Consider the following 45,154-nt stretch of genomic DNA (forward strand, 5'->3'; position numbering starts at 1 on the left):
GCTCCGGCTGCGCCGCCGCCCTCGACGCCGAGCACTACCTCGCCGCCCTCGAGGACACCGCCACCCCCGCCGAGGCCGCTGCCGAGGCCGCCCTCATCGACGAGACCGACTCCGGCGCGATCCCCGACCCCCGCGCCACCGTCGGCGCCGACGCCTAGCCTCGACCCCAACCACCAGCCCGCCCGACCCAGCCCCGCCGCACACCGAGAAGGAATCTCCATGGCACTGAAGAACACGACCGACGCCACCTTCGCCGACGACGTCCTCATGAGCGACAAGCCCGTGCTCGTCGACTTCTGGGCGACGTGGTGCGGCCCGTGCCGCAAGGTCGCCCCGATCCTCGAGGAGATCAACGAGCAGTACGGCGACAAGATCGAGGTCGTCAAGCTCGACACCGACGCCAACGTCGACACCGCCGCCCGCTACGGCGTCGTCTCGATCCCCACGCTCAACGTCTACGTCAAGGGCGAGGTCGTCAAGACCATCGTCGGCGCGCACCCGAAGCCCAAGCTGCTCCGTGAGCTCGAGGAGTTCATCGGCTGACCAGCAGGTCACGCGTTGGGGTGGTCCACCGTCACGGTGCCACCCCTTCGGCGTACTACGCTGCAGACGGCGCCCGACCACACCCGACCGACGCACAGCCCCCCGCGACCCGTTCGGAGCCCTCCGAGGAAGGAGCCAGATGACCCCCCAGCAGTCAGTCGTGCTCCGGCGCGGCGATTCCGGCCCCGCCGTGGCCGCCGTGTGCGAGCGGCTCATCCTCTCCGGCGACCTCACGGGCGGCCCAGGACACGGTGACCATGTCGGCGACCCCGTCTACGACGAGCGGGTCGAGCAGGCGGTCAAGTCCTTCCAGCAGCGTCGCGGGCTCATCGTCGACGGCGTCGTCGGACGGTCCACGTATGCCGTCCTCGACGGTGCGCGCTGGGCCCTCGGTGACCGCGTGCTGCGTTACCTGCCCGAGCACTTCATCGAGGGCGACGACGTCGTGACCCTGCAGGCCCGCCTCGCCGAGCTCGGTTTCACCCCCGGCAAGGTCGACGGTCTCCACGGACCGAGCACCGACTCGGCCCTGCGGGCCTTCCAGGCGGCGGTGGGCCTGGTGCCCGACGGCACGGTCGGTCCGGAGACGATGCGCGCCTTCGCGGGCCTGCGCCGCTCGGTCAGCGGCGGGTCAGCGAACGCCCTGCGCGAGCGGGAGCACATCCGGCGCGGCGGCTACAGCCTGAGCGGGCGCACCATCGTCCTCGACCCCGGGCACGGCGGCGGCGACTCCGGTGCCCACGGTCACCGCGGGCTCGTCGAGGCGCACCTCGCCCTGGACCTCGCGCGCCGCATCGAGGGGCGCCTGTCGGCCCACGGCGTCAGCGTCGTCTTCACCCGCACGGAGACGACCGACGGAGGCACCGACGAGGAGCGTGCGGCCTTCGCGAACGCATGCGACGCAGACCTCGTCCTCTCGCTGCACACCGACCACACCGCGTCCGGCTCGGCCCACGGGTCGTCGACGTACTTCTACGGCCATCCCGACAATCCCGCCCACGCCGACTGGTCGGTCATCGGCGAGAGCTTCGCCGACCTGCTCCTGCGTGAGGTCGTGGCCCGCACCGGTCTGACCGACTGCCGCTCACACGCCCGGACCTGGCCGCTGCTGCGTCGCACCCGCATGCCGGCGGTGCGCCTCGACTTCGGCTACCTCAGCCATGAGGGGGACGCCGAGTCCCTGGCCGACGCCCAGATCCTCGACCACGTCGCCGAGGCCGTCGTCGTGGCACTGCAGCGCGTCTACCTGGGTGACGCCGACACGTCGCGCACCGGCGTGCTGCGCCTCGACGACCTCCGCCGCCACCTCGAGACCATGCGCGCGCAGCAGGTGTCCGCCGACAGCTCGGTGGGCTGACGCAGCGCAGAGCGTCTCCCGGCGTCTTCCTGAGACCTGCTGGCTCGGGCGCCCGGTCAGTCCGGATGGGTGACGTGAGCGTGGCTGGAGCCGTTGGGGTGGGTCTCCGGCACCGGCCGCATCCCCGGTACGCGCGCCAGCGCCCGTGCCAGCGCCGCCGCCGCCTCGTCGCGCAGCGTCACCACCGTGCGCAGCTCCATCCGGAGCCGTGGGTATGCCGGGTGGTCGCGTTCGACACGGAAACCGACCTTCTCGAGGAAGGGCGCATCGAGCACGCAGGCGTGTCTCGAGACGGCGAGCGGACGCGCGGCCACGGCCTCGAGCGACCGGGACCGGTGGTGCAGGGCGTCCTTGGCCGCCGTCTGGACGAGTGCCTTGCGCAGGCCACGGTCAGCCTGGCCCGGCAGGGTCATCGCCGTGAGGAGCATGAGCGTCGACGGGTCGGACGGCGCGGTCGCGAAGGCCGCCAACCGGGGCACGTGCCGCGCCGGCGCGATGAGCACATGGCCGGCGGGCTCGCCGTCGACGTAGGCGACGCGCCCCGGGGGACCCCAGTCCGCCATGACCGTCTCGACCCAGTCCAGGAGCAGCTCCCCCGGCTCGCGCGGGTCGGCCTGCCCGTTGCGCGGCACCGTCTGCCAGAACGTGCAGGGAGCGCACGCGCCGACGAGGTCGGCGACGCGGTCGGGGGTCAGGGGCAGGAGCTCACGCATCGTGTCTCCTCACTGCCCTCATGACCCCATTCTGGCCTGCTCGCCGCCAGCCGCACCATGACCACGGGGCGGCCGTGTCACGGCCGGTGCGGGACCGCGCTCCCGCGGCCACGCGGCATACCGAATTAGGGTGGGCGCATGAGCGAGCCGGGCACCTACGTCGAGAAGAACTTCAAGCGCGACACGAACTACATCACCACCCGGATCACGACCGACGGGCGCGACGGCTTCCCCGTCGAGGCGGGGCGCTACCGCCTCGTCGTCGCGCGCGCCTGCCCGTGGGCCAACCGTGCCATCATCGTGCGGCGCCTGCTCGGGCTCGAGGACGTCCTCTCGATGGGCATCTGCGGCCCGACGCACGACAAGCGGAGCTGGACCTTCGACCTCGACCCGGGCGGCCTCGACCCGGTGCTGCAGATCCCGCGCATCCAGGACGCGTACTTCAAGCGTGAGCCCGACTACCCCCGCGGCATCACCGTCCCGGCGATCGTCGATGTGCCGACGGGGGCCGTCGTGACGAACGACTTCAAGCAGATCACCGTCGACCTCGAGACGCAGTGGCGCGAGCTCCACCGCGACGGCGCTCCGGACCTCTATCCCGACGCCCTCGCCGACGAGATCGAGGCGGTGAGCGAACCGATCTACCGCTACGTCAACAACGGCGTCTACCGCTGCGGCTTTGCCGGCACCCAGGAGGCCTACGACAAGGCGTACCGCCGGCTGTGGGAGAACCTCGACCTGCTCGAGGAGCGCCTGACGACGCGCCGCTACCTCGTCGGCGACCACATCACCGAGGCCGACGTGCGCCTCTTCACGACGCTCGTGCGCTTCGACCCCGTCTACCACGGCCACTTCAAGTGCAACCGCAGCAAGCTCATCGAGATGCCGGCGCTGTGGGCCTATGCGCGCGACCTCTTCCAGACGCCCGGGTTCGGCGACACGGTCGACTTCGTCCACATCAAACGGCACTACTACGTCGTGCACACCGACGTGAACCCGACGAGCGTCGTGCCTCTCGGGCCCGCCCTCGAGAACTGGGCCACGCCGCACGGACGCGAGGAGCTCGGCGGCTCTCCCTTCGGTGACGGCACTCCCCCGGGGCCGCCGCGCGAGGTCGTGCCAGCCGCGCACAACCCGGTGCTTAGCCTGCTGACAGACTGAGCCAGCGGGCCGTATGCCGGTGGGTTCCTTTGTCCTGCAACGGAACCCACCGGACTGGCGGCGTCAGGAGAGATAGAACTCCGCGAGAGCAGGGGCCAGCACCGGGGCCGGCACATGGTGGAACTCGCCCGGGAGCTCGACTGCGCGACCGTTCGGCAGGGCGTCCGCGAGCACACCGGCCGAGTCGTGCAACCACGGCATGGCCGTGCCGCTGCTGCAGACCGCGAGGAAGGGCACGGTGACGCGGCGCAGCGTCTCGGCGGGCAGACGCTGGTCGTCGCCGCCGAGGCACAGCCCGTCGTACTTGACGGTGTAGGTCATCGCGAGCATCGGCTCCCACGTCGGCGTGCCCTTCATGCCCTCGACCATCTCGACGGGCATCCCGACGACGACGTTGTTGAAGTAGCGCAGGATGCCTTCCCGGTCACCGGCTGCCTCGAAGCGCTCGAGCGTGCCGATGTAGTCGTCGGGGGCGGGTGGCCACGCCTCGGTGCGATAGGGCACCTCGATCGCCGACGCCTTCGTGACGGGAGCGCCGGCGGCAACGGCCTCGACGACGAGAGCGCCGCCGGAGGAAATGCCGAAAGCGTAAGCAGGAGAGGCGGTTTCGCCAGCAGCCTCGATGACGGCCGTGAGGTCCTCGATCTCACGGCTGACCGTGTAGGGCTGAGTGTCACCGCTGTCACCGCGGCCCCGACGGTCGTACGTCACCCCGGTCAGACCCAGCTCCCCCAGCGCCTGTGCCAGGTCGCGGAAGGACCCACGGTCACAGAACGCACCCCCGACGACAACCGCGACGGGCCCCGACCCGTAGGCCTCGTAGGCGATGGTGGTGCCGTCTGCCGACGTGGGCTTCTCGATCTCGCTCATCTCTGACTCCTCGGTGTAGGTGGCCCACTTTCGAGGCCCTCATCCCTGCGTCGATCGAGACCGGAGCATCTCGACACGTCGGACGTCGAAAGTCTGACCCACTCACGTCCGTTTGCGTGAGAAGACCTCACGACGGTCCTCCTCCGGCACGGTCTCCATGAAGGCCATGACCGCCTCCGTGAGTGCCGGCCAGGTCTGGTGCTGCTCGATCGGCACGACGGTGCCGACGACCTGGTCCGTGTGCACCTCGACGAGGTTCCAGGACTGCGGACCGTCGACGCCCATGAGCAGCTCGCGGGGGGCGCCCACGTCGTCGACGTAGCTGACCCCACCCGCGACGAAGACGGGCACCCGTCCGAGCGTGCCGAAGCTCGTGACATGGAGGTGGCCGCTGAGAACAGCGCGAACGTCCGTCCCCTCCAACACGGCGCGGAGCCGATGGACGTCGTCGAAGTCGAGCAGCTGCATCACTGGCGACCGGTAGGTGATGGGTGCGTGGTGCATGACGAGGACCGTGCCATGCTCCGCTGGATCCGCGAGTTTCCTTGTGAGCCAAGCATATTGGTCGTCCGATAGTCCGCCGTGGTGGTAGCCCGGCACAGCCGTGTCGATCGTGATGATGCGGAGCCCGTGGACGTCCGTCACGGTGTCGTGCGGCGCGTCGGTGTCGACGCCGAAGAGCGTCCTGGCCATCGGTCTGCGCTCGTCATGGTTGCCCCCTGTGAGCACGAGCGCGCAGCCGAGCCGTTCGACGACCGGATCGACGATGGTCCGCAGCAGGCCGTAGGCCTCCGGATCGCCGCTGTCCGCGAGGTCCCCCGAGATGACGAGGGCGTCGACCCGCTCCTGCGACGCCTCGACCCGGGCCAGAGCCTGGCGCAGCTGGTGCTCGGTGTCGATCCGGCCCGCGAGCAGGCCTCCGCGCGCGATGAGATGGGGGTCGGAGAGGTGCGCGATGACATGCGTCGGCGCCGGCCGTGATGCGGTGAGGGCCATGCCGCCACCCTAGGCGCAGTCACCAGTCCCGTCGTGCGATGAGTGGCACGAGGTGCGAGGGTGGGACCGGAGGTCTCCATGCCCATTCCCCATGCCGTCACCCGCTTCAACAAGAAGTACCTCAACCAGGTCCTCGTGCACCTTGCCGGCCACGGGTGGTTCGTCGAGCTCGAGCACGTCGGCCGCCGGTCGGGTCGCACGTTCCGGATCCCGATCATGGCCTTCGACCGCGGCGACGTCGTGACGATCGCCCTGACGTACGGGAGCGGCGTCGACTGGCTGGCCAACCTGCGCGCGGCCGGCGGGGGCCGGATGCGCCTGCGCGACGAGCTGCTCGCGCTCGGGGCGCCTGCGTCCGTGCCCGAGGCCGAGGGCCGTGCCCGGATGCCCCAGCCGCCACGGCTGTTGCTGCCGCTCCTCGGGTGTCGCGACTACGTCGAGATCCCGGTGCTGTCCCGATCGCCCTTCGTTCGTTGGTGAGCAGGGGTTGGTGAGCAGGGTTTGGTGAGCCCGGCACCCCCACCCGCGAACCTCAGTGCCTCACCTGGCAGTTGGGACACCAGAAGAGTCTCCGACCAGCAATCTCCTTCTCCTGCAAGGGTTTTGAGCACCGTGGACACGGTTGACCGGTGCGCTTGTAGACGAGAAACCGTCGGTCGAACGTGTCGCCGAGCCGTTCGCCGGTCAGTCGTCGGGAGATCGCGCGGCCCCGACCGGACCGCATCACTCGCCCCGCCTCGTCGACCTGGTCGGGCATCGTGATGATCTGCGAGAAGGTGCGCCCGAGCGGCATGAGGAGGACGAGGTCGTCCCAGATCTCCTGCCAGATGTCCGCAGACACGTCGACGCCCCGGGTGAGCGGGTCCACGGCCAGGCGGTGCAGCACCTCGCAGCGGTAGACGTTCCCGACACCCGCCACGACAGACTGGTCCATGAGCAGCTCGGCCACCGTCCGCCGACTCCGATGGACCCGGTCCCAGCCGGCATCGGGGCGCTGCCCACGTCGCAGCGGGTCGGGACCGAGCGTGGCGACGATCTCACGCTGCCGCGCGCGATCGACCAGGGAGCAGATCATCGGTCCACGCAGGTCCGCGAAGTGTTCCGGACCCACGAGGCGCAGCCGCACGGCTCCGACCGGGGGTGAGGGGCTGCCCGCGACGAGATGTTTCACGGGAAACATCCCGATGAGGCCGAGGTGCACGTGCAGGGTGGTGTCGCCGATCTCCACGAAGAGGTGCTTGCCCCACGCCTGCGCCCGCTCGAAGATCCGACCGTTCAAACGGCCGGCATCGGCAGCGAAACGACCCTGCGGGCTCCTCGCCTCCACCTCATGGCCACCGAACGCGCGTCCCAAGCGGTCCGCCAGCGCATGGATCGTGTGGCCTTCAGGCACGTGCCGTCCTCTCCGTGCTGCGCCCTGCGGCAAGGCGTTGCTCAGCCGAACGTGCGCAGCGCCTCCGCGCCGGCAGAAGCAGGGACGCCCATCAGGCCCAGGATGCGGCGCAGGTCCTCGACCGAGGCGAACTCGACCGTGATCTTGCCCTTGCGCTGGCCCAGGGCGATCGCGACGCGCGTCTCGAGGTGGTCGGAGAGGTCGGTGGTGAGGTCGTCGAGCTGCGGGTGGCGGCCGCCCTGGCGAGGCCGACGCGCCTTCGGGGCGTCGTTGCCCTCACCGAGGGCGACGAGCTCCTCGACGTTGCGCACCGACAGCCCCTCGGCGACGATGCGTTGGGCCATGCGCTCCATCGCGGCGCCATCGGCCATTCCGAGCAGGGCGCGGGCGTGTCCGGCGCTCAACACGCCTGCGGCAACACGGCGTTGCACGAGAGGCGGCAGCTTGAGCAGGCGCAGCGTGTTGGAGATCTGCGGTCGCGAGCGGCCGATCCGGGTGGCCAGCTGCTCGTGGGAGCACCCGAAGTCGTCGAGCAGCTGCTGGTAGGCCGCGGCCTCCTCGAGCGGGTTGAGCTGGCTGCGGTGCAGGTTCTCGAGCAGCGCGTCGCGCAGCAGGTCGTCGTCGCTCGTCTCCTTGATGATCGCCGGGATGGAAGCGAGTCCGGCCGCCTGTGAGGCGCGCCATCGACGCTCACCCATGATCAGCTCGAAGGTCCGCCCCTGCGCCTCATCGAGCTGGTCGGTGGGGATGCGCCGCACGACGATGGGCTGGAGCACGCCGATCTCGCGGATCGAGTGCACGAGCTCGGCCATGTGGTCCTCGTCGAAGACCGTGCGGGGTTGCTTGGGGTTGGGCCGGATCGAGTCGATGTCGAGCTCGGCGAACTCCGCGCCGGGCACGACCGCGAGTCCGTTGTCGGCGGCCGTGTCGTCGGCGGCGGTCCTCCCATCAGCGCCCCACGTCTGTGACGACTGGTCGCCCGAGGTATCCCTAGGTGTCCCGTATCCCGCCGGCGAATCGTTGGCGTGGTCGCTCGTCGGCACGGACGATTCGGCCCCAACGGGCGTGCTGTTGTGCGTCAACTCCGCCGCAGCCGGCTCTGGCTGCTTCTGCTCGGCGAAGAAGACGTCAACCGGACGTCCGGCGCCTCCACTGGGTGTGCTCGGAATGAGCGCTCCGAGACCTCGACCCAGTGCGCGTCGCTTCTCCGCCATGCAACTACCCTCCACCGTCTCGGACGCGGCCATCGCATCCGGGGGCCCAGTCTAGGTGCACGGCGGTACACCTCCGGGTACCCGGGGCCGGCATCCATTCGCGTTCCTCGCCGAATGGACCGACACGATCGTCGGTTTCACGTGAAACTGGACCGCGCAGGATGGTGTGACGTCCACTGAGCGGCGTGTTTCACGTGAAACACGCCGGGGGCAGTTTCACGTGAAACAGGGCCGCCACCGTGACGGTGACGACCCTGTGGTCGAGATCGATGGCTCGTGGCCGGTCACGTCGGTCCGGCTGCCCCACGGTCGGCCAGTTCGCCTGCAGCCTCGAGATAGGCGAGGGCACCACTGCTTGCCGGGTCGTAGGTCATCACAGTCTCGCCGAAGCTCGGTGCCTCCGAGACACGAACCGAGCGGGGCACCGTCGTCCGAAGCACCTCTTGGGGGAAGTGCTCACGCACCTCGTCGGCGACCTGCGCGGAGAGGCGGGTGCGCCCGTCGTACATCGTGAGCAGGATCGTCGACACGTGCAGCGTCGGGTTGAGGTGGCGCTTGATGAGGTCGATGTTCTTGAGCAGCTGCGAGAGGCCTTCGAGCGCGTAGTACTCGCACTGGATGGGGATGAAGACCTCGCTCGCAGCGACCATCGCGTTGACGGTGAGCAGGCCAAGGCTGGGCGGGCAGTCGATGAGGATGTAGTCGAACTCGTGACCTCCGCCTTCGCCCGCGGCTGCGATCGCCTTCTGCAGTCGTGACTCCCGGGCGACGAGAGACACGAGCTCGATCTCCGCGCCGGCCAGGTCGATGGTGGCCGGGGCACAGAACAGGTTCTCGACCGTGCTGCACGGCTGAACCACGTCGAGCAACGGCGCGCTGTCGACGAGCACGTCATAGATGGACGGCACTTCGGCGTGATGGTCGATGCCCAGTGCCGTGCTGGCGTTGCCCTGGGGATCGAGGTCGATGACGAGCGCCCTGAGTCCGGACTGAGCCAGCGCCGCGGCCACATTGACCGTGGTGGTGGTCTTGCCGACACCCCCCTTCTGGTTGGCGACCGTCAGGACGCGCGGGGAGACCGGCTTGGGGAACTGGCGACCCGTCAGCTGGATGCGTCGTCGGGTGTTGTCGGCGAGCTCCCGGCCCAGGGGCGTGTCCGTGCCGGGAGTCGGGATGGCAGCTGCCAGCGCCTCCCGGTCGGCACGGTCGTCCTTCATCTGGGCGCCGGGACCATGGTCGTCCACAGGCTTGTCCCCAGCCTCAGATGCGGGGATTTCCCGTTCAAAGGCGGGTGTTGTCGGGACTTCGTCCACCGCGTTGTCCACAGCGGTGGATGGCGAGGCGTGGTCGTCTGGCATCGCGCTGCCCGCAGGCGTCTCCAGCGCGACGACGTCACCTTGCGCGTCGCCTGTCGAAGTGGCGTCACCCACGTGGGCGACCTCGCCGTCACGGACGTCGGTGACGACTGCACCAGCAGCCGCCCCAGCGGCCACGACGTCTTCGACGGGCACCTCGTCGGTTTCACGTGAAACACTCAGCATGCGGGCAAGCCACCCCAGACGTCGGTGCTCCGGTTCTGGATCTGGTTCGCTCGGCCAGCCCAGATTGGTCGACATCGTCACGGGGAGAGCACCTCCGGGGTTGAGGGTCGTCCGGCGGAGTGATCCGCACGCAGCGCCCGTCGTCATGGTCTGGACACGATCATCGCTGATCGCGCGGCTTGTCGCCGACTGCCGGGCCGGAGCGTCGCGCAGCCCGTGGGCGATCGGCCCGTCGGCGGGCAGATCCAGCGCTCGAGGGCTGGCGCGAGCGGAATCGCCGACGGTCCACGACGTCGCCGATCGTGCATCGGAGCACGATCGTCGGCTCACCCAGCACCGCGGCGCCGTACTCGTGCACCCCGGCGTCCACGACGCCGAGACGGGTCAGCGCGGTTCGGCTCTCGGACAGCTCCTCTGCGGCGCGGCTTCCCTTCAGGGCGAGGAGGCTGCCGCCGGCGTCGAGGAGGGGCAGGGTCCACTCGGCGAGCTGGACGATGCGAGACACCGCACGGGCCGTGACCCAGGGGGCGTGGAGCCGGTCCCAAAGTGCTTCGGCACGCGCCGTGTGGACCGTGACGTTGGTCAGGCCCAGCTGCGCGACCGCCCCGGTGAGCCAGCCGGTGCGTCGAGCCAGCGGCTCCACGAGGTGGAGGTCGAGGTCCGGACGGGCGATAGCGAGGGCAAGTCCCGGCAGGCCGGCGCCGGACCCGACGTCGATGACCTGCTGCCTCCCCGTACGACGGGGAATCGCCTCCTGGACCACCGCGCAGTTGAGAACGTGGCGGTCCCACAGGCGCGGAGTCTCGCGCGGACCGATCAAGCCGTGACTGATCCCCGTGTCGGCCAGGATCGTCACGAAGTGCTCCGCGAGCTCGAGCCGGTCGCCGAAGACCTCTGCGGCAGCAGATGGGGTCGCCGGCGGGCCGGCAGCGCCGAGCGCACCGTGGGTCACGGGCTCTCACTCCTAGGGTCGTGCGTCTGGCGATGGTGCCTGCGATGGGGAGCCGTTTCACGTGAAACGGCACCTCTCATTCGGGCAAAATGACGACGTGACGGTGCGGCTCCGCACCCTCTGACTCGGAGACGAGCCCGGCAGCAGCAACCTCGTCGTGCACGACCTTGCGCTCGAAGGCGGTCATCGGGTCCAGCGAGCGCTTCGTGGCGGAGTCCTTGACCTCGGCGATCGCGGTCTGGGCGAGCTCGACCAGCGCGGAGCGACGCTCGGCCCGGTACCCGGCGACGTCGAGCATGAGCCGGCTGCGTTCGCCGGTCTGGGCCTGGACGGCAAGTCGCGTCAGCTCCTGGAGGGCCTCGAGCACCTTGCCGTCGGTGCCCACGAGCCGGCGCGGGACGCGACCCTCGTCAGAGTCGACGATGGCGATGGCTGCCCGGTCACCGTCCACGTCGACGTCGATGTCCCCGTCGAGGTCGGCGATGTCGAGCAGGGTCTCGAGGAAGTCCGCAGCCACCTCGCCCTCACGCTCCAGCTGGCGGACCCGTGACTTCTTGTCGGTCTTGTCGGTCTTGTCGGCCGGCTCGGGGCCCGCCTCGTCTGCCATCGGGGCGGCTGCCTCGATCGTCTCGGCCACGACGGCGGCCGGAATGGACTCGGTGGCCTGCTGGGTCGACAGCGGCGCCGCTGGATCGGCGGGCGTCTCGACGTCGGTGGCCTGGGGGTCGCTCATGAAAACTCCTTCATTCACCGGGGCAGATCTGTGGACAACGTGCGTTTCCGCAGGTCAGAGGCCCATGGCAGTGTGGACAAGTATGTGGACGAACCTCAGCGGCGGTTCTTGGTCGGCTGGGTCCTGGCGCGCTTCTTGCCCTTGGGCTGCTGGCGCTGGCCTGACTTGGACGCGTCGTCGGGGACGGTCTCGGAGCCCTCGAGGCCCGGCACCGTCAGCTCCTGCATGTCCTTGCCCTTGCGCTTGAGGCGCTCACGGCGGGCGCGCTCGGCCTCGGATCCGGGAGCCGGCATGTTGCGGATGACGTAGAACTGCTGGCCCATGGTCCAGAGGTTGGTGGTCAGCCAGTAGAGCAGGACACCGATGGGGAAGTTGATGCCGGAGAACGCGAAGAAGAGCGGCATCAGGTAGAGCAGGACCTTCTGCTGCTTCGCGAAGGGGTTGTCGAGCGCGGAGGCCGGCATGTTCTTGCGCATCAGCTGGTACTGCGTCGTGAACGTCGTCGCCGACATCAGGACGATGAGCACCGCGCTGAGGATCTTGACGTTGAGCGTCGTGGAGTGGACGAACGAGTCCGATAGCTTGGCCCCGAGGATCGTCGAGGTCTCGATCGTCTGTGCGACCTGCCGGGTGATCGGGCCGATCGGCGGCTGCGTGCCCTCGGCGATGCCCTTGAGGTTGTTGAGCAGCTGGAACAGCGCGAAGAAGAAGGGGCTCTGGATCAGGATCGGCAGGCAGCTGCTGAACGGGTTGGTCCCGGTGCGCCGGTAGAGATCCATGATCTCCGCCTGCTGGGCCTTCTGGGACTCCGGGTCCCGCTTGCCCTTGTACTTCTTCTGGATCTTCTGCATCTCCGGCTGGATGAGCTGCATCCGGCGGGAGGAGTGGATCTGGCGCACGAAGAGCGGCATGAGCAGGAGACGGACGACGACCGTGAGGCCGACGATCGACAGGGCCCACGCCCAGCCGGACCAGGCGCCGGTGAGCCCGAGGGTCTCCCAGAACGCGTGCCAGCCGTACATGACCCAGGCTTCCCCGAGCTTGATCGGGTAGAGCACGGTGTTGAAGAACTCGATCAACGTCATTCCTCTGTCGTAGGGCGGGCGGCGGGCCGCTCACCGCTGATCGGCAACGATATGCCGGATGTTCAGGTGGTGTGGTCGTGCGCCTCAGGCAGGTCGGGGGCGCGGTAGTCCTCGGGTCGCACGTCGTTGCGGGTGGCCCACGTCAGGGGCACCGGGTCGACGCCGCCCGGGGTCCAGGGGTGGCAGCGACCGATCCTTCGGATGGCGAGCCAGCCACCGCGCACCGGTCCGAAGCGGGTCAGCGCGGTGACGGCATACGCCGAGCAGCTGGGGTAGAAGCGGCAGCTGGGCGGGGAGAGCGGGGAGATGAACCGCTGGTAGAACCGGACCGCGAGCAGGAGCGGCGACGCGAGCACCCGGTTGGCCGTGGGGCTCATGGTCGGCACGCCTTGTCGAGCTGGCGAGCCACGGCCAGGTCGAGCTCGTCCCAGCTGGCGGTGGCGGCGGCGGGGTTGGCCCGCACGACGACGTCGAGCCCGGTGGGTAGGCGACTCAACCTGGCTGCGACGCTGGCGCGCAACCGACGCTTCGTCCGGTTGCGCACGACGGCGTTGCCGACGGCCTTGGACACAACAAAACCGACGCGCGGCGGATGATCCGCACGCACATCGGTCCGGTTGGCATGCACGACGATGAGTCGCCCGCCTGCTCTGCTGGCGCCGGGCCCGCGTACTGCCGTCGTGAAATCCGTCCGCTCACGCAGTCGGTGACGTGCCGGCAGCACGCCGCGGCCTCCGGCGGCTCAGGCCGAGAGCTCGGCGCGGCCCTTGCGACGGCGGCCGGCGAGGATGGCACGGCCGGCGCGGGTGCGCATGCGCAGGCGGAAGCCGTGCGTCTTGGCGCGGCGACGGTTGTTCGGCTGGAAGGTGCGCTTGCTCACGAGGTTCTCCGTAGGTTGCAGGGTCCGCTCCGACGTCACGACGACGTCGGCCCGGCTCCCGTTCTGGGGCTGGCGATGGCCGATGCGACCGCAATCGGCAAGCCCGTGGAGGACCGAGTTCGTCCGGCTGGGCCGGGTTCGGGGCCACGGGCATGCGAAAGAGGTCGCAGACACGCTCGGTCAACGATACGGGAGCCGCGGAACGAGGGTCAAACCGGCGGAGCCGTCGAGCGAGAGCGGACCAAACCGACGATTTTCCGAGGTCGTTCGGCGATTGCAAGGCGACACGCCGCGGGGGGCGCAGATCTGTGGACGGCTCGATTGTCTTTCGTGCCCCGGCGCCTGTAGGTTTTCGTCTTCACGATCCTCGCCACCCCAAATGCACAGGCTGTGGACAAACGTGTGGACAACAAGGCATCGTTCACCGGGACGCGGACGGGTCCAGGACGTCCGACCCGGCACACCGGGCTCCCGCTCGGTCCGGATCGAGCCGGGGCACAACAGGGTGCGACAGACATGACTCAGGGGCAGGTGGGATCACGGTGGCCGAGACAGGCGTCGATTACGCGCAGATCTGGCAGCAGACGCTCGGCACCCTCGACTCGGTGGGGCTGTCGAACCAGGAGCGCGCGTTCGTCCGACTCTGCCGCCTCGTCGGCGTGCTCGACCAGACCGCGCTGGTCCGGGCACCCAACACCTTCACCAAGGACTTCCTCGAGCAGCGCGTCCGCGAGCAGATCCACAACGCGCTAGCCAGTCAGCTCGGGCACCCGGTCCAGCTCGCGGTGTCGGTCGACGAGAGCCTCGAGACCGACCTGGGGATGATCAGTGACGAGCCCAGCGGTCAGGCCTCGGTCCACGGTGGCTCCCGAGGCGGACCGTCAGGCGGCATGGGTGGCCACCAGAACGGCTCGGGCGGCTACGGGTCGAACGCCCACAACCCCCTGCGTGACCTGGCCGAGAGCGCGCCAGCGCTCAACGGCGCCGACCTCGACGAGCCGCACCAGCCGGCATACCCGGGCGGTCAGACGCGGATGGAGCTGGGCCCCGACCCGCTGAGCGGCGGGGAGAGCGGGCCACTGCGCCTGCAGCAGCGCGTCGAGCCGAGCTCGCCCGGCGACACGCGGCTCAACCCGAAGTACACCTTCGATACCTTCGTCATCGGCGCGAGCAACCGCTTCGCCCACGCGGCGGCGGTCGCGGTCGCTGAGGCCCCCGCCAAGGCATACAACCCGCTCTTCGTCTACGGCGAGTCCGGGCTGGGCAAGACGCACCTGCTCCACGCCATCGGGCACTACGCGCGGACGATGTTCCCCAACGTCCGCGTGCGCTACGTGAACTCCGAGGAGTTCACCAACGACTTCATCAACAGCATCCGTGACGACAAGGCGAGCGCGTTCCAGAACCGCTACCGCAGCGTCGACGTGCTGCTCATCGACGACATCCAGTTCCTCCAGGGCAAGCTGCAGACCCAGGAGGAGTTCTTCCACACCTTCAACACCTTGCACAACGCGAACAAGCAGATCGTCATCACCAGCGACTTGCCGCCGCGCGAGCTGTCGGGCTTCGAGGACCGGATGCGCACGCGCTTCGAGTCGGGGCTGCTGACCGACGTGCAGCCGCCCGACCTCGAGACCCGCATCGCGATCCTGCGCAAGAAGGCGATCCAGGACCGCATGTCGGTGCCGGACGACGTGCTCGAGTACATCGCGACGAACTTCAGCACCAACATCCGCGAGCTCGAGGGCGCCCTGATCCGCGTCACGGCGTTCAGCAACCTCAACCGTCAGGCCGTCGACCTGCCGCTCGCCGTCATCGTGCTCAAGGACGTGCTGCCCAACGAGACGCCCAACCAGGTGACGGCCGCGACGATCATGGCGGTCACGGCCGCCTACTACGCCGTGACGCTCGAGGACCTGTGTGGCTCGAGCCGCTCGCGCCAGCTCGTCACGGCCCGCCAGATCGCGATGTACCTCTGCCGCGAGATGACCGACCTCAGCCTGCCCAAGATCGGCCAGCACTTCGGCGGTCGCGACCACACGACCGTCATGCACGCCGACCGCAAGATCCGCGAGCTCATGGGTGAGCGTCGCGCCATCTACAACCAGGTCACCGAGCTGACCAACCGGATCCGCCAGCAGTCCCACTGACGCGTAGGCGGCGCCGCTGAGTGACCCGATGGCGTATGCCGTGTCGCTCGGCCCGCGTCAGGCTGCCCTTTCGGCGTGGTCCGCCTTCGCGGCTCGGCGGGCGGCGATGGTCGCCGTCAGGGCGTCGTCCCACGGCGTCGGCTCGAGCCCGAACGTGCGCTGCGTCAGGTCCGAGTCGAGCACGAACGGCCGCTCGAACTGGTGCCGGGTCTCGCGCAGCTCGCGCATGAACGGGACGACGAGGCCGGCGGCGGTGCCGAGCGGACGGGGCAGCACGCGCACCCGGCGGAGCTTGACGCCGGCCACCCGCGCGATGTCGCCGGCCGCCTCGTCGAAGGTGCGCGCCGGAGACGTCGGGACGTGCCAGGCGCGACCCCAGCCCTCGTCCCCGGTCGCCACCCGCGCGGCGAGGCGACCCACGTCGGGGACGTAGGTCCACGAGTGGGCCACGTCCGCCCGCCCGGCCGGCACGAGAGGCGTGCGGCCCGCGAGCAGCGCGTCCATGACCACGTCATTGAGGTAGCTCGTGCGCGTCGTCGTGCCGGGGCCGAAGTAGTCGCTCGAGCGCAGCTCCGTGACGCGCAGGCGGCCGGCCTCGTGGCGGGCCAGGGCCTCGGTCCACATGTCGGCCCGGATGCGCCCCTTGTGGCCGGACGGGTGCATCGGGTCGTCCTCGCGCATGGGCGCCTCGACCTCGCCGTAGCCGTAGAGGTTGCCGATGATGACGAGGCCAGCCCCGGACTCCTCGGCGGCGGTCAGGGTGGCGGCGGCGATCGGCGGCCAGTCGGTGTCCCAGGTCGTGTAGCTCGGCGGGTTGACGGCGTTGACGATGCTCGTGGCGCCCCGGGCCAGCTCGGTGACGGCGCGCGCGTCGCCCGCGTCCAGGGACACGACCTCGACGGAGTCAGGGTGGGTGTCCTGCCACGGCCGCTCCGTGACGCGGCCGGAGCGCGACGCGAGGGTCACGGTGTGCCCGAGCGCGACGAGCTCGGCGGTGGTTGACCGTCCGACGCCTCCGGCGCCGAGGACGAGGTGGTGGGTCATGGGAGATCCTCTCGAGTCAATGGTGAGCACTGCTCACACTTAGAGGATGACACGCGCGCGACCGCCAGGCAAGAGCAGTGCTCACACTTTCTGCAAACTGTGGCAGGCTCGGATCCATGGAGCCCTCGCCCCGCCCTGATCTGCCCCTGCCGCCGCGCGTCGAGGGGCAGCAGGCCGCGACCGCCGGACCGCCGCTCGGAAAGCGCGCGCGCAACCGGCTCGCCGTCGAGGCGGACATCCTGCGCGTCGCACGCCAGCACCTCGCCACGGAGGGCGCCGCCGCACTCAGCCTTCGGGCGGTCGCCCGCGACCTGGGCATGGTGTCCTCCGGCATCTACCGCTACGTCGACAGCCGGGACGAGCTGCTGACCCGCCTCATCATCGACTCGTACTGGTCCCTCGCCGCAGCCGTGCGCTTGGCCCACGACAGCGTCGCGCGGGACGACCTCGAGGCACGGTGGGACACCCTCGGACGGGCCCTGCGCGCCTGGGCGATCGACCGGCCGCACGACTTCGCCCTCATCTACGGCTCGCCGGTCCCGGACTACGAGGCCCCGGCGGAACGTACCCAGGAGGCCGGCACCGCGGTGCTCGCCCTCCTCGTGTCCCTGCTCGACGACGTGCGACGGGCAGGCCGGCTCGCTGCAGGCGACCGCCTCGGACTCGTCGACGAGCGCGCCCACGCCGCGGTCGGTGCCATGCTCGAGACCCCGATGTTCGCCTCGACCCGACTCGACGCCACCTCCCTGGTCCAGGGGATCGCGGCCTGGACGCTGCTCCTGGGCGCCGTGACGAGCGAGGTCTTCGCGCAGCTGGGGCCAGTTCCGGACGGGGAGGCGCTCTTCGAGAGCCTCCTGGCGGTGTCGAGACGGTGCGTCATCGGACCCGTCGATGCGTAGCCGGTGTCCGGCCGAGGGCGCACCAACGCCCGTCGGCGAGCCGGTGCGGTGGGGTCGGGCGATCCACGTCCACATCCATCCACAGGGTTGTCCACACCTGTGTGCACAGCGTGACCTCATCGAGACCTGCGGCGGACTGGCCGGTAAAGACCGTTTTGCCCCAATGTTTTCCACCACCTGTGGACAACTCTGTGGAAGTGGCGGCGGTCGCTATGCACAGGTAACTAGTCAGCAAGCGCTGCAAATCGGACATATGCCGTCGCCTCTTCCACACCTCGCTGTGGACGCGTGTGGACGACGGCCACCAGCCTGCGGACAACCGGCGGCGAGCCTGTGTGGTCGATGTGTACAGCCGAAAACCGTCCACAGCGGGCTGCCCCAGCTGCCATGCCGTCCCCACACGCCATGCACACCCCGGTCGGCGCTCTGACCAGCCACGACGCGGGTTGTCCACAGCATCCACAGCACCTATGACTACGACGAGATCCCAGTCAAGGAGGGAAGCCCCGACAACGAGGGTCTCTCCCACGCCCGGGCGCACCTCCGGTGAGACCTAAGGTGTTGCCCGATTCCGGCGCAGCGCGCATTCGGGGAGTGTCTGTGGTGCCAGTCACCCGCAGGCACTAGTGTCTGAGCCCCAATGTCCTTCCCCGTCGAAGTGAGTGCACCGTGAAGTTTCGGGTAGAGCGAGACGTCCTGGCCGAGGCCGTGACCTGGGTGGCCCGCGGGCTCCCGGCCCGCCCGCCGGTACCCGTGCTCGCGGGCGTGCTCGTCGACGCGAACGAGGACGGCACGCTGACGCTGTCGGCCTTCGACTACGAGGTGTCCGCCCGCATCACCGTCCCGGCCGACGTCGCCGAGGCCGGCCAGGTCCTCGTCCTGGGTCGGCTCCTCGCGGACATCTCGCGCAACCTGCCGAACAAGCCGATCGACGTGAGCACCGACGGGACCAAGGTCAACGTCGCGTGCGGGTCCTCGCGCTTCGCCCTGCGCGAGATGCCCGTCGCCGACTACCCGACGCTCCCCGCCGCACCCGAGACGAGCGGCACGATCGCCGGCGACGTCTTCACGCAGGCGGTCGCCCAGGTCTCGGTCGCAGCCGACAAGGGTGACACCCTGCCGATCCTCACGGGGGTCCGCATGGAGATCGACGGCGACAAGGTGACGCTCCTCGCGACCGACCGGTACCGGCTCGCGATGCGGGAGCTGACGTGGAGCCCCTCGGCCCCCGACGCCAGCCACGTCGCGCTCATCCCGGCCCGTCAGCTCTCCGACACGGCCCGCGCCCTCGGCGCGTCCGGCTCGGTGGAGCTCGCCCTGGGCCAGGGCGGCGACGGCCTCATCGGGTTCGAGGCCGGTCAACGTCGCGCGACGACCCGTCTGCTCGACGGCGAGTACCCCAAGGTCACCTCGATCTTCCCGACCTCCGTCGACACCGAGGCGGTCATCGAGACGGCGGCCCTCGAGGAGGCCGTCAAGCGTGTCGCCCTCGTCGCGGAGCGCAACACGCCCGTGCTGCTGAAGTTCACCGACGGCCAGGTGGCGATCGAGGCCGGAACGGGTGAGGATGCCCAGGCCTCCGAGGCGGTCGAGGCGACCCTCAACGGTCCCGAGATCCAGATCGCCTTCAACCCGCAGTTCCTGCTCGACGGCCTGCACGCGGTCGGCACCGCCTGGAGCCGGCTGTCCTTCACGCAGCCGAGCCGTCCCGCGGTCCTCACCGGCCAGGCCGAGGCCGACTCCGAGCCGGACACCGGCTACCGCTACGTCCTCATGCCCGTCCGCTTCGCCAGCTGAGCCGGCGCCGCACCAGCACCCCAGCACGCACGCCCGGTCCGTCCGGCAGTCCAGACCCGGCCCGCGTGGCCTGATCGGGGGCGCTGCCGGGTAGGGCGTAGCCTCGTAGCGCCTCACCCGATCCCCCCACGCTCCCTGTAGAAAGGCTCGCGACATGCAGCTCGGTCTCATCGGTCTCGGCAAGATGGGCGGCAACATGCGCGAGCGGTTGCGCCGCGCGGGCCACGAGGTGGTCGGTTTCGACCGCAACCCGGACGTCGCGGACGTGCGCACCCTGCCGGCCCTGGTCAAGGCCCTCGCCGCCCCCCGCGTCGTCTGGGTGATGGTCCCCGCCGGTGACCCGACGCGCGAGACCGTCGCCAAGCTCGCCGACCTGCTCGAGCCCGGTGACCTGGTCATCGACGGAGGCAACTCCCGCTTCACCGACGACTTCGAGAACGCCAAGCTGCTCGCCGAGAAGAAGATCGGCTACGTCGACTGCGGTGTGAGCGGCGGCGTCTGGGGCCTCGAGAACGGCTACGGCCTGATGTGCGGCGGTGACAAGAAGTGGGTCAAGGCGGCGATGCCGATCTTCGACGCGCTGCGGCCCGAGGGCCCCCGTGAGGAGGGCTTCGTCCATGCCGGCAAGGTCGGCGCGGGGCACTACACGAAGATGGTCCACAACGGCATCGAGTACGGCCTCATGGCGGCCTACGCCGAGGGCTACGAGCTGCTCGAGAAGAAGGACATCGTCACCGACGTTCCCGGGGCGTTCAAGGCGTGGAGCCGCGGCACCGTGGTGCGGTCCTGGCTGCTCGACCTCATGGTCGACGCGCTCGAGGACAACCCGCACCTCGACGACGTCTCCGACTACACCAACGACTCCGGTGAGGGCCGCTGGACGGTCGAGGAGGCCATCGCCCTGTCTGTGCCGATGCCCGTCATCTCGGCCTCGCTCTTCGCCCGGTTCGCCTCGCGCCAGTCGAGCTCCCCGACGATGCAGGCCGTCGCGGCTCTGCGGGGCCAGTTCGGTGGGCACCAGGTCATGTCGATCGCCGAGGGCGAGAAGCTGCGCCAGGGCGATGTGCCGACGACGGCCAAGCGCTCGGCGAAGAAGGAGTCCCCGACGAAGCAGGCCGCGAAGCGCGGGTCGGCGAAGCAGGCGAGCAAGCGCGCTGCGGGCTCGGCGTCGAAGGCCAACGTCGGCGCGGCCAAGCAGGCGGCGGCCTCCGGTCGGGCCTCGGCGACGCGGGCGACCGACATGGCCGACACGGTTCGCGGCCAGAAGCGTGCCGCGAAGAAGACCGCCAAGAAGGCCTGAGCAGAGCGCCGCACCCTCCTTGCACGTCCGTCACCTGACCCTCAAGGACTTCCGCAGCTATCCCAGCGCCGAGCTCGCGCTGACGCCGGGCGTCACGACGCTCGTCGGCCTCAACGGCCAGGGCAAGACGAACCTCGTCGAGGCGGTCGGCTACCTCGCGACCCTCGGGTCGCACCGGGTCGCGACGGACCAGCCGCTGGTGCGGTTTGGCGCCGCGCAGGCGATCGTGCGTGGAGCGATCATGCGCGACGACCGCGAGACGATGGTCGAGCTCGAGATCACGCCGGGTCGGGCCAACCGGGCGCGGCTGGGCCGCTCCCCCGTGTCGCGGCCGCGTGACGTGCTCGGCACCGTGCGCACCGTGCTCTTCGCCCCCGAGGACCTCGCCCTCGTCAAGGGCGACCCGTCGGAGCGCCGCCGGTTCCTCGACGAGCTGCTCGTCCAGCGCCAGCCGCGCTGGTCGGGGGTGCGCTCGGACTACGACAAGATCCTCAAGCAGCGCAACGCCCTGCTCAAGTCGGCCGCTCCGGTGCTGCGCAAGGGCGCCCGCCGGCCGCCACGGCCGGCACGCGACGGTGACCTCCCGCTCGACGAGGCACGTGAGTCGGCGCTGCACACCCTCGACGTGTGGAACGACCACCTGGCCACGGTCGGCGCGCAGCTGCTCTATGCCCGGCTGCGCCTGCTGCGGGACCTCGCACCCGACCTGTCCGAGTGCTACGACGCCGTGAGCGCAGTCGCGTCGAACGCGCGGGCCACCTACCGCAGCTCGCTCCACGAGGACCTCGCCGCCCGCCTGGCCGCCGGTGAGGTGCCCGAGATCGAGGAGCTGCGCACCGGCATGCTCGAGAGCCTCGCGCAGGTGCGGTCCAACGAGATCGAGCGCGGGATCTCCCTCGTCGGTCCGCACCGCGACGACCTCGTCCTGTCGCTCGGTGAGCTCCCCGCGAAGGGCTATGCCAGTCACGGCGAGTCGTGGAGCTTCGCGCTGGGACTCAAGCTCGCGGCATACCGCCTCCTTCGCCGTGACCTCGGCGACGACCCGGTGCTGGTCCTCGACGACGTCTTCGCCGAGCTCGACTCCGGGCGCCGTGAACGGTTGGCGGCCCTCGTCGCCGACTGCGAGCAGGTGCTCATCACGGCTGCGGTCGGCGCGGACGTGCCCGACGTGCTCCGCCGGAGCGGGACGACGTATGCCGTGGAGCTCGGTCAGGTGCACCCCGCGGTCCCACCCACGGCCGCTCCGGAGAGCGAGACACCCGCTGAGGACCCCGTGTTGAATGAGGCGGTGGCAGAGGTCAAGGTGCCCGAGGGCGACGGCGATGAGTGACGAGACGCCGGACGTCGAGCCCGAGGAGACCCCCGAACCGACCGACGAGGACACCCGGATCGCCGACGCCGCAGCCTCGGCCCTCGCCCGGGCCCGGGCCGGCGCGGCCGAGAAGGGTCTGCGCCCCGGCATGCGGCCGAAGAAGCGCCGGCGCCCCATCGGTCAGGCGCCGGTCCTGTCGGGGTCGTCGCGCGACGGCCGCGATCCGGCGCTGCTGGGCGACCAGCTCGACCGCCTGCTGCTCGACCGCGGGTGGAAGGTCGACGTGGCCGTGGGTTCGGTCATGGGGCGGTGGACCGAGATCGTCGGCCCCGACATCGCCGGGCACGTCGAACCGCTGACCTTCGTCGACGGGGTGCTCACCGTGCGCGCCGACTCGACGGCCTGGGCGACCCAGATGCGTCTGATGGCGTCGTCGATGCTCGCCCGGATCGACGAGGAGATCGGCGCGGGCGCGGTGAGCGAGCTCAAGGTCGTCGGGCCGAGCGCGCCGTCGTGGAACCGGGGCGCCCGGCGCTCCCCCGACTCGCGCGGCCCCCGGGACACCTACGGCTGAGCTCGTCAGGCGGGTGTCAGTGATCGGACGCACACTGTCGTCATGACCTCGACGCAGCGTTGCACGATCGTCCCGCCCTACATCCTCGAGGCGCTGGCTGCCAGCGGCGAGCCGGCCGTCGCCAGACATGCCCGCGAGGCCCTGCGCCAGGACGAGCTCCTGCGTGCGTCCCGGCGCACGCCGACAGCTCGGCCCACGGGGCGCACCGCGCCGCGCCGGCCCGACGCGACGGGGCCGGGAGCTCCTGCGCCACACCGCACGATCTTCGACGCCAAGGGCACGCAGACGACGCCGGGGACGCAGGTGCGCGCCGAAGGTGGCGCTCCCAGCAGCGACGCCGCGGTCAACGAGGCCTACGACGGACTCGGCGCGACCTGGGAGCTGTGGTCGACGGCATACGGCCGCGACTCGCTCGACGGCAAGGGGATGCCGCTGCTCGCGAGCGTGCACTACGGCCGCAACTACGACAACGCCTTCTGGGACGGCACGCAGATGGTGTTCGGCGACGGTGACGGCGTCATCTTCGAGCCCTTCACCAGGAGCCTCGACGTCATCGGCCACGAGCTCGCGCACGGCGTCACCGAGCACACGGCCGGCCTGATGTACCAGGGGCAGTCGGGCGCGCTCAACGAGTCGATCTCGGACGTCTTCGGGGTCCTGGTCAAGCAGAAGGCGCTCGGCCAGAGCGCGACGCAGGCCGACTGGCTCGTGGGCGCCGAGCTGCTCAACCCCTCGGTCAAGGGGCGGGCGCTGCGCGACATGCGCAACCCCGGCACGGCCTACGACGACCCGCGGCTCGGCAAGGACCCGCAGCCGGCGGACATGGCCCACTACGTCGACACCCAGGACGACAACGGCGGCGTCCACATCAACTCCGGCATCCCCAACCGCGCCTTCGTGCTCGCGGCCGAAGCGATCGGCGGCAACGCGTGGGACGCCCCCGGGGCGATCTGGTATGCCGTCCTGTCGGGTGACGGGATCAAGGCGGACTGTGACTTCGCGACCTTCGCGGGTCTCACCGTGGCCGCGGCCGGGAAGGCGTACGGCGACGGGTCCGCTGAGCAGACAGCGGTGCGCTCGGCGTGGGAGCAGGTCGGCGTGCTGACGGCGGGTGCCGGGGCGCCGGCCTCGACCGGAGGCGGGCAGGGCTCGACGCCCACGACAGGTGGTCGCGACCGCGGGGGCAGCGGCGCGACGCCGGGGGCCGACGCCCAGGTCGTGCTGCGGCGCACCGGCGGCTTCGCGGGCCTCGTGCGCGAACGGAGGATGTCTCTCGGCGAGCTTTCCGAGGGCGACGCCAAAGACTGGCAGCACCTGCTGGCGGCGCCGACGCTCCAGCGCATCGCGGCCTCGACCGAGGGCACCCACCCCGACGCGTACATCTACTCCGTCGTGTGCGACGAGGTCGGCTGCGACGTCATGATCCACGAGCCGCACCTGCCCGAGGCCATCCACTCCCTCTTCGAGCGCACCCTCAGCGAGGGCTGAGCCCCCGCGCGCTCCGGCCGGCTCAGTTCGTCGACAGGAAGTAGGGGTCGTCGCCCTCGGGGATGTCGGACGACCGGGGCAGAGCTGGGGCGACGACCTCGCAGGCGCCGTCCAGCGTGCAGCGCTGCAGGTTGCGCGCCCCCGCTGCCTCGCCGACCTGCACGGTGATCGTCCCGTCGTCACCCATCCGGTAGGTCACCGGTGAGCCGTTGCCGGTTGTGGCGTCTCCCGAGCCTTCGAGCACGATCGCGGCGTCGCTCGTGCGGACGACGACCAGGCCGCCGTAACGGAAGCTGCGGTCCGGGTTCAACTGCGACCCGTCGAGGCCGTCGATCAAACCCGTCGCGAGCAGGTAGGCGCCGTTCGTCGAGAACGACCGAAAGACGAGCGGGCCGCAGAGCCGCCAGCGCTTCGCTCCCGTGAGCAGGTCCCGCAGCTCGTGGCAGGGGCTGGCGGACGAGCCCTCCTGCGCGACGGAGACGACAGTGGTTCCCTGTGCGGGGTCCACCACATCGAGCCGGAAGGGTAGCTGCCGGGTCTGGTCCGTGGTGAGGTCCCAGGCCACGGAACTGTCGGCATCGCCGCGGTTGGCGTAGACCGTCCGGCCCACGACCCCTACGACCTCGTAGCCTGGAAACATCCCGCCGCCGTTCCCCGAGCAGGCGCACGTCGCCGCAGCAAGTGAGCCGAGCTCGTCGCCCCACGAGGCGTAGGCGTGCAGGTTGCCCTTGACGTCGGAGGAGGCGATCAGGGTTCCGTACTGGGAGACACGCGTGGTGCCGGTGATCTCGAAGATGAACGCGCCTTGATCGTCGACAACCGTGGTCACGAGGCTGTCGGCGTCCGTGAGCAGCCAGCGCCCGCCCTCGAGCTGTGCCAGGGCCCCCCACCGGCCCGCCGGCTGCACCCGGAGCGTCTTCGTGCCGTCGTGGATGACGCCGTCGACGACGTAGGGCGCTGACGGCGTCGCCGTCACCGGCCCGGTCGTGAAGCGTGCGGTCACCGGCGCGGGAGCACCACTGGCAGTGAGGGTCGGGATCGCGGTCGGCGTCGCTGTAGTCGTCCGAGGAGCTGTGGGCGACGGCCGGCCGGTCGGTGCGGTCGTCGTCTGCGACGGGCCGACCGGCAGGGGACGAGCGCCCGTGGGACGCAGGGCTCCCCAGCCCACTGGCACGGCGACGGCGAGCACGAGCCCGGCGGCCAGGGCCGCCACCCCGAGCTCGCGGCGTCGGTTGGATCGGTCGCGGGCGATGGCGCGGTCCGCGAGGTCGGCCACGACGCGTACCCCTTCGGTGTGTTCGTCGAGCGCCCGCTTGAGCCGCTGGTCCATGTCGCTCATGCCGTGGCCTCGCTCATGCTCGTGCGCAGCGCGGAGATCGCGCGGCTCGTGTGACTCTTCACGGTGCCGACGGAGCAACCGAGCACCTCGGCGGTCTGTGCCTCGGTCAGGTCCTCGTAGTAGCGCAGCACGACGGCCGACCGCTGCTGGCGCGGGAGGTTCTGCACGTGCCGCCACAGGTCGATCGACGCGGTGGGGTCGAGGCCAGTCACGCCCGGCGGATCGAGCACCTCGAGCACGTGGCTGCTCGGTGTCTCGTGTCGACGGAGCAGCCCTCGCCATCGCGAGTTGTTCTCGTTGACCATGATCCGGCGCACGTACGCGTCGGGCAGCTCGGCGGCCCGCACCCGGTCCCAGTGCCGGTAGACCTTGGCGAGCGCGTTCTGGAGCAGGTCCTCGGCGGCGTCGCGCTCACCGGTGAGGAGGTACGCGAGGCGCGCGAGCGCCTGCTCGCGAGCCCTGACGTAGGCCGTGAAGTCGGCTCCCCGTTCGGCGTCGTCCATGACGGCTGGTCCCCTGTTCGGTCACGTGTCCACCAACGTCCGGCCCGTGCCGGCACCCATCCAGACCACGGATCACCCCGGAAGGTTGTCCGCGCATTCTGCCGGAGCCCCTGTGGACGACGGCGTCCCGGAGAGTGCGGAACGGGGAGAATGGGCGCAGACGGCGGACCCGCGGACCCCGCCGGCACCGCGGCGAGTGAAGGTGCCTGAGGGGCGCTGAGGCCCCCGGGCGTGATCCTCCCCTCGGATCGAGGGGTGAGCGGGCCGGAAAGTGGCCGTTTCGCGCGTCTGAGGGCACGGTTCGCCGCGTCGGACCGTTAGACTGGAGAGGTTGCGGCTCGACGTCCACGTCGGGCCGCCCGCATGAGGTCAGACCACCGAGGAGAGACGTGTCCGACGCCGACGAGCCGATCACCACCAGCACCACCCCCAGTTCCACCGGATCCGACTCCGTGGCAGCACCCGACACCGTGACCCCCGCAGCGGCTACCGCCGTGGCCGTCGACGTCCGTCCGAACGGCGTCGACTACGACGCGAGCGCGATCACCGTCCTCGAGGGCCTCGAGGCGGTGCGCAAGCGCCCCGGCATGTACATCGGGTCGACGGGCCCGCGCGGTCTGCACCACCTCGTCTACGAGATCGTCGACAACGCGGTGGACGAGTCGCTGGCCGGCTACGCCGACACGATCGACGTCACCCTCCTCGCCGACGGCGGCGTGCGGGTCAAGGACAACGGCCGAGGCATCCCCACCGACATCCACCCGGTCGAGAAGATCAGCGCCGTCGAGCTCGTGCTCACCCAGCTGCACGCCGGAGGCAAGTTCGGCGGGGGCGGCTACAAGGTCTCCGGTGGCCTGCACGGCGTCGGCAGCTCGGTCGTCAACGCCCTGTCGACGCGCCTCAAGGCCGCGGTGCGCCAGAAGGGCCACGTCTTCCGGATGAGCTTCACCGACGGCGTGCCCGACGGACCCCTGGAGCGGCAGGAGGCCACCGACGAGACCGGCACGACGATCACCTTCTGGGCCAACGCCGACATCTTCGAGACCGTCCACTACGACTTCGAGACCATCCGGGCCCGGATGCAGCAGATGGCCTTCCTCAACAAGGGCCTGACGATCAACCTCGTCGACGAGCGCATCGAGCAGCCCGCAGGTGAACGCGACGTCGACCTCGACGACCTCGACGAGGACCTCGAGGTCGTCGAGGAGTCGACCGAGGACGACGAGCCCCAGGACGCGGCGGCCGACGCCGGCTCCGGCGAGAAGAAGACGCTCACGGCCAAGCGGGTCAGCTACCGCTACGACAACGGCCTCGTCGACTACGTCAACCACATCAACGGCAGCAAGCGCAGCGACCCGGTGCACCCCGAGGTCATCTCCATCGAGGTCGAGGACGAGGCCCGCTCGCTCAGCCTCGAGCTCGCGATGCAGTGGACCAACGCCTACAGCGAGTCGGTCCACACCTACGCCAACGCGATCAACACCCACGAGGGCGGCACCCACGAGGAGGGCTTCCGCGCGGCGATGACCAAGCTCGTCAACGACTTCGCGCGCCGCCAGAACCTGCTCAAGGAGAAGGACGAGAACCTCACCGGCGACGACGTGCGCGAGGGTCTCACGGCCGTCATCTCGGTCAAGCTCGCCGAGCCGCAGTTCGAGGGCCAGACCAAGACGAAGCTCGGCAACTCCGAGGTCAAGGGCTTTGTCCAGCGCGCCATGACCGAGGAGTTCGGACACTGGCTCGGTGCCCACCCCAACGAGGGCAAGGACATCGTCCGCAAGTCGGTCCAGGCCGCGGCCGCACGGATGGCGGCCCGCAAGGCCCGGGAGGCGACCCGCCGCAAGGGCCTGCTCGAGTCGGGCGGCCTGCCGGGCAAGCTCAAGGACTGCCAGAGCAAGGACCCGAGCATCTCCGAGGTGTTCATCGTCGAGGGCGACAGCGCCGGCGGCTCGGCCACGCAGGCACGCGACCCGCACACCCAGGCGATCCTCCCGATCCGCGGCAAGATCCTCAACGTCGAGAAGGCGCGCATCGACAAGATCCTCGCCAACAACGAGGTCCAGGCCCTCATCTCCGCCTTCGGCACGGGCATCGGCGAGGACTTCGACATCGACAAGGCGCGCTACCACAAGATCGTGCTGATGGCCGATGCCGACGTCGACGGCATGCACATCCGCACCCTCTTGCTGACGCTGCTCTTCCGCTTCATGCGCCCGCTCATCGAGGCCGGCTACGTCTACCTCGCGCAGCCGCCGCTCTTCCGCCTGCGGTGGAGCAACGCCGAGCACCAGTTCGCCTACAGCGACCGCGAGCGCGACGGCCTGCGACTGCTCGGTGAGGGCAAGGGCTGGCGCCTGCCGAAGGACAACCCGATCCAGCGCTACAAGGGCCTCGGTGAGATGAACTACCAGGAGCTCGGCGAGACGACGATGGACCAGAGCACGCGCACGCTGCTGCAGGTCACGCTCGACGACGCCGCCAAGGCCGACGAGGTCTTCGCCGTCCTCATGGGTGAGGACGTCGAGTCGCGCCGGTCGTTCATCCAGAAGAACGCCCGCGACGTGAAGTTCCTCGACATCTGAACGCTCGGGAGCTCACGGCCCTGGCGGGCCTGCGCCCCCGAGTGCCCCCGACCACCGTCACGGACGTTTCACGTGAATCGTGACGACACGGCATACGCAATGAGTGCGACTGAGAGACAAAGGGATCTGACGTGAGCGACGACCTGCCTCCCAACGACGGAGACGACGTCAACGAGACACCCGACGAGAGCATCGACGACATCCTCGGGCCCGACCCGGCTGACGACGACGCCGCCGACGAGGGCGACCCGGACGCCAGCGCGGTCGTCGTGCCGGCCGACATCGGCCAGCACGACCGGGTCGAGCCGATCGACCTCAACACCGAGATGCAGCGCAGCTACATCGAGTACGCGATGTCGGTCATCGTCAGCCGCGCCCTGCCCGACGTGCGCGACGGCCTCAAGCCGGTGCACCGGCGCATCGTCTACGCGATGTACGACGGCGGCTACCGCCCCGACCGCGGCTACAACAAGTGCGCGCGTGTCGTCGGCGACGTCATGGGTCACTACCACCCGCACGGCGACTCGGCGATCTACGACGCCCTGGTGCGCCTCGTGCAGGACTGGTCGCTGCGCTATCCGCTCGTCGACGGCCAGGGCAACTTCGGCTCGCGCGGCAACGACGGCGCCGCGGCCCCGCGATACACCGAGTGCCGGATGGCCTCGATCGCGATGGAGATGGTCCGCGACATCGAGCAGGACACCGTCGACTTCGTCCCGAACTACGACGGCAAGACGCTGCAGCCGGCCGTGCTGCCGAGCCGTTTCCCCAACCTGCTCGTCAACGGCTCCGCCGGCATCGCCGTCGGCATGGCCACCCAGATCCCGGCGCACAACCTGCGCGAGGTCGCGGCCGGTGCGCAGTACTACCTCGACCACCCGGACATCTCGCGCGAGGACCTCCTCGAGGCGCTGCTCGGCATCATCAAGGGCCCGGACTTCCCGACCGGCGCGCTGATCATGGGGCACAAGGGCATCGAGGAGGCCTACCGGACCGGCCGCGGCTCGATCATCATGCGTGCCGTGGTCGAGGTCGAGGAGATCCAGAACCGCCAGTGCCTCGTCGTCACCGAGCTGCCCTACCAGGTCAACCCGGACATGCTGGCGCTCAAGATCGCCGATCTCGTCAAGGACGGCAAGATCTCCGGCATCGCCGACATCCGCGACGAGACCTCGGGCCGCACCGGTCAGCGCCTCGTCATCGTCCTCAAGCGGGACGCCGTCGCCAAGGTCGTGCTCAACAACCTCTACAAGCACACCCAGCTCCAGACGACGTTCGGCGCGAACATGCTCGCCCTCGTCGACGAGGTGCCGCGCACCCTGCCGCTCGACGGCTTCATCCGGCACTGGGTCGACCACCAGGTCGAGGTCATCGTCCGGCGCACGAAGTTCCGCCTGCGCAAGGCCGAGGCCGACATCCACATCCTGCGCGGTCTGCTCAAGGCGCTCGACCGTCTCGACGAGGTCATCGCCCTCATCCGCGGGTCCCGCACGGTCGAGATCGCCCGAGAGGGCCTGATCGAGCTGCTCGAGATCGACGAGATCCAGGCCAACGCGATCCTCAACATGCAGCTGCGCCGCCTCGCGGCTCTCGAGCGCGAGAAGCTCATCGAGGCCCACGACGAGCTGCAGGCCCTCATCGACGAGTACACCGCGATCCTCGCCTCGCCCGTGCGTCAGCGCGAGATCATCAGCGAGGAGCTCGCCGACATCGTCGAGCGCTACGGCGACGAGCGACGCACGACGATCGTCCCCTTCGACGGCGACATGTCGATGGAGGACCTCATCCCCGAGGAGGACGTCGTCGTCACGATCACCCGCGGCGGCTACGCCAAGCGGACGCGGGTTGACCAGTACCGATCGCAGAAGCGCGGCGGCAAGGGCGTGCGTGGCACGTCCCTGCGAGGAGAGGACGTCGTCGAGCACTTCTTCACGACGACGACCCACCACTGGCTGCTCTTCTTCACCAACCTCGGCCGCGTCTACCGGGCCAAGGCCTACGAGCTGCCCGAGGGCTCGCGGGAGAGCAAGGGCCAGCACGTGGCCAACCTGCTCGCCTTCCAGCCCGGCGAGCAGATCGCCCAGGTGCTCGCCATCCGCGACTACGCGAAGGCCGACTACCTCGTCCTCGCCACCCGCGCGGGCCTCGTGAAGAAGACGCGCCTGGCCGACTACGACTCCAACCGCTCCGGCGGCCTCATCGCGATCAACCTGCGCGAGGGCGACGAGCTCGTCGGCGCCGGCCTGGCCTCCAACCGTGACGACCTGCTGCTCGTCTCGCGCAAGGGGCAGTCGGTGCGCTTCACCGCGACCGACGAGGCGCTGCGCCCGATGGGGCGCTCGACCTCGGGTGTCACCGGCATGAAGTTCCGCGACGGCGACGACCTGCTCGCGATGTCGGTCGTCGAGGAGGGCGAGAGCCCCGACGTCTTCGTCGTCTTCGAGAACGGTCTCGCCAAGCGCACGCCCGTCTCTGAGTACCGGCTCCAGGGCCGCGGCGGCCTCGGCATCAAGGTGGCCAAGCTCTCCGACAAGGGCGGCGACCTCGTCGGGGCCCTGACGGTGATCGAGACCGACGAGGTTATGGTGGTCATGGAGAAGGGCAAGATCGTGCGCTCGCGCGTCGACGAGGTGCGCCACACCGGCCGATCCTCGCAGGGCGTGAAGTTCGCGACGCCCGACAAGGGCGACTCGATCGTGGCCGTGGCCCGCAACGCCGAGTCCGAGATCGCGGTCGCCGAGATCGAGGACGGCAACTCGGTGGAGCAGCCGTCCGGCACGGGAGCGCCCGCTACGGTTCCCAGCGCTGATGGCGTACCGTCGGACCAGACGTCGGGTGACGAGGCGAGCTCGTCGGACGCCGACAACGGAGGTGACGAATGAGCGCGACCAGCCCTGAAGGCTCCCTGAGCCGGCCCGGTACGTCGACGCGATCGGGCAGCGGGTCGGGCTCGTCCGACGGCAGTGGCCAGAACGCGTCCTACTACGCCTCGGGCGGCGCGGGCGCATCGACAGGTTCGAGCGGCGCGACCGGGACCACCTCGGGTGCCGCCGGCGCCGACCAAGGCACGCCGCTCTCGCGCGGCGCGGTCACCAACCGCACCGCCCCGACCCAGCGCGTCGGTGCGGGTCAGGCGAACAAGTCGGGCTCAGGCCCGTCGGGCGCCTCCGCGGCAGCTGGCGCGCGCACGGCGACGGCCGCGCGCAAGCACAAGGGCCCACGCCGGGTCCGTCTGGCGGTGGCGCGCGTCGACCCGTGGTCGGTCATGAAGATGAGCTTCCTGCTCTCCGTCGCCCTCGGCATCGCGGGCGTCATCCTCACCGCTGTGCTGTGGATGATCCTGTCGACGATGAACGTCTTCAGCGACATCGAGGGCGTGCTCCAGTCGCTGCAGACGACGACGTCCGACCCGTTCTCGATCAAGGACTACGTCGGCTTCGGCCGCGTCGTGTCGCTCTCGATCGTCATCGGTGTCATCGACGTCATCCTCATGACCGCGATCGCGACCGTCATGGCCTTCCTCTACAACATCTGCTCGGCCCTCGTCGGCGGCGTGCAGCTCACGCTGACCGACGACTGAGCCCGCCCGGCTCAGCCGGCCACACGGCATACGCAAACGGCCCCCACCCTCGCGGGTGGGGGCCGTTTTGTATGAGGTGAGGTGCATCGGGTAACGTTTCCCCTCGCGTCCGGTCAACCTCTCTGACGGGGTGGGACGGCCGCGCGAAGGTGACGATGGGCCTATAGCTCAGACGGTTAGAGCGCTTCCCTGATAAGGAAGAGGTCGGAGGTTCAAGTCCTCCTAGGCCCACCATCACCGCCACCACGGAGAGGATCCCTCGCATGCTGAAGCGTCTCGCCCTCATCGGTGGCGCCGTCGCAGGCGTCGTGTTCCTTCGCAAGAAGGCGAAGCAGCAGCAGGCCGAGCAGGACCTGTGGACCCAGGCCACGGACGACGTGCACGCACCGGTGCCGCCGGCTCCGACTCCGGCTCCCGCGGCGACCGACGAGGACTCTTCCTCGTCCTGACCGCTCCCCCCACTCGGGGCCATGGCGCAATTGGTAGCGCACCTGCTTTGCAAGCAGGGGGTTAGGGGTTCGAGTCCCCTTGGCTCCACCACAGGTCAGAGCCCCTTCCCGGTCACCGGGAAGGGGCTCTTTCGTGTCCGTAGGTGTGAAAAGTGCACGCAAGATGTTCTCCGCCCGCTAGCGTGCATCCAGGGCAATGGGGGCGGCACCTTCCGCCGTCAAGGGGGGAACGATGATGGGACGAATTCTGCTGCCGGTCATGGCGGCTGGCACGTTGACGGTCGCGCTGGCAGGGGCTCCGGTCAGTGCCGCGACGGTGGGGACCTCGGGCCCGGCAACGGTGGCGCTGTGGCATCTCGACGAGCAGCCGGGCGACACGGTGGCGGTGGACAGTTCGGGGCGAGGCCACCACGGTGCGATCGGCGCGGACGTCCTGCCCGGTGTCCCCGGTCAGTTCGGCACGGCCTTCGAGTTCCCCGGCCCCAGCGCGAAGGTCACGGTGCCGTCGGCCGATGACCTGAACCCCTACCTGTCGCCGTTGACGGTCTCGGCCTACCTCTGGGTGCCCAGCAGCCTCACCGGCGGTGACTACAACGTCCTGCAGAAGGGCCAGGCCAACGCGGTCGGCGGCGCGTACAAGCTGGAGATCGTCGGCACCGCGGGGGCGAACAAGTTCGGCTACCCGGACTGCGCGTTCAACTCTCCCGGCGGGGCCAAGAACCGCGTCTATGGACCGAAGCGGATCAACGACGGCTCCTGGCACCAGGTCGAGTGTCACCTCACGGACACCCAGGCCTATGTCACCGTCGACGGAAAGTCAGGCCCCGTCGCGACCCGAGTGGTCGGGAGCATCGCCAACTCGGTCTCGCTGACCATCGGTGGGAAGCCCAACGACACCCACTTCTACCAAGGCCGCGCGGACGAGGTGTCCATCACGATCGGCTGACCCGGAGGAAAGCAGCTGCGACGAGAAGGGCGACGCCTGCGAGGACGAGCCAGGGTATGACGTTGAGGTCGAGCGAGCTGTGGTTGCGGAAGACCCAGTCCGACACCGAGTAGCTGAGGACGCCGACAGCCCAGCCGCCGAGCAGGACCCGCCCCGTGGCGGCGTCGAGGCGCACCGCCGCCATGGTGACGCCCAAGGTCAGCAGGCCCCACACGAGAGCAACGGCTGCCCAGTAGGGCACCTCCGGAGCGAGGAACACGGCGTAGGCGACGAAGAGGGCGGTCGTGACGAGCCCGACGCACAGGGCCACGAGAGAGCCCGGGGCGCGCCGGTCGAACCGGTGGAACAGCACCTGGGCGCTCGTGGCGGCAACCAGTACGGCCGCGAGACCTGCCGCGCCGGCGAGGAGCTGACCGGCGAGCGCCAGCCACCAACCGGCGTCGACGCGATCGAGGCCGGAGTCGCGGACCACACCGATCATGGTCAGCGAACCGGCACCCGCGACGGCGCCGGCGGAGGCGAGGAACGCCACGGACACCGGCGTGCTTACACGGGGCACGAACGCCACCACCCCCGCGGCCAGCGCCAGCAGTGCACGGATGCCGATGGCCGGGATCTGCTCCGGTGCGTTGTCCGAGTAGGTCCCGCCGTCGAACCAGGGCGCAAGCATGCTGAGCAGCAGGATCAGGCCGCCGATGAGCGCCGCGCCGCCCGCGACCCGGCGTCGCCACGGTGCACCCGTGGTCGGGGACGGGGACGGGGACGGGGACGGCGACGGGGACGGGGATGGGGACGGGGATGGGGACGCGACGCGGACGCGCGGTTCGGCGGCCTCGTGCACGGGCGCGGCAGCCTCGGGTGGTGTCTCGACCGGGCGCAGGCGCCGACCGATGAGCGCGCGACCGCCGGGCTCGGAGTCCAGGGTGGGATCCGAGCCGATCGTGGCAGCGGGCTCGACCACGGGCTCGTCCACGGGCTCGTCCACGCGCTCGTCCACGCGCTCGGCCACCGGCGGTGCGGACTCGAGGAAACCGGTCCGGCGGCCCACGGAGGCCGTGACCGGCACGACGACGGACCCGGTCGGGCTCGTCAGGGTGAGGCTGCCGGCATACGGCTGGTCGGTCGGCGAGAAGGTGACGGTCACGACGGGTCCCTCGACGACGGCGCTGAGCGGAGGATCGGCGTCGACGCGCACCTCCCGCGCGAGCGCAACGCCGCTCACGCGCAGCTCACGCTCGACGGCGGCGACGGCCCCGGCAGCGATCTCACCGAAGTCGAGCGTCGCCGGGCTGACCCCGGGGGCCGCCCCCGCGATGACGGCGGCCGCGTCGTCGGCGACGGCCTTCGTGTCGGAGCGGGCGATGCCCTGGAGCGCCTCGAGAGCGCCGAGCGCGACGCCCAGGTCCGGATGCCCGAGCCGGTCGCGCAGCTCGACGACGGCGCCCCGGCGATAGGTGGGGTCGGGCTCACGCAGCGCAGCGACGATCGCCTCGGGGATGGGCAGCGGGCGCACCTTCTTGTGGCGGCTCTTCGCCAGGTAGACCTCGCCGGACATCTCGACGTCACGGCCGGGCGTCTGGCGGGGGTTCTGCTCCTGAACCCGGTCGAAGACGTAGTCGTAGAGCTCACCCAACGACACGAGGCCGTCCTCGTCGCGGTCCGCCTCGCCGGTCTGCAGGCCGTGGACGACGGCTGAGGTGAAGACCGACGGCTGGACCTCGTGGTCACTGGTCAGGGTCGTGCCCTCGAACGCGTACTCCATGGCGCTCGAGGCGCTGATCACCGCGCGCCCGCGCCCGCCGCCGAGGCGACCTGAGGGGAAGCTCTCCATGACGTTGACCGGGCCGGCCGCCCGGACCGCCACTCCCTCGCCGAAGGCGCCGCCATAGCAGCAGTCGAGGAAGAGCACGATGGTGCGTGCTCGGGCGGAGCGCATGCACCGCTGGATGAAATCGGCCGGCACCGCGGTCGATCCCAGCCGGTCCGGCCGCGTGTTCCGAGCCGCGATGAACAGCTCGCCGGAGTCGCTCTTGAGGCCGTGGCCTGAGAAGTGCAGCAGCAGCAGGTCGTCCGGACGGCTGTCCGCGAAGAGGTCGTCGATGTGCGACTGCACCTCGTGCGAGGCGGCGTTGTGCACGATCGACACGTCGAAGCCGCCGATCTCGGGGTCCCCGAGGACGCCGGCCAGGGCCCGCGCGTCGGCCTCGGGAGCGCGCAGCTGGCTGAGGCTCGCGTGGTCGTAGGTGTCGTTGGCGATGATGAGGGCGCGCCTGGCCGGCGCTGCGCCGCCCGTGGCCCCGCTCATGGCGCCCCGCTCATGATGCGCCGCTCATGACGCGTCCACGTCCTCGTGCCGCGACAGGAACAGCGCGACAAGACGGTCATGCTCGTCGTCCGTGACGCCGGTGAGCTCGAGCACGTCCCCCGCGATCTCGATCCGCACCGAGCGGGCGTCCCGCGTGCCCCGTCCCAGCCAGTCCCGCACCGAGGCGACGAGGGCGGTCAGGCCTCCGGACCCGAGCACGGCCACCATCAGGGTGCCGAGGGTCTCGACATCGAGCCCGCGGGTGTTCTCGGGCACCGGCACACCGGGCGCCGCCCCCGGGAGGATCTCCAGGGCACCGACCTCGTGGAGCTGCTGGCGAAGCTGTCGGTGCAGCAGGTCGAGGCGTGCGTCATCGGACCCGCGCTCGTCGAACTGCACCTCAACCGTCGTGCCCATCGGCTCACCTCTCGGCGCCGAACCCCTACCTGATCGATCGTACGCGGGTGCGACCACGGGCGGTCGGCGTTGGAGCGGCGGCCCGCGCGACCATGTACGTGCTGTATCGGGCCCTGAAGGCAAGGTTCAGTTGGGTGGGCCCAACCGGACGGAGCTGACGTTGGGGTGTCGGCGGCTGCGTCAGTGCTCCGGTGGGTGGAGCAGTGACGCAGCGCGCCCTCTAGATCTCGTCATCGACGGGCACACGCACGGCAAGGCGACGGAGGGCTGGCTCGAGGGTGACTCAGCGACGCTGCGCAACCAGCTCGCCGTGGCCGGTGGGGACCGGCGCCGGTCACCCCAGGTGGAAGGTGATGTCCTTCGTCTCGCCTCGCTCGAGGTGCAGTCGGGTTGCCGCGGTCTGGTTCGAAGCACCGTCGTACCACCAGGTGTGACCGGTCTCGAAGTCCCGCATACAGATGGTGAAGTCGCCACTCGGCAGAGCGCTTGCGTGGAGCGCGTGGCCGTCCCACCAGAGCGAGCCCACCGGCTGCCCGTCCGCATCGAAAATGTCACCCTCGAGCCCCGCGGGCGCGGCTTGACCGGAGCTGGTCACGACCTGGCCGGTCACCGTGCCACCGGGTGCGAGCTGGGCATTCATCGTCGCAGTCTTGGCGGCCTTGACGCTGATCGCTGACCCTGAGGAGAGCCTGTCGGCGTCACCGGACCACTCGGGGGCCAGCTCGGGACGGCGCGAGTCGGTGTAGACGACGGGGGTGTACGAGCCGGCGGGCAGACCGATGATGGTGTAGCGGCCGTCGGCGTCCGTCACCGCGTCGTACCGCCCCTCACCCGGTCCAGCCCGGCCGGGCAGACGGCCGCTGGCATCGACCCAGGCGAGGTGAACGTAGCAGCACGAAACCTCATAATTGGGAGGAATACGACGGCAGGTTTCAGCGCACCGCGGCTGCGCGGGCGGGATCCTGGAAGAGACGCACAGCCGATCCACGGGAACTTCCTATGGCGCAGGACCGGCTCGGGTGCCATGCTCGGTGGAGCACCACCTCGCGGCACGCGATGTGATGCAATCTTCATCGAGCCTCTCGCGCAACCAGCCAGACAGGGTCTAGACTGGTTGCAGCGAAGGGTTGGGCACGCACGAACCGCGCCCAGCCCTTCTGCATGTGCTGGCTCGCGCTGTCCCCCTGTCGGTGCGAGCCAGCTCAAGCAGAGAAGGACCCGGATGCCCTCGGCATCCGGGTCCTTCTCTTTGTCCTGCCTCTTTGTCCTGCGCCTGTGTCGCGCGGGGCGTCAGCTCTGGCTGTCGCCCTGCTCCTGGTCCAGCTTGGCCTGGGCCGAACCGCGCGGGGAGTCCGTCGTGGAGGCGCCGTTGATGGTGCCGCCCTCGACCGCCTCGGAGGTGATCGCGTCGGAGTCCGGCGCGGCGTCGACCGCCGTGACCTCACCCTCGCCCTCGGTGGCGACGGCGTCGGTCGCCTCGTCGACGGCTTCGCCGGAGCGGTCCTTCGCGTCGGCGATCGCGGACTGGCCCTTGGCGGCGAGGTCGCCGGCCTTGTCCTTGGCCGCGTCGGCGATCTCGGCGCCCTTCTCCTTGGCCTTGCTCGCGGCGTCGGCGACAGCGTCCTTGGCGTGGCCGACCTGCTCGGCCGCCTTGTCCTTGAGCGTCGCCGCGTCGGAGCCGAGGGTTCCGCCCGCGCCGGTGCGCGTGTCGAGTGGCGTGGCCCACGGGTCGTCGGCCTGCTTCTGCTTGCGGAAAGCAGCAACGGCGGCCACCGCGGCCGCGCTCAGGCCGATGGCGATGAGCCACCTGCCCTTGCCGCGCCGCTGCTTCGCGACCGCGTCGCCCTTGAGCACCGCGTAGGCGTCGTGGGCGCGGTGGCCCCCGACGGCCGCGGACTCCTTGGCCTGGGCGGCGGCACGCTCGAGGTGCGGCTGGGCCGCGTCACGAGCCTGCTCGAGGTGCGGCTGGGCCGCCTCGCGAGCCTGCTCGGCACCGGCGGCGAGAGCCGCGGCGGCCGTCGCGATGGCCGCGCCGACCTTGGGCAGCACGTTCTCGACGAGCGTCGACTGCGCGGCCTCCACCTTCGGCTTGGCGGCCGCCGCCGCGTCGTGGAACCGCTCGCGCGCGGTCTCGGCCGCGTCCTGGAGCGCCGGCGTCGCGGCCTCCCTCGCGGCATACGCGCGGTCCTTCGCGGCTGCGGCGGCATCGCTCGCGGTGTCGGCGGCGCTGACTTTCAGCGAGCCGATCCGGTCGCCTGCCGCGGTGCCGAGGTCGGCCGCCGTGGAGCGTGCCTGGTCAACGGCAGCCTCCGTGCGGGACTGCTTGGTTCCGAACATACGTCCTCCTAGGTCCTGTCGTCCTTACCCATCCTGCCAACTTCGGCCACGTACCGCACGGACACCTCCCGAACGTGACCACCCCGACAGTCTCGGCGTATGCCGTGTCGCCGGGGTCGGGTGTCACATCGTGCCGTCGTGTGGCGGCTGGGTCCCGCGCGGACCCGTGTCGGCGTCCTCCGGGATGGGCGCGTCCTGGTGCCTGGCGGGTGCGGTGGGCAGGTGGTCGAGCCCGAGCACGGTGTCCTCCAGGGTCGTGTCGGCCAGAGCCTCCCGCGTCGGCACGGAAAGGTCGCCGGCCGCCGCGTCGAAACCGCCCTCGTGCACCGGCGCCGGCCCGGACGTGTGGCCCTCGGCGATCTTGTCGACGCCGCGGCCGACCTGCTCCCTGACCTTGGCGACCTTGTCGGCGTACTTGCCCTCGGTCTTCTCGTCGATCTTGGTCGTGGCCGTCTCGACGTAGCCGTCGATCTTCTCGCGGTTCTGCGCGGCGTAGTCGCCCGCCTTCTCACGCGCCTGCTTCGCTGCCTGCGTCGCGGTGTCCTGCAGCTGCTTGGCCCTGGTCTCGAGATCGAGCTCCTCGGCCTTCTTCTTCAGGTTGTCCAGAAACGACATCGGCACTCCGTCCTCGACCGGCTCCGGCCGGCTGCTCATCGGGTCGCGTCCCCAAGCTGCTGTGAGGACGATCCTTCTCCTTGGCCAACGGTGGGTGCACCGTCAGCGGTCCGCGTCACACGGCGCATACCCGCCCGAACGGCATACGTGCTCGGTCGTGCGAGGATTGGCCCCATGAAGGCAACCCTGCACACGAACCACGGTGACATCGTCATCGACCTCTTCGAGCACCAGGCCCCGAAGACGGTGGAGAACTTCGTCGGTCTCGCCAAGGGCGAGAAGGAGTACAAGGACGACGCCGGGCGCACCAACCCGACCCCGTTCTACGACGGCCTGATCTTCCACCGCATCATCCCGAACTTCATGATCCAGGGCGGCTGCCCGATCGGTCAGGGCTTCGGTGGCCCCGGCTACGCGTTCGACGACGAGATCAGCCCCGACAAGGACTTCACCAAGCCCTACATCCTCGCCATGGCCAACGCCGGCAAGCGCATGGGCAAGGGGACCAACGGCTCGCAGTTCTTCATCACCACCGCGCCGACCACCTGGCTCCAGGGCAAGCACACGATCTTCGGCGAGGTCGCCGACCAGGCCTCGCGCGACGTCGTCGACAAGATCGGGGCCGTCGCCACCGGCGCCAACGACAAGCCCCTCGAGGACGTCGTCCTCAACTCGGTCACCATCGAGGACTGACCCTCCAGCACGACAGATCCACAGCAGCAACGCACGACAGCTACACCGCCCACGGACGTGACCGGCAGGGGGACTCCCGTTGTCTGACAACCCGACCAGTGGCCAGCCCGGCCAGCCCCCGCTCGAGCCGGGAGTGCCGCAGCCCGCTGCCGGTCCGTCCGTGTGCCCGCGCCACCCCGACCGCGAGGCCTACGTCCGCTGCCAGCGCTGCGGCCGGCCCGCGTGCCCCGAGTGCCAGCGGCCCGCCGCCGTCGGCATCCAGTGCGTGGACTGCGTACGCGAAGCCGCCCGGACCACGCCCAGCGCTCGCACCGTCTTCGGTGGGCGGGCCACCGACGGCACGCCCGTCGTCACCTACGCGATCATCGGCATCTGTGCGGTCGTCTACCTCGCGCAGCGCGCCAACTCGAGCGTCACGCAGAACTTCGCCTTCGCGCCGTTCCTCGGGTGGACCGAGCCGTGGCGCTTCGTCACCGCGGCCTTCCTGCACTCCCCGCAGACGGTCTTCCACATCCTGCTCAACATGTTCGCGCTGTGGTCCCTCGGGCAGTACCTCGAGCCGATGCTCGGTCGCGCCCGGTTCGCCGCGCTCTACCTGATCAGCGGCATCGGCGGACAGGTGGCCGTGACGCTCATGGCCGGCTCGCCCACGATCGCGGGTCTGCGTGCCGGCCTGGACGACGCCTGGCTGACCCCCGTCGTCGGTGCCTCCGGGGCCATCTTCGGGCTCTTCGGGGCGCTCCTCGTGCTAAACCGGCACCTCGGGCGTTCCTCGGCGGCGATGTACGCGACGATCGCGATCAACGCCGCCTTCGGCTTCTTCTACCCCGGCATCTCGTGGCAGGCCCACCTCGGCGGGCTGGTCACCGGCGTCATCTGCGCCGGCGTCATCGTCGCCTTCCGCCGACAGGGTGTGCGCCACCTCGTGTGGGCCGCCCTCGGAGCCGTCCTCGTGCTGCTCGTCGCGGTCACCGTCGGGAAGTACCTCACCGTCCCCGAGGCCATCCGCGAGCTCAGCATCTTCGGGTGACGGATCCGTGCACCTGATCTGCGTCACCGGCCCGCCGGCCGTGGGCAAGATGACGGTTGGCCGGGCGGTCTGCGACCTGACCGGCTTCCGGCTCTTCCACAACCACATGTCGATCGAGCCGTTGCTCGGCGTCTACGACTTCGGCACGCCCTCGTTCCGGCGGATCAACGCGATGATCCGCCGGGAGGTCATCGCCGAGTCCGTCGTCGCCGGGCTGCCCGGCCTCGTCTTCACCTTCGCCATCGACCTCGACGACCCCAGGGAGCTCGAGCAGCTGCAGGAGCTCGTCGAGTCCGTGGAGCGTGCCGGCGCCCCCGTCGACGTCGTCGAGCTCTGCGCACCCCAGCACGTCCGCCTCGCCCGGGAGGGCGGTGCTGACCGGATGGACCACAAGCGCAGCAAGCGCGACGTCGATTGGGCCCGCGCCCATGTCGTCGACCTCGAGTCCCGTGCCCGGTTCACCACCGACCCCGCGCGGGACGGCGAGCGACTGCTGCCGGGGCACCGTCACCTGCGCCTCGACAACGACCACGCGGACGCCCGCCGGACCGCCGAGCGGATCGTCACCGAGCTCGGTCTGGCGCGGCTCTGAGGCTCCTCGCGGCGAGGCCAGCAGACGGTTATCCACGGGCTGTGGACAAGCCTGTGGATGTAGTTACACAGATGTCATTCATCCCCAGCTGGGGACAACTGTGTGGATAACCGGGGACCTGCGCGCTGGAGGTTGTGCACGGCCGTCATCCACAGGTGTGGACCGACATGCACGACGCCGGCTGTCCACAGGTGTGGACAGCCGGCGTCGGGCGGTCTGTGCAGGGTGAGCCTCGCGGCTCAGCGCCACCGCATCGTCATGATGAACCCGCCCATGAGCAGGACGAAGCCCACGCCGAGGTTCCAGACCCCGATGGACCCGATGGGGTACTTGTACTCGGTCACGTAGTAGACGACGATCCACAGCAGCCCGAGGACGAGCAGCGTGATGAAGACGGGCGCCCACCAGGTGGGGTTGGGCTCGGCGGCCTTGCTCGTGCGGGGCGGGGTGTATGCCGTCGCCTTGTGGTCGCGGCCTTTGGACTCGGGCACTGCGTTCTCCTTGCTCTGAGTTGAGGCAAGGGTAACCAATGACACGCGTGGCGTCCCTGCCTGAGCAGGCACGACGGCCGTCCGGTGTCGAGGAGAACACGGAGATGCCTCCACCGCGCCGCGCCCGCCCGCCGCGCCTGCCCGTACCGCCGGTCCGTCGACGAACCGTGACGAGGCACAATGGTGGCGGCGCGGACGGTCCGCGCGAGCGAGGTCAGCCGTGATGAAGGACGCCGAGACGCCGGAGCAGGGCGTGGGCGAGGACGCCACCGGCATCGTCGACCCTGTCGACCCTGCCGACGTGGCTGACGCGCCCGTCCGTCTGCGGCGACGCCTGACCTGGCGTCTGCTCGTGCCCGTCGTCACGGCAGCGGCCGGCGTGATGTTCGCGCTGAGCTTCCAGACCGCCCAGGGCCGTGACCTGCGGGGTGACCGTGACCTTCCCCAGCTGATCATCGCCGGCGACGCCCGCGTCGCCGCGCAGGCGGGTGTCCTCGACGAGCTGCAGAAGGAGGTCAAGAGGCTGAGCACGACGAGCGCCCCGGCTGACCAGCACCTCTCGAGCCTGACCCGCGCCGCCGACGAGCTGGCCCCGACCGCCGCGACGACCAAGGTCCGTGGCCCGGCGCTCGAGGTCACGCTCGACGACGCCAAGCGCACCGCCGACTCCCTGCCGGACGGCTTCACCGCGGACGACATCGTCGTGCACCAGCAGGACGTCCAGGCCGTCGTCAACGCGCTGTGGACCTCGGGCGCCGAGGCGATGATGATCCAGGACCAGCGGGTCATCGCCACCAGTGCCGTCCGCTGCGTCGGCAACACCCTGATCCTGCAGGGCCGGGTCTACTCCCCGCCCTACCGCATCACCGCCATCGGTGACATCGACCGGATGGAGCGGGGCCTCGACGCCGACCCGTCCGTCACCATCTACAAGCAGTACGTCGACGCGGTCGGTCTCGGCTACGGCCTGCACACCCTGGGCTCGACCGAGTTCCCGGCATACTCGGGTTCGGTCGACTTCCAGTACGCGACCCCGATCCGGCCGACCACCGGCACCCCGTGACCTCTCCCGACAGGCCCGCATGAGCATTCGCATCCTCGTCCGTACCGTCGGCGAGCTGTTGCTGACCGCTGGGCTGCTCGTCGGCCTCTTCGTCGTCTGGCTGCTCGTGTGGCAGGCCCACGTGCAGGATGCGGGTCAGGCCGATGCGGTCAGCGGTCTCGAACGCAGCTTCGCCGCCCCGCCGCCCTCGCCCTCCGCCGGGCACGCACCGGCCGTTACCCCCGCCGAGACGCAGCCGAAGCCGGGTGAGCTCTTCGCGGTGCTGCGCATCCCGCGGCTCGGTGGCGACTGGGCCAAGCCCGTGCGCGAGGGGGTCGGCGCCGACGTCCTCGCCGACGGGATGGGCCGCTACCCCGGCACGGCCCTGCCGGGTGCCGTCGGCAACATCGGCATCGCCGGTCACCGCTCGGGGCACGGCAACCCGCTGCTCGACGTCGACCTCATCCGCCCCGGCGACGTCCTCGTCCTCGAGACGAAGAGTGCCTACAACGTCTACCGCGTCGTCCGGCACGAGATCGTCGCGCCGGACCGCTCCGACGTCGTCGCGCCCGTGCCGGAGCGCCCGGGGGTGAAGCCGACCGAGCGTTGGTTCACGCTGACGACGTGCAGCCCCCGGTGGGGCAACACCTCCCGCTACATCGTCTTCTCCAAGCTCGAGACCACCATCCCGCGCGCCCAGGGCCTGCCTGCCGCCTACCTGACCACGCCGAAGGACCTCTGACCGATGTATGCCGCCCTCTGGCGCCGACTCCCCGGTGGCCGCCTCGCGAAGTCCCTGTCCGCGTTGGTGCTCTTCGCCGCTACCGTGGTGATCCTGTTCGGCTGGGTGTTCCCCGCGGTCGCCCCGCTCCTGCCCTTCGAGGACGTCACGGTCCAGGGTCAGCCCAGCCCGCACACCGTCAGCACGCAGAAGTAGGCCCGCATGACCCGCATCCTCGTCGTCGACAACTACGACAGCTTCGTCTACACCATCGTCGGCTATCTCGAGCAGCTCGGCGCCGACTGCACCGTCGTGCGCAACGACGCCGTCCCCGCGTCGGATGCGGCTGCCTACGACGGGGTGCTCGTCTCCCCCGGACCCGGCGCGCCCGAGGACGCGGGGGTCTCGCTCGAGATCATCGCCGAGTGCGCCCGGCTGGCCAAGCCGATGTTCGGGGTGTGCCTCGGTCACCAGGCCCTGGGCGTCTTCGCTGGTGCCACGGTGGGGCGGGCGCCCGAGCTGCTGCACGGCAAGACCTCGCTCGTGCACCACGACGGCACGGGCGTCCTGGCTGGGCTGCCCAGCCCGTTCACGGCGACGCGCTACCACTCGCTGACGATCGACCCCAAGACCCTCCCGGGCGAGCTGCTCGTCACCGGTCACACCGACTCCGGTCTCGTCATGGCGGTGCGCCACCGCGACCTGCCCCTGCACGGCGTCCAGTTCCACCCCGAGAGCGTCCTCACCGAGGGCGGGCACCGGATGCTCGCGAACTTCCTCGCGATGTGCGGCGACGTCCGCGCCGTCGAGCGGTCGGTCGGGCTCAGCCCGCTCGTGACCGCCGCTGTCTGACCCACCCCGCGACCCGGCACACGACGAAGGGCCCTCCCGGACGGGAGAAACGTTGCAGTAGCCCATCCCCAGCGCAACGGCGAAGTCGTCTGCGAACACGAGACCGGCAGTCAATGCACCAGACGGCCGCGTCAGGCACGATCGCGCTATGCGCGTGCAGCTGACTAGGTTCCCGATCCGGCACGGCAAGAGGGCCCTGGTCGACGAGTGGATGGCCTGGATCGAGGCCAACCACGATGCGGCGCTCGAGACCTTGCAGCCGGAGCGGATGTACGTCGAGTCCATCTTCTGCGACACCGTTGATGGGGTCGACTACCTCTTCTGGTACACCGTGCAAGGGCCCGGCGGTAGGCGCGTCGAGGAGTCCGAGCACTGGATGGACCGTCGCCACCTGGAGTACTTCCGTGAGTGCGTCGACGAGTCCGCAATACCCGTCAGTCTTCGTCCACGTGTCCACCTCGTGCAGGACCAAGTCGCGTCAGCCATGACGCCCGAAGAGGAGACCTAGATGTACCCGGTCACGACGTTGGTGACAGACGGCTGATCGGGGGGAGGCCTTTCAGGGCGGTGTGGCGTCGTCGAGTGTTGTACTCATGCAGCCAGGGTGCAAGGGCGGAGGCTCGCTCGTCGTTGCTGGTGAAGACCTGGCGGTAGGCCC

46 protein-coding genes and 2 tRNA genes are annotated in these 45,154 nt (G+C 70.1%); 26 read left to right on the forward strand and 22 right to left on the reverse strand.

Annotation, left to right across the window (positions count from 1 at the left end; translation table 11 throughout):
- Positions 1 to 219: 219 nt before the first annotated feature.
- Together trxA and AB4030_RS20200 are read left to right on the forward strand one after the other, a co-directional pair.
- Positions 220 to 543, forward strand: a complete 324-nt coding sequence (gene trxA, locus AB4030_RS20195) for a thioredoxin (RefSeq protein WP_081920461.1) — start codon at positions 220 to 222, stop codon at positions 541 to 543.
- Positions 544 to 682: 139 nt separating this feature from the next.
- Positions 683 to 1,900 carry an N-acetylmuramoyl-L-alanine amidase gene (locus AB4030_RS20200; RefSeq protein WP_442280993.1) on the forward strand — a complete coding sequence of 406 codons (1,218 nt, stop codon included), beginning with the start codon at positions 683 to 685 and terminating at the stop codon, positions 1,898 to 1,900.
- Between the two features lie 56 nt (positions 1,901 to 1,956).
- On the opposite strand, the gene AB4030_RS20205 is transcribed toward AB4030_RS20200, so the two are convergent.
- Complete coding sequence (locus AB4030_RS20205) at positions 1,957 to 2,613, reverse strand: GNAT family N-acetyltransferase (RefSeq protein WP_442280994.1); 657 nt, start codon at positions 2,611 to 2,613, stop codon at positions 1,957 to 1,959.
- A gap of 138 nt (positions 2,614 to 2,751) precedes the next feature.
- On the opposite strand from AB4030_RS20205, the gene AB4030_RS20210 reads away from it, so the two are divergent.
- Positions 2,752 to 3,774: a glutathione S-transferase family protein gene (locus AB4030_RS20210; RefSeq protein WP_442280995.1), complete on the forward strand. Its 1,023-nt coding sequence runs from the start codon at positions 2,752 to 2,754 to the stop codon at positions 3,772 to 3,774.
- A 63-nt stretch (positions 3,775 to 3,837) separates the two neighbouring features.
- On the opposite strand, the gene AB4030_RS20215 is transcribed toward AB4030_RS20210, so the two are convergent.
- Together AB4030_RS20215 and AB4030_RS20220 are read right to left on the reverse strand one after the other, a co-directional pair.
- The gene (locus tag AB4030_RS20215) at positions 3,838 to 4,644 is read right to left on the reverse strand and encodes an alpha/beta fold hydrolase (protein ID WP_442280996.1); all 807 of its coding nucleotides are present in this window, start codon (positions 4,642 to 4,644) and stop codon (positions 3,838 to 3,840) included.
- Between the two features lie 102 nt (positions 4,645 to 4,746).
- Positions 4,747 to 5,640 carry a metallophosphoesterase gene (locus AB4030_RS20220; RefSeq protein WP_442280997.1) on the reverse strand — a complete coding sequence of 298 codons (894 nt, stop codon included), beginning with the start codon at positions 5,638 to 5,640 and terminating at the stop codon, positions 4,747 to 4,749.
- Between the two features lie 78 nt (positions 5,641 to 5,718).
- Between AB4030_RS20220 and AB4030_RS20225 the strand changes: the two genes are divergently transcribed.
- On the forward strand, positions 5,719 to 6,120 hold the full coding sequence (locus AB4030_RS20225; RefSeq protein WP_442280998.1) for a nitroreductase family deazaflavin-dependent oxidoreductase: 402 nt from the start codon (positions 5,719 to 5,721) through the stop codon (positions 6,118 to 6,120).
- 52 nt (positions 6,121 to 6,172) lie between these two features.
- On the opposite strand, the gene AB4030_RS20230 is transcribed toward AB4030_RS20225, so the two are convergent.
- From AB4030_RS20230 to rpmH, 9 genes are all read right to left on the reverse strand, one after another.
- Positions 6,173 to 7,033 (reverse strand): Fpg/Nei family DNA glycosylase, encoded by an 861-nt coding sequence (locus AB4030_RS20230; RefSeq protein ID WP_442280999.1) that lies wholly within the window; start codon positions 7,031 to 7,033, stop codon positions 6,173 to 6,175.
- Positions 7,034 to 7,074: 41 nt separating this feature from the next.
- Positions 7,075 to 8,247 carry a ParB/RepB/Spo0J family partition protein gene (locus AB4030_RS20235; protein WP_442281000.1) on the reverse strand — a complete coding sequence of 391 codons (1,173 nt, stop codon included), beginning with the start codon at positions 8,245 to 8,247 and terminating at the stop codon, positions 7,075 to 7,077.
- A gap of 284 nt (positions 8,248 to 8,531) precedes the next feature.
- Entirely contained in the window at positions 8,532 to 9,863 is a 1,332-nt protein-coding gene (locus AB4030_RS20240) for a ParA family protein (protein WP_442281032.1), read from the reverse strand.
- 85 nt (positions 9,864 to 9,948) lie between these two features.
- Complete coding sequence (rsmG, locus tag AB4030_RS20245) at positions 9,949 to 10,740, reverse strand: 16S rRNA (guanine(527)-N(7))-methyltransferase RsmG (RefSeq protein ID WP_442281001.1); 792 nt, start codon at positions 10,738 to 10,740, stop codon at positions 9,949 to 9,951.
- 76 nt (positions 10,741 to 10,816) lie between these two features.
- On the reverse strand, positions 10,817 to 11,473 hold the full coding sequence (locus AB4030_RS20250) for a Jag family protein (RefSeq protein WP_442281002.1): 657 nt from the start codon (positions 11,471 to 11,473) through the stop codon (positions 10,817 to 10,819).
- A 95-nt stretch (positions 11,474 to 11,568) separates the two neighbouring features.
- Positions 11,569 to 12,552 (reverse strand): membrane protein insertase YidC, encoded by a 984-nt coding sequence (yidC, locus tag AB4030_RS20255; protein ID WP_442281033.1) that lies wholly within the window; start codon positions 12,550 to 12,552, stop codon positions 11,569 to 11,571.
- Between the two features lie 68 nt (positions 12,553 to 12,620).
- Complete coding sequence (yidD, locus tag AB4030_RS20260; RefSeq protein ID WP_442281003.1) at positions 12,621 to 12,935, reverse strand: membrane protein insertion efficiency factor YidD; 315 nt, start codon at positions 12,933 to 12,935, stop codon at positions 12,621 to 12,623.
- Entirely contained in the window at positions 12,932 to 13,282 is a 351-nt protein-coding gene (rnpA, locus tag AB4030_RS20265) for a ribonuclease P protein component (RefSeq protein ID WP_442281004.1), read from the reverse strand. The genes yidD and rnpA overlap by 4 nt, the downstream gene beginning before the upstream one ends.
- 18 nt (positions 13,283 to 13,300) lie before the next feature.
- Positions 13,301 to 13,438, reverse strand: coding sequence for a 50S ribosomal protein L34 (rpmH, locus tag AB4030_RS20270; RefSeq protein WP_028051105.1), 138 nt, complete (start codon positions 13,436 to 13,438; stop codon positions 13,301 to 13,303).
- A 542-nt stretch (positions 13,439 to 13,980) separates the two neighbouring features.
- Here rpmH and dnaA point away from each other — a divergent pair.
- Positions 13,981 to 15,588, forward strand: a complete 1,608-nt coding sequence (gene dnaA, locus AB4030_RS20275) for a chromosomal replication initiator protein DnaA (protein WP_442281005.1) — start codon at positions 13,981 to 13,983, stop codon at positions 15,586 to 15,588.
- Between the two features lie 57 nt (positions 15,589 to 15,645).
- On the opposite strand, the gene AB4030_RS20280 is transcribed toward dnaA, so the two are convergent.
- Positions 15,646 to 16,632: an NAD-dependent epimerase/dehydratase family protein gene (locus AB4030_RS20280; RefSeq protein ID WP_442281006.1), complete on the reverse strand. Its 987-nt coding sequence runs from the start codon at positions 16,630 to 16,632 to the stop codon at positions 15,646 to 15,648.
- A gap of 116 nt (positions 16,633 to 16,748) precedes the next feature.
- Here AB4030_RS20280 and AB4030_RS20285 point away from each other — a divergent pair, with 116 nt between their 5' ends.
- The 6 genes from AB4030_RS20285 to AB4030_RS20310 all read left to right on the forward strand — a co-directional run bounded on the left by AB4030_RS20285 (position 16,749) and on the right by AB4030_RS20310 (position 24,002).
- Entirely contained in the window at positions 16,749 to 17,531 is a 783-nt protein-coding gene (locus AB4030_RS20285; protein ID WP_442281007.1) for a TetR/AcrR family transcriptional regulator, read from the forward strand.
- Between the two features lie 669 nt (positions 17,532 to 18,200).
- The gene (gene dnaN / locus AB4030_RS20290; protein ID WP_442281008.1) at positions 18,201 to 19,328 is read left to right on the forward strand and encodes a DNA polymerase III subunit beta; all 1,128 of its coding nucleotides are present in this window, start codon (positions 18,201 to 18,203) and stop codon (positions 19,326 to 19,328) included.
- 154 nt (positions 19,329 to 19,482) lie between these two features.
- Complete coding sequence (gene gnd / locus AB4030_RS20295; protein ID WP_442281009.1) at positions 19,483 to 20,628, forward strand: phosphogluconate dehydrogenase (NAD(+)-dependent, decarboxylating); 1,146 nt, start codon at positions 19,483 to 19,485, stop codon at positions 20,626 to 20,628.
- A gap of 19 nt (positions 20,629 to 20,647) precedes the next feature.
- Positions 20,648 to 21,958 (forward strand): DNA replication/repair protein RecF, encoded by a 1,311-nt coding sequence (gene recF, locus AB4030_RS20300; RefSeq protein WP_442281010.1) that lies wholly within the window; start codon positions 20,648 to 20,650, stop codon positions 21,956 to 21,958.
- Positions 21,951 to 22,514 (forward strand): DUF721 domain-containing protein, encoded by a 564-nt coding sequence (locus AB4030_RS20305; protein WP_442281011.1) that lies wholly within the window; start codon positions 21,951 to 21,953, stop codon positions 22,512 to 22,514. Before recF ends, AB4030_RS20305 begins: the two co-directional genes overlap by 8 nt.
- 42 nt (positions 22,515 to 22,556) lie before the next feature.
- Positions 22,557 to 24,002: a protealysin inhibitor emfourin gene (locus AB4030_RS20310; RefSeq protein ID WP_442281012.1), complete on the forward strand. Its 1,446-nt coding sequence runs from the start codon at positions 22,557 to 22,559 to the stop codon at positions 24,000 to 24,002.
- A gap of 22 nt (positions 24,003 to 24,024) precedes the next feature.
- Here AB4030_RS20310 and AB4030_RS20315 read toward each other — a convergent pair whose 3' ends face one another.
- Entirely contained in the window at positions 24,025 to 25,341 is a 1,317-nt protein-coding gene (locus AB4030_RS20315; protein WP_442281013.1) for a hypothetical protein, read from the reverse strand.
- Positions 25,338 to 25,844 carry a SigE family RNA polymerase sigma factor gene (locus AB4030_RS20320; protein WP_442281014.1) on the reverse strand — a complete coding sequence of 169 codons (507 nt, stop codon included), beginning with the start codon at positions 25,842 to 25,844 and terminating at the stop codon, positions 25,338 to 25,340. Before AB4030_RS20320 ends, AB4030_RS20315 begins: the two co-directional genes overlap by 4 nt.
- Positions 25,845 to 26,314: 470 nt before the next feature.
- On the opposite strand from AB4030_RS20320, the gene gyrB reads away from it, so the two are divergent.
- The 7 genes from gyrB (at position 26,315) to AB4030_RS20355 (ending at position 33,401) form a co-directional block, all read left to right on the forward strand.
- Entirely contained in the window at positions 26,315 to 28,426 is a 2,112-nt protein-coding gene (gene gyrB, locus AB4030_RS20325; RefSeq protein ID WP_442281034.1) for a DNA topoisomerase (ATP-hydrolyzing) subunit B, read from the forward strand.
- Between the two features lie 131 nt (positions 28,427 to 28,557).
- Positions 28,558 to 31,308, forward strand: coding sequence for a DNA gyrase subunit A (gyrA, locus tag AB4030_RS20330; RefSeq protein WP_442281015.1), 2,751 nt, complete (start codon positions 28,558 to 28,560; stop codon positions 31,306 to 31,308).
- Positions 31,305 to 32,006 carry a DUF3566 domain-containing protein gene (locus tag AB4030_RS20335; RefSeq protein ID WP_442281016.1) on the forward strand — a complete coding sequence of 234 codons (702 nt, stop codon included), beginning with the start codon at positions 31,305 to 31,307 and terminating at the stop codon, positions 32,004 to 32,006. Before gyrA ends, AB4030_RS20335 begins: the two co-directional genes overlap by 4 nt.
- 157 nt (positions 32,007 to 32,163) lie before the next feature.
- Positions 32,164 to 32,240, forward strand: a tRNA-Ile gene (locus AB4030_RS20340).
- 29 nt (positions 32,241 to 32,269) lie between these two features.
- Complete coding sequence (locus AB4030_RS20345) at positions 32,270 to 32,455, forward strand: DLW-39 family protein (protein ID WP_442281017.1); 186 nt, start codon at positions 32,270 to 32,272, stop codon at positions 32,453 to 32,455.
- Between the two features lie 15 nt (positions 32,456 to 32,470).
- Positions 32,471 to 32,546 (forward strand) — tRNA-Ala (locus tag AB4030_RS20350).
- A gap of 141 nt (positions 32,547 to 32,687) precedes the next feature.
- Complete coding sequence (locus tag AB4030_RS20355) at positions 32,688 to 33,401, forward strand: LamG-like jellyroll fold domain-containing protein (RefSeq protein ID WP_442281018.1); 714 nt, start codon at positions 32,688 to 32,690, stop codon at positions 33,399 to 33,401.
- On the opposite strand, the gene AB4030_RS20360 is transcribed toward AB4030_RS20355, so the two are convergent.
- From AB4030_RS20360 to AB4030_RS20380, 5 genes are all read right to left on the reverse strand, one after another.
- Positions 33,388 to 35,706 carry a caspase family protein gene (locus AB4030_RS20360; RefSeq protein ID WP_442281019.1) on the reverse strand — a complete coding sequence of 773 codons (2,319 nt, stop codon included), beginning with the start codon at positions 35,704 to 35,706 and terminating at the stop codon, positions 33,388 to 33,390. The two genes, AB4030_RS20355 and AB4030_RS20360, sit on opposite strands and share 14 nt — an antisense overlap.
- A 24-nt stretch (positions 35,707 to 35,730) precedes the next feature.
- Positions 35,731 to 36,123, reverse strand: a complete 393-nt coding sequence (locus tag AB4030_RS20365) for a hypothetical protein (protein WP_442281020.1) — start codon at positions 36,121 to 36,123, stop codon at positions 35,731 to 35,733.
- Between the two features lie 334 nt (positions 36,124 to 36,457).
- Entirely contained in the window at positions 36,458 to 36,934 is a 477-nt protein-coding gene (locus tag AB4030_RS20370; protein ID WP_442281021.1) for a hypothetical protein, read from the reverse strand.
- Positions 36,935 to 37,413: 479 nt separating this feature from the next.
- Positions 37,414 to 38,460, reverse strand: a complete 1,047-nt coding sequence (locus tag AB4030_RS20375) for a hypothetical protein (protein ID WP_442281022.1) — start codon at positions 38,458 to 38,460, stop codon at positions 37,414 to 37,416.
- A gap of 123 nt (positions 38,461 to 38,583) precedes the next feature.
- Positions 38,584 to 39,075 (reverse strand): antitoxin, encoded by a 492-nt coding sequence (locus tag AB4030_RS20380; RefSeq protein ID WP_442281023.1) that lies wholly within the window; start codon positions 39,073 to 39,075, stop codon positions 38,584 to 38,586.
- Positions 39,076 to 39,249: 174 nt separating this feature from the next.
- Between AB4030_RS20380 and AB4030_RS20385 the strand changes: the two genes are divergently transcribed.
- The 3 genes from AB4030_RS20385 (at position 39,250) to AB4030_RS20395 (ending at position 41,390) form a co-directional block, all read left to right on the forward strand.
- Positions 39,250 to 39,768, forward strand: a complete 519-nt coding sequence (locus AB4030_RS20385) for a peptidylprolyl isomerase (protein ID WP_442281024.1) — start codon at positions 39,250 to 39,252, stop codon at positions 39,766 to 39,768.
- A 79-nt stretch (positions 39,769 to 39,847) separates the two neighbouring features.
- Entirely contained in the window at positions 39,848 to 40,798 is a 951-nt protein-coding gene (locus AB4030_RS20390) for a rhomboid family intramembrane serine protease (RefSeq protein WP_442281025.1), read from the forward strand.
- Between the two features lie 7 nt (positions 40,799 to 40,805).
- Positions 40,806 to 41,390 carry an AAA family ATPase gene (locus AB4030_RS20395; protein ID WP_442281026.1) on the forward strand — a complete coding sequence of 195 codons (585 nt, stop codon included), beginning with the start codon at positions 40,806 to 40,808 and terminating at the stop codon, positions 41,388 to 41,390.
- Between the two features lie 239 nt (positions 41,391 to 41,629).
- On the opposite strand, the gene AB4030_RS20400 is transcribed toward AB4030_RS20395, so the two are convergent.
- Positions 41,630 to 41,881: a cell division protein CrgA gene (locus tag AB4030_RS20400; RefSeq protein ID WP_056750107.1), complete on the reverse strand. Its 252-nt coding sequence runs from the start codon at positions 41,879 to 41,881 to the stop codon at positions 41,630 to 41,632.
- 223 nt (positions 41,882 to 42,104) lie between these two features.
- On the opposite strand from AB4030_RS20400, the gene AB4030_RS20405 reads away from it, so the two are divergent.
- From AB4030_RS20405 to AB4030_RS20425, 5 genes are all read left to right on the forward strand, one after another.
- Entirely contained in the window at positions 42,105 to 42,944 is an 840-nt protein-coding gene (locus AB4030_RS20405; RefSeq protein WP_442281027.1) for a DUF881 domain-containing protein, read from the forward strand.
- Between the two features lie 19 nt (positions 42,945 to 42,963).
- Complete coding sequence (locus tag AB4030_RS20410) at positions 42,964 to 43,665, forward strand: class E sortase (RefSeq protein ID WP_442281028.1); 702 nt, start codon at positions 42,964 to 42,966, stop codon at positions 43,663 to 43,665.
- A gap of 3 nt (positions 43,666 to 43,668) precedes the next feature.
- Complete coding sequence (locus tag AB4030_RS20415; protein ID WP_442281029.1) at positions 43,669 to 43,860, forward strand: hypothetical protein; 192 nt, start codon at positions 43,669 to 43,671, stop codon at positions 43,858 to 43,860.
- A gap of 6 nt (positions 43,861 to 43,866) precedes the next feature.
- Positions 43,867 to 44,496, forward strand: coding sequence for an aminodeoxychorismate/anthranilate synthase component II (locus AB4030_RS20420; protein WP_442281030.1), 630 nt, complete (start codon positions 43,867 to 43,869; stop codon positions 44,494 to 44,496).
- Between the two features lie 148 nt (positions 44,497 to 44,644).
- Positions 44,645 to 45,004: a DUF6176 family protein gene (locus AB4030_RS20425; RefSeq protein WP_442281031.1), complete on the forward strand. Its 360-nt coding sequence runs from the start codon at positions 44,645 to 44,647 to the stop codon at positions 45,002 to 45,004.
- Positions 45,005 to 45,014: 10 nt separating this feature from the next.
- Here the strand turns inward: AB4030_RS20425 and AB4030_RS20430 are convergent.
- Positions 45,015 to 45,154 (reverse strand): integrase core domain-containing protein (locus tag AB4030_RS20430; RefSeq protein ID WP_442280715.1); only part of this gene is annotated, 140 nt, incomplete at its 5' end.

Origin of the sequence: Terrabacter sp. 2YAF2 (assembly GCF_052114705.1) — a bacterium.
Taxonomy (GTDB): domain Bacteria; phylum Actinomycetota; class Actinomycetes; order Actinomycetales; family Dermatophilaceae; genus Terrabacter.

Bases quoted from the DNA above. Each gene is read 5' to 3' on its own strand.
- AB4030_RS20215 (WP_442280996.1), bottom strand. From the start codon at position 4,644: ATGAGCGAGATCGAGAAGCCCACGTCGGCAGACGGCACCACCATCGCC.
- AB4030_RS20335 (WP_442281016.1), top strand. From the start codon at position 31,305: ATGAGCGCGACCAGCCCTGAAGGCTCCCTGAGCCGGCCCGGTACGTCG.
- AB4030_RS20305 (WP_442281011.1), top strand. From the start codon at position 21,951: ATGAGTGACGAGACGCCGGACGTCGAGCCCGAGGAGACCCCCGAACCG.
- AB4030_RS20385 (WP_442281024.1), top strand. From the start codon at position 39,250: ATGAAGGCAACCCTGCACACGAACCACGGTGACATCGTCATCGACCTC.
- AB4030_RS20285 (WP_442281007.1), top strand. From the start codon at position 16,749: ATGGAGCCCTCGCCCCGCCCTGATCTGCCCCTGCCGCCGCGCGTCGAG.
- AB4030_RS20415 (WP_442281029.1), top strand. From the start codon at position 43,669: ATGTATGCCGCCCTCTGGCGCCGACTCCCCGGTGGCCGCCTCGCGAAG.
- AB4030_RS20200 (WP_442280993.1), top strand. From the start codon at position 683: ATGACCCCCCAGCAGTCAGTCGTGCTCCGGCGCGGCGATTCCGGCCCC.
- AB4030_RS20375 (WP_442281022.1), bottom strand. From the start codon at position 38,460: ATGTTCGGAACCAAGCAGTCCCGCACGGAGGCTGCCGTTGACCAGGCA.
- AB4030_RS20225 (WP_442280998.1), top strand. From the start codon at position 5,719: ATGCCCATTCCCCATGCCGTCACCCGCTTCAACAAGAAGTACCTCAAC.
- AB4030_RS20205 (WP_442280994.1), bottom strand. From the start codon at position 2,613: ATGCGTGAGCTCCTGCCCCTGACCCCCGACCGCGTCGCCGACCTCGTC.
- AB4030_RS20235 (WP_442281000.1), bottom strand. From the start codon at position 8,247: ATGGCGGAGAAGCGACGCGCACTGGGTCGAGGTCTCGGAGCGCTCATT.
- AB4030_RS20320 (WP_442281014.1), bottom strand. From the start codon at position 25,844: ATGGACGACGCCGAACGGGGAGCCGACTTCACGGCCTACGTCAGGGCT.
- AB4030_RS20280 (WP_442281006.1), bottom strand. From the start codon at position 16,632: ATGACCCACCACCTCGTCCTCGGCGCCGGAGGCGTCGGACGGTCAACC.
- AB4030_RS20410 (WP_442281028.1), top strand. From the start codon at position 42,964: ATGAGCATTCGCATCCTCGTCCGTACCGTCGGCGAGCTGTTGCTGACC.
- AB4030_RS20310 (WP_442281012.1), top strand. From the start codon at position 22,557: ATGACCTCGACGCAGCGTTGCACGATCGTCCCGCCCTACATCCTCGAG.
- AB4030_RS20250 (WP_442281002.1), bottom strand. From the start codon at position 11,473: ATGAGCGACCCCCAGGCCACCGACGTCGAGACGCCCGCCGATCCAGCG.
- AB4030_RS20315 (WP_442281013.1), bottom strand. From the start codon at position 25,341: ATGAGCGACATGGACCAGCGGCTCAAGCGGGCGCTCGACGAACACACC.
- AB4030_RS20365 (WP_442281020.1), bottom strand. From the start codon at position 36,123: ATGGGCACGACGGTTGAGGTGCAGTTCGACGAGCGCGGGTCCGATGAC.
- AB4030_RS20425 (WP_442281031.1), top strand. From the start codon at position 44,645: ATGCGCGTGCAGCTGACTAGGTTCCCGATCCGGCACGGCAAGAGGGCC.
- AB4030_RS20220 (WP_442280997.1), bottom strand. From the start codon at position 5,640: ATGGCCCTCACCGCATCACGGCCGGCGCCGACGCATGTCATCGCGCAC.
- AB4030_RS20420 (WP_442281030.1), top strand. From the start codon at position 43,867: ATGACCCGCATCCTCGTCGTCGACAACTACGACAGCTTCGTCTACACC.
- AB4030_RS20405 (WP_442281027.1), top strand. From the start codon at position 42,105: ATGAAGGACGCCGAGACGCCGGAGCAGGGCGTGGGCGAGGACGCCACC.
- AB4030_RS20360 (WP_442281019.1), bottom strand. From the start codon at position 35,706: ATGAGCGGGGCCACGGGCGGCGCAGCGCCGGCCAGGCGCGCCCTCATC.
- yidD (WP_442281003.1), bottom strand. From the start codon at position 12,935: ATGAGCCCCACGGCCAACCGGGTGCTCGCGTCGCCGCTCCTGCTCGCG.
- AB4030_RS20240 (WP_442281032.1), bottom strand. From the start codon at position 9,863: ATGTCGACCAATCTGGGCTGGCCGAGCGAACCAGATCCAGAACCGGAG.
- trxA (WP_081920461.1), top strand. From the start codon at position 220: ATGGCACTGAAGAACACGACCGACGCCACCTTCGCCGACGACGTCCTC.
- AB4030_RS20210 (WP_442280995.1), top strand. From the start codon at position 2,752: ATGAGCGAGCCGGGCACCTACGTCGAGAAGAACTTCAAGCGCGACACG.
- AB4030_RS20380 (WP_442281023.1), bottom strand. From the start codon at position 39,075: ATGTCGTTTCTGGACAACCTGAAGAAGAAGGCCGAGGAGCTCGATCTC.
- AB4030_RS20355 (WP_442281018.1), top strand. From the start codon at position 32,688: ATGATGGGACGAATTCTGCTGCCGGTCATGGCGGCTGGCACGTTGACG.
- gnd (WP_442281009.1), top strand. From the start codon at position 19,483: ATGCAGCTCGGTCTCATCGGTCTCGGCAAGATGGGCGGCAACATGCGC.
- AB4030_RS20345 (WP_442281017.1), top strand. From the start codon at position 32,270: ATGCTGAAGCGTCTCGCCCTCATCGGTGGCGCCGTCGCAGGCGTCGTG.